This is a genomic window from uncultured Corynebacterium sp., assembly GCF_946998835.1.
GTDB lineage: Bacteria > Actinomycetota > Actinomycetes > Mycobacteriales > Mycobacteriaceae > Corynebacterium.
Map to the genome: position 1 here is coordinate 1 of NZ_CAMQAZ010000001.1, position 57,671 is coordinate 57,671.

Genomic DNA, 57,671 nt, shown 5'->3' on the forward strand with positions numbered 1-57,671 from the left:
TACCGGCAGTGATGGTGCCGTTTTCCTTCAGGAAGACCGGGCGCAGCTTAGCCAGCGATTCCACAGTAGTGTCCGGGCGGATGCCCTGGTCGGTATCGACGACTACCGGGTCACCCTTGCGCTGCGGAATCTCAATCGGAGCAATCTCCTGCGCGAAGATGCCCTCTTCCTGCGCCTTAGCTGCACGCTGGTGAGAAGCTGCCGCAACCTCGTCCTGCTGTTCGCGGCTAATGCCGAGGTCGCTGTTCGGACCGTCGGTAAGCGTCCCCATGGACACGCCATCGAAGGAGTCGACCAGACCATCGCGCTCCAGGGTGTCCTCCAGCTTCAGCGCACCGAAGGACTTGCCCTGGCGAACGCCGCGAGCGACGTGCGGAGCGTGAGTCATGGACTCTTGGCCACCTGCGACGACGACATCTGCGTCCCCGAGACGAATCATGCGAGCGGCGTGAATGACAGCGTTTAGACCGGAGAGACAGACCTTGTTGACAATCTCAGCAGTCGTGTTCCACGGCAGACCCGCCTTGATGGCGACCTGGCGAGCTGGGTTTTGACCTGCGCCCGCGAGAATTACCTGACCGAGGACAACGTGCTGAACCTCTTCCGGGGCGACACCCGAACGCTCGATAGCGTGCTTGACCGCATGCGCACCCAGGTCGACGGAAGTAAGCGGTGCCAGCTGGCCGAGCAGCTTGCCCTGCGGGGTGCGGGCACCAGCGAGGATAACGACATCATTCGGGCTGGGAGCTGGAAGGTTACTCATTGATGGATTCTCCTAAGTAAAAATCTGATGAGCGTGGACTGACTGCGAGTGCTGCATACTTTGATGTATTTAATTTTCGAGGTCAACCACGTATGCGGCTTCGGTGTTGGCCTCGATATCAGCCAGCGTCACCCCGGGTGCCAGCCTGCGCAGCACCAGGTGATCATCAGCGACATCGAAGCTTCCCAGGTTGCTAATAATCCTTTTCACTACTTTCGCACCTGTGAGGGGCAGTTCGCAGGCTTTTACCAATTTTGGTTTGCCATCTTTGGAAACATGGTCAGTTAAAACCACCACTCGAGGGGTCCCGGCGACCAAATCCATCGCGCCGCCCATGCCCTTGACCATCTTTCCCGGAATCATCCAGTTGGCCAGGTCACCGCACTGACTGACCTCCATCGCGCCCAGCACAGCCATCTTCACGGCACCACCGCGAATCATGCCGAAGCTGGTAGCGGAGTCGAAGATTGCCGCGCCCGGCACCAACGTCACCGTCTGCTTGCCCGCGTTGATGAGGTCGGCGTCCTCGTCGCCCTCATACGGGAAAGCCCCCATGCCCAAGATGCCGTTTTCGCTCTGTAGCAAGACTCGCACGCCTTCGGGAATATGGTTTGCGACCAGCGTCGGAATGCCGATTCCCAGATTCACGTAGTCGCCATCGCGCAGTTCTTCGGCGGCCTGCTGTGCCATTTCGTCACGGCTCCAGCCCTTGTCCAAGATTGTCGTCGTCGGTGCCATTTAAATCTCCTCCCCTGCTGCCGCGTCACCGGCATCGTGGCTGGAATTGGTATTGCGCGGGCGAGTTGTGCGCTTTTCAATGAGCTTCTCGCGTCCATCACCGCGGACGACGTGCTGGATATGAACTCCCGGAGTCATCACAAGGTCCGGGTCAATCTCACCGCGCCCCAACAAATGCTCGACCTCGGCAACGGTCACCCTGCCGGATGCCGCACACAGCGGATTGAAGTTCTGTGCTGTCCGGCGATAGATGAGGTTGCCGTCAATATCACCGTGGTAAGCGTGGACCAGGCCAATGTCGGCTACGATGCCACGTTCCTGCACGTAGGTCCGTCCGTCGAACTCAGCGTGGGGCTTGCCCTCTGCAACGAGCGTGCCGACGCCGGTTGCGGTGTAAAACGCGGGAATACCCGCGCCCCCTGCGCGAAGCCGCTCTGCCAGAGTGCCCTGAGGGGTGAACTCCACCTCAATTTCGCCCTCCAGATACTGGCGTGCGAACTCCTTGTTCTCACCGACGTAGGAGGCGACTACCTTTGCCACCTGCTTGTTCTCCAGCAGGATGCCGAGCCCAGTACCGTCAATGCCCATGTTGTTGGACACGATGGTGAGGTCCTTTGCTCCGGAATCACGCACACCTTCGATGAGCGTGTACGGCACACCGCACAGACCGAAGCCGCCGACTGCCAGGGTCATTCCATCAGTTACGAGGCCTGCGACAAGCTCTCGGCCGGTCTGATCAGTTGTTTTCGACATTGGCCTACACCCAACCCAGGATTCGCGGAGCCATCTCACGCATTTCGACCTTGCGGACCTTGCCCGACGCGGTCATCGGGAACTCTTCGACAACGTGGACATAGCGCGGGATCTTGTGACGCGACAGCTTGCCGTGGGCAAAGGCCGCCACATCCTCTGCAGTGAAATCTTCCACATCGTCGTGCAGAATCACCCAGGCCATGATTTCTTCGCCATACTTGTCATCCGGCACACCGATGACCTGTGCATCGACGACAGCCGGGTGAGTGAACAGGAACTCTTCAATCTCACGCGGGTAGATATTCTCACCACCGCGAATGAGCATGTCCTTAATACGACCGGTGATGGACAGGTAGCCCTCGTCATCAAGTACGCCCAAGTCGCCGGTGTGCATCCAACCGTCGGCGTCGATAGCTTCGGCGGTCTTTTCCGGGTGCTCCCAGTACTCCTTCATCACGGAGTAACCACGGACGACAACCTCGCCCTGCTGACCTCGTGGCAGCGTCTCGCCCGTGTCTTCACAGATGATGCGAGCTTCCAGGTGCGGCATGATCTGCCCAACGGTGTTGACGCGCTTCTCCAACGGGGAATCCGCGCGGGTCTGGAAGGACACCGGTGAGGTCTCCGTCATGCCGTAGCAGATGGCAATCTCGCTCATATTGAGCTTGTCCATCACCTCGCGCATGGTCTTCGACGGACACGAAGTACCTGCCATGACACCTGTGCGCAGCATCGACAGGTCGTACGGAGATCCGTATTCCTCCTGGTCGTGGGCTTCTTCAAGCTCATTGATGAACATCGTCGGCACACCGTAGAGGCTCGTTGCCTTGGCCGAGTGCACAGCCTTGAGTGTCTCGCGGGCCTTGAACGATGGAGCCGGGATAACAATGGCGGCGCCGTGAGTAAAGGCCGCGAAGGTGCCAATCACCATGCCGAAGGTGTGGAAGAACGGCACCGGAACACAGATGCGGTCGGTCTCGGTGTAGCCCAACAGCTCACCGATGAAGTAGCCGTTGTTCAGCAAGTTGCGGTGAGTCAGCGTAGCGCCCTTGGGAAAGCCCGTGGTACCCGACGTGAACTGGATGTTAATCGGGTCATCCGGGTGCAACTGCGAGGTGTACTCACTCAAGTCGTCGATGTCGCTGTGCATGTGCTCGTACCACTCGGAGGAGCCGAAGTAGATGACCTTGTCCAGGCGTACACCGCGCTGCTTGGATGCCTCAATCAGCATGGTTCGGTAGTCGGAGTCCTTGTAGCGGCGGGCGGCAAACACCATGCGCACGCCTGCCTTTTCCAGCACGTAGTTCAGCTCGTGCTGGCGGTAGGCCGGATTGATGTTGACCAGCACCAGGCCGATGTGGTGGCAGGCGTACTGCACTACGGTCCACTCCCAACGGTTAGTGGACCAAATACCAATACGATCTCCCGGACGGTACCCTTCACGGATGAAAGCACTGGCCAGACGCAGAACTCGGTTGTAAAAACGCTCAAAGGTAAAGGAGACGTCCGCGTAGACGTCAACGATGGCGTCGCGGGATGGGAACTTCTCCACAATGGCACGCAGGTTCTCACCGAGAGTCTCATCGCGAAGTGGAGCGGCACCTTGCTCAATGCCAGCTCCGAACACGTGGCTCATCTTGTTGCCATCGGCATCGACAACATCCTTGCCGTACGGTGCCGGTACAGTGGTGAAGCCCTCCGGCAGCTTCGAAGGATCAGCAGCGCGCTGTTCTGCGTGGTTCTTCAATGTCGCGGTCATGGGGAGACCTCCTTGGTTTTTTGAGTGACTCCGCATCGTGCGGAGCGTGTGAGGGAAATGTGTTTAGAAAAATGTGGAGTTGGAAAGAAGGTGTGTACGCGGGATGTATACGCGGACGACGGGATGGATATCCGCCTAACCGGTTACAGCGGCCCGCCTGGCAATAGCCTCTGCCTGACGGAAGAGCGGCGCATCCACCATTTGGCCATCAAAGCTGAAGGCTCCGGTGTTCTTTTCTGCTTCCGCCAAGAGTCGACGCGCCCAGTCGATTTCCTCGTCGCTGGGTCGGTACGCTTGGCGGATGGTCGGGACCTGACCTGGGTGGATGCAAACAGTGGCAGCAAATCCTAACGCCGCGGCATCAGCTGCCTCTGCAGCTAGACCATCGGTGTCGGAGATATTCACGTAAATGGAATCCAGGCTGGCCTTACCGTGCGCAGCCGCCGCCAGGTGAACGTGGCTGCGGGTATGCACTGCCACGCTGCGGTAGCTGCCCGCATGGATACGGCCCGGCGCGAGTGCGGCCTCTGCTTCGCTAAATCGTGACGATGTTCCCGCCATCCCCGCCACCAGGTCCTCTGCGCCCCAGAACAGTGCAACGACACCATCGGCCTGCGCCAGCTCTTCGGCGCGCATGACCCCAAGCGGAGTTTCAATCAGGGCAATGACCTGGGTCTTCTCCCCCAGTGCCGCCACCAAGTCATCCACTTGTTTTGCCGAGGACGCCTTGGGCAGCATCACCTGGCGGAATTCGGTGCCCCGCAGCATGTCAATATCCGCTGCGTAGTCCTCAACTTCCGGCGGGTTGACACGCACAATGGTGCGGGCCGGATCAAGGTCACAGGATGCGATCGCCTCGCGGGCAGCCTCACGGTTTTCTGCGCGACAGCCGTCCTCCAGGTCAAGAATCACCATGTCGGCACGGTCAGCGGCTTTAGCGAACCGTTCTGGCCTGTCGGCCGGCGCAAACAGAATTGCAGGGCCTAGCGGCTGCCAGGGGTTATGCGTAGACATGGGTCACTCACTTCCCCGCTGCGGCCGAGTTCTCGGGGCCGTCGTCAAGCGAACTCGGTGCGCATTGGACGAGTGTGGAGCGAACAGCGCGGCAGACGACGGTGCCGTCCTGGTTGCGGCCGATGTGCTCGAGCTCAACAATGCCCTGGTTGGGGCGGGACTTGGATAGGCGTTTGTTGCGGCAGACGGTCTCTGCGTACAGGGTGTCGCCGTGGAACATTGGGGCGGGAAACGCCACTTCGGTAAAACCGAGGTTGGCGACAATGGTGCCGAGCGTCAGCTGGCTGACGGACAGTCCCACCACTGTAGACAGCGTCCACATGGAGTTGACCAGACGCTCGCCGCCGAATCCCGGCTGCTGGCTCGACCAGTGCGCATCCAGGTGCAGTGGCTGGGTGTTCATGGTCAGGGTCGTGAAGAGGACGTCATCGGTTTCGGTGACGGTGCGCCCGGGTCGGTGCAGGTAGCGCGCGCCGACCTCGTACTCTTCGAACCACAGTCCGCGCTGGACGACATCGCGGGTGATGTCGGTTGCGTTGTTGTCAGCCATTTTTTACAGCCCCAATCCGCGAGCGATCAGCATGAGCTGGACCTCGGTGGTGCCCTCGCCGATCTCCAGGATCTTGGAGTCGCGGTAGTGGCGTGCCACGCGGTATTCGTTCATGAATCCGTAGCCACCGAAAATCTGTGTCGCGTCACGGGCGTTGTCCATCGCGGCCTCGGAGGCAATCATCTTGGCGATGTACGCTTCACGACGGAAATCTGCGCCCGCGGCCATCTTTGCGGCTGCGTCGTACCACGCCATACGTGCGGCATGCGCACGCGCTTCCATTCGAGCAATCTTGAAGGAAACAGCCTGGTACTCACCGATTGCACGGCCCATGGACTGGCGTTCCTTGGCGTGGCGGACCGACTCATCGACACAGCCCTGGGCGGCACCGGTGGCAAGCGCTGCGATTGCAACACGCCCCTCGGCCAGGATGGACAGGAAGTTAGCGAAGCCGCGACCGCGGGTGCCCAGCAGGTTCTCCTGCGGGACGCGGACATCGGTGAAAGTCAGCGGGTGGGTGTCGGAGGCGTTCCAACCGACCTTGTCGTAAGCCGGTTCTGCGACGAAGCCCTCCGTGCCGCTCGGCACGATGATGGTGGAAATCTCCTTCTTGCCATCTTCCTTCTCGCCGGTGACTGCAGTAACGGTCACCAGCGAAGTGATGTCTGTGCCGGAGTTGGTGATGAACTGCTTTGCGCCGTTGATGATGAAATCATCGCCGTCCTCACGGGCGGTGGTGCGAGTGGCACCGGCATCGGAGCCCGCATCCGGCTCGGTGAGGCCGAAACCGGCGAGCTTCTTGCCCGCCGTCAGGTCCGGCAGGTAGGTCTCCTTCTGCTTGTCATTACCGAAGTGGAAGATCGGCATGGCTCCCAGGCCAACGCCCGCTTCCAGGGTGATGGCGACGGACTGATCGACCTTGGCCAACTCTTCCAGAGCAATACCGAAGGACAGGTAGTCACCACCCATACCTCCGACTTCCTCGGGGAATGGCAGCCCGAAAAGGCCCATCTCGCCCATCTGGGAGACGACCTCGTACGGGAAGGTGTGGTTTCGGTCGTGCTCGGCGGAGACCGGGGCAACAACTTCGTTGGCGAATTCGCGAACTACCTTCTGCAGTTCCACGTACTCGTCGTCGAGGATGGCGGTTGCAATCTTGGTGCTTTCAGACATGGTGAGTGCTCCTTGAAATTTTTCTAGGTGTGGGACCTAGTAGGTGGAAATCGTGTGTGTGCTGTGTATATGTACTTGTGCGGTCTGTGCGGTTGTGTAGCCTGTTAGTCCTCGACCACATTGATGACGGCCAGCTGCTGATCACCTGTGACCTGGTCGCCCGGCGCGACCGTGAAGCTGACCTCACCTGCGACTTCGGCAGTGAGTGTGTGCTCCATCTTCATGGCCTCCATGACCAGCAGAGCATCGCCAACTTCGACGTGGGCTCCCTCCTCCACCGCCAGCGCGATAATCGCGCCGGGCATCGGAGCTTGGATGACCCCGGAGCCGCCGCCGTCGGCTTCGGCACCGGTGGTGACTACCTCGGTACGAGGCAGCACCCACGTGCCGTGGGCACCGGCGACGACGTATTCCTCATGGTTCGCCAATCCCGCATTGTCGATGGTCTCAACTAGGAAGTGCTGTGCGACGCCATCGCGGACGATACGCAAGCGCTCTCCGTCGCGGTAGACGGAAACTTTGTAGTTCCGCGGCTCCGGGATGTCGGTGTCTTCGTTCTCCGCTTCGGCCGACAGACCTGCGACTACGTCACCGACAATGACGTCAGCACTCGCCGGGGTGCCCACAATCGAAATCAGTCGTGAGTCCTCCCCTGCCCCGAAGCGAATGCGCTGTGCGGCTGGCGCACTGGCACGCCAGCCATCCGGGGTGAGCCACGGTGAGTCGATGGCTTCTTCAAAGCGGGTGGTCAACCAGTTCATCGCGGCGGCGAGATACACATCGTCTGGGGTATCGGTGGTGGCGAAGCCCTCCGCAACGCGGTCGAGAAGCCCTGTGTCCAGGTCGCCGGCGCGAACCTCAGGGATGTTTAGCAGGTAGCGGCAGAAATCGATATTGACTCCGACACCTGCAACAACGGTGTCTCCCAAAGCCTGATCCAGTCGCTCCAGCGCCTGCTCACGGTTTTCACCGTGAGAGATGATTTTCATCAGCATCGGGTCATAGAGCGAGGAGACCTCCGAGCCGTCGACGATGCCGGAATCGACTCGAATGCCTGCCCCGCTGGGCTCGACGACGCGCGTGACCGTGCCACCAGTGGGCAGGAATCCCGCCGCTGGGTCCTCGGCGTACACGCGAGCTTCAATCGAGTGCCCGGTAAGCGTCACGTCTTCCTGCGCGACCGGCAGTGGGCGTCCCGAGGCAATGTCAACCTGCAGTGCCACCAGATCCAGGCCAGTGACCTGCTCAGTGACGGGGTGCTCAACCTGCAGACGCGTGTTCATCTCCATAAAGAAGAACGACGACGGGTCCTTCGCCGGCACAATGAACTCCACCGTGCCCGCGCCGACATAGCCAACCGAACGGGCCGCGTCACAGGCCGCTTCACCAATTGCGCTTCGAGTTTCCTCATCCAGCAGAGGGCTCGGCGCTTCCTCAATGACTTTCTGATGACGTCGCTGCAGCGAGCACTCACGCTCACCCAGGTGGATTACATTGCCGTGCTTGTCTGCAAGAATCTGCACCTCAATGTGTCGCGGGGTGTCGACAAAGTGCTCGATGAAAAGGGAGTCATCGCCGAAGGCACCCGCCGCTTCACGACGAGCTGTTGCGAGCGCAGCCGGCAGGTCAGCCGCGTTTTCCACACGGTGCATACCCTTGCCGCCACCGCCTGCCGATGGCTTAATCAGTACTGGAAAGCCAATCGATGGGGCTGCCTCAATGAGGTCCTCGTCGCTAAGCCCTGGGCGAGACAGTCCCGGCACGGTGGGAACATCCCGAGCTTCGACGGCGGCGCGGGCGGAAATCTTATCGCCCATGGTGTTGATGGCGCTGGCCGGTGGGCCGATGAATTCGATGCCTGCTTCCTCACAGGCAGTGGCGAAGTCTGCGTTTTCAGACAGGAAGCCGTAACCGGGGTGAATTCCGTCTGCGTTACAGCGGCGAGCGGCATCGATAATCTTGTCGATGACCAGGTATGACTCGCGTGCCGGGGATGGACCAATGTGGATGGCCATATCGGCCATGCGGACGTGTGGAGCGTCCGCGTCGGCGTCCGAGTAGACCGCGACGGAGCGAATACCGTTGTCACGAAGAGTGCGGATAATGCGGCAGGCGATCTCCCCGCGGTTTGCGACCAATACGGTACTCAGGCTGCCGCCAGCTGCGTGGGGCTGCGTGTTGTGCGCTGTCATGTGCCCTTTCATTTCCTTTCCAGAAAAAGCGGTGTCAAGATTTTTAGCGGGTTACTACATGCGGAAGACGCCGAAGCCCTGTTCATCCAGGGGTGCGCCACTTGCCACATCGAGGGCCATACCGAGAATTCGACGGGTATCTGCGGGATCGATGACACCGTCATCCCACAGGCGAGCCGATGAGTAATAGCAGTGCGACTGGCGTTCAAACTGGCTGCGAATCGGAGCTTCGAACTCCTCCTGCTCCTCCTGTGACCAGTTCTCACCCGAGCGTTCAATCTGGTTGCGGCGGACCGTTGACAACGTCATCGCCGCCTGCGGACCACCCATGACAGAGATGCGAGCATTCGGCCACATCCAGAGGAAGCGCGGCGAATAGGCGCGACCGCACATGGAGTAGTTGCCGGCACCGAAGGCACCACCGATGACGACGGTGAACTTGGGCACGCGGGTGGTGGCCACGGCATTGACCATCTTGGCGCCGTGCTTTGCGATACCGCCGGCCTCGTATTCGCGACCGACCATGAAGCCCGTGGTGTTCTGCAGGAATACCAGTGGGATGCCACGCTGATCACACAGCTCGATGAAGTGCGCGCCCTTCTGCGCGGACTCGGCAAAGAGGATGCCGTTGTTGGCGATAATGCCAACGCGGTGGCCGTGGATGCGAGCGAAAGCAGTGACCAAGGTGGTGCCGAATTCTGCCTTGAACTCCTGGTACTGGCCACCGTCAACGATGATTTCGATAACCTCGTGGACGTCGTAAGGCACCTTGGCATCGACGGGGACAACATCGTAGAGATCGGTCTGGTTACGAGTCGGGGCGACAGTGGGCTCGGTGTCCCACGGAACCTCTGGGTCCTTCGGCAGAGTGGCGACGATATCGCGGACGCGACGCAGCGCGTCAGCGTCGTTGACAGCTAGGTGGTCGGTAACTCCAGAGGTCTTGGAGTGCAGTTCGCCGCCGCCGAGGTCCTCTGGGGTGACATCTTCACCAGTTGCCGCCTTAACCAATGGCGGGCCGGCAAGGAAGATGGTGCCCTGGTTTTTCACAATGACCGCTTCGTCGCTCATTGCCGGCACGTACGCGCCACCGGCAGTACACGACCCCATCACAGCTGCAATCTGTGGGATGCCGCGAGCAGAGAGGTTGGCCTGGTTGTAGAAGATGCGACCGAAGTGGTCGCGATCCGGGAAAACTTCATCCTGATTGAGCAGCATGGCTCCACCGGAGTCCACCAGGTAAATGCACGGCAGGTGGTTGAGGCTGGCAATCTCCTGTGCGCGCAGGTGCTTCTTAACAGTCAGTGGGTAGTACGTCCCGCCGGAGACGGTTGCGTCATTGGCAACGACTAGGCAGCGACGGCCTTCGATGATGCCGATACCGGCGATGACGCCAGCAGCAGGAACCTTGCCACCGTACATTTCGTGAGCGGCCAGGGGCGCAACCTCAAGGAAAGGGCTACCGGGGTCAAGCAACTGATTAATGCGCTGACGCGGCAGCAGCTTGCCTCGAGAGATATGACGGGCACGAGCGCGTTCGGAACCACCTCGTGCAGTTGTACTGAGCAGTTCCTTGAGCTCTGCAACAAGCTCTTCGTGGCGCTGCCGGTTGGTCAATGCTGGGGCGTGAGTCATGGGCGAAATACTTTCCGTTAATGACTATTAACTTTCTTTCCGGAAAGATTAGTGTGACCCCAGTCACCTCACAAGATATTTTGTTTTATAGACCACACTTCCACCCCCGCCAGGTCGCCAACCGGCCTACAATAGCCAGAATCCACCCAGGTAGACACCCAATCTGCACGTCGGTAAAACTTTTTCCACAGAATCTGTTTCGGGGGTGAATTCATCCCTTCATGTGCATCCACCGCCCCACACAACAAAGCCGCCTGCCCTCACACTGCATAACAGCAGCGAGGTCAAACGGCTGAAAAATTAATTCCCATTATTGGTTTTTTGATTCCCATGGCAGCGAGAGCCATATCGAAGGCATTTTCCCTGGTAGCCTCCGGACCTGCCCACTTGAGCACATGCCTGGAAGAGTTAATCAAACCAGCGGTTAGCTGCACTTTAAGCTGTGCATCATCGGAGCTGAGTTCGGGTTGCAGCTCCCGCAGCGCATCCACCCACATAACCATGTAAAGCCGCTGTAAGGAGCGCACTTTTGCGCTCTGCTCTGGCGCTAGATTTCCACCTTCCCGCTCTTGGACACGAATACGGTCGGGCTCGGTTACAGCAAAGTGCACATGATGCTCGAGCAGCCCCTTGAGCGTTTCCGCCGGCCCCCAGTCATTACTCTTTGCACGGTCAAGTACTGCTCTAGCGCCGTCGACAAGCCGGATGGAAATATCAATCAGAATCTGTGCCAACAACTCTTCTTTGCCGCTGAAATAGCGGTAAAGAGCTGGGCCCGAAATGCCGACAGCAGAGCCGACATCCTCCAACCGAGTCTGATGAAACCCTCGGTCGGCAATAATCGCGGCGGCAGCGGAGAGAATCTCTGCCTCCCGACGCTGCCTTGCTTCGGCTCTACGTGACATAAACCCTTATGTTAAACGTGTTTGCACGCGAGCGTCTGGGAATCTTTTCACATAGAAAACCGCCGAGACACCAGCTGGCACCTCGGCGGTTAACGCTCTACCCGCAAAAGGGACATAGCGGGCAAAGGATTATCGGGAAAGGAACTAGTGGAAGAAGTGGCGAGTACCAGTCATGTACATGGTGACGCCAGCTTCCTTGGCAGCAGCGATGACCTCTTCATCACGGATGGAGCCGCCCGGCTGAACAACTGCCTTCACACCGGCATCAATCAGGACCTGCAGGCCGTCAGCGAACGGGAAAAAGGCATCGGACGCAGCGTAGGAACCTTCAGTACGGTTTTCACCGTCGGCAAGCGTATTCGCGCGCTCAACGGCGAGCTTTGCGGAGTCCACACGGTTGACCTGGCCCATACCGACACCGACAGTGGCGTTGTTCTTGGACAGCAAAATGGCGTTGGACTTCACAGCGCGGACGGAGCGCCACGCAAACTCGAGCTCAGCCAGCTCTTCGGTGGATAGAGCCTCACCTGTGGCCAGCTCCCAGTTCTCCGGCTTGTCGCCCTCTGCCTGGTAAGTATCCGGATCCTGGGTGAGCAGACCGCCGGAAATGAACTTATTCTCAGTAGTCGGTGCTTCATACTCGGCGACGAGGATGCGCAGATTCTTCTTGGCCTTCAGGACCTCAACGGCACCATCTTCGTAGGACGGAGCGACGATGACCTCGGTGAAGATGTCCTTGACCTGCTCGGCCATCTCTACGGAAACCTCGCGGTTGACTGCGATGACGCCACCGAATGCGGACATCGGGTCACATGCGTGGGCAGCACGGTGAGCTGCGGCGATGGACTCGTCCGAGACTGCGATGCCGCACGGGTTAGCGTGCTTGATAATCGCCACACACGGACGCTCGTGATCCCAGGCTGCACGCCATGCGGCGTCGGCATCCTGGTAGTTGTTGTACGACATCTCCTTGCCGTTGAGCTGCTCGGCGTTTGCCAGGCCCTTGGTGCCGATACGGGTCAGAGTTGCCGACTGGTGAGAGTTCTCGCCGTAGCGCAGCGGAGTCGGAGCATTCTCCTCAGCGCCACCGAGCTGCTCAACAAACCAGCTGGACACAGCTGCATCGTAGTCAGCGGTGTGCAAGAAGGCGTCGCGAGCAAACTCGCGGCGCTGCTCCAGGGTGAAGCCCCCCTCCTTCACGGCGGCAGCGACATCGCCGTAGCGAGCCGGGTCGACCACGATGGCAACCGACGGGTGGTTCTTCGCCGCAGCGCGAACCATCGACGGGCCTCCGATGTCAATCTGCTCCACACACTCGTCGTAGGAAGCGCCCGAGGCAACGGTCTCCCGGAACGGGTACAGGTTAACGACAACGAGCTGAAAGGCCTCCACGCCGAGCTCCTTCAGCTGAGCCAGGTGGTCTTCCTTGCGAGTATCCGCCAGAATGCCAGCGTGAACGCGCGGGTGCAGCGTCTTCACACGACCCTCGAGGCATTCCGGGAAACCTGTGAGATCCTCGACCGGAGTGACAGGCACACCAGCTGCGGCAATCTTGCCGGCAGTGGAACCAGTGGAAACGATTTCCACGCCCGCCTCGTGCAGGTTACGAGCCAGCTCCTCGAGGCCGGTCTTGTCGTAGACGCTAATCAGAGCGCGCTTGATGGGTTTACGCTGCGTGTTGTCGTTGGTCATTTCAGATAAGCCTTTCGTCCGTCACGCTCAATTCCGTGATCGGCTATCGAGTGCAATACATCAACCAGGAGTCGGCGTTCGACAACCTTGATTCGTTCGTGCAGAGTCTCCACCGTGTCGTCGTCCTCGACGGCCACTGGCTGTTGCGCCAGAATCGGCCCGGTGTCCACTCCATTATCAACGATATGCACGGTCGTGCCGGTGACCTTCACCCCATAGTCAAGTGCATCCGGTACCGCACGCGCCCCTGGAAAGGACGGCAGCAGCGCTGGGTGCGTATTAATAATGCGATTGCTGTAGGCCGCTACAAAGGATGGCCCCAGAATGCGCATGAAACCCGCCGAGACAACGATATCCGGCGAAAAACTGTTCACGGCCTCTAAAACACGAACATCCCAGCCTTCTCGGTCCTTCTTCGCCTCAGCGTCGAAAGGCACCTGGAAAGTTGGGATGTCAAAGTCTTGAGCCCTCTTCAGCGCCGGACAATCCTTGTCCGAACCAACCGCGACAATCTGAACCTTTTCAGCGTCCAGCATTTCTAGCATCGACTGCAAAAGCGAGCCCAGGCCAGAGGCCAGGACTACGATGCGGAGCTGTTTGTTAGAGGAAGTATCGTGCGAATTTTCTGCGACGGGCTGTGCTTCAGTCACGGCGTTTAGCTTACCCAGCCCGGCATGGACCCCAAATTCCGCTCCCCCTAAGTTGGCTTAGCCGCTTTCTCAGCTCTTTTCGCTTGACGACGGTTCCCCGTCGCCACCCTCCTCGGGGTCGTCGGCATCTTCTTCCACGTCCGCGTCTTCTTCCGCGGCATCGTCAGAATCAGCAGCATCCTCAGAGATCGCTATAACCTCCCCATCGACGATTTCCTCAGACTCCTCGGCTTCCCCAGATTCGTCGACATCATCCGAGCCTTCAGCCTCGGCTGCTTCGTCTGCATCTCCATCAGACTCCGCGGGGAACTTCTCAGCGGCCACTTCAGGAACGTCATTGTCCCTGCCCATGGATGGCACACCCGTCATCGCGACAACCACGATTGCGCCTGGTACGACCAGCCAGATTGAACCCAACAGCCCGGTCAGCCACCACGAGGCACCAGCCCAACCAAAGATTCCGACCTCTCCACCCAGCAACCAGGCCAGCATCATAAGGAATACCGCTGACCACACAGCGCTGATGACAACATTGAGGTACGGCTGCTTCGGCGTACTGCTCTTCAGGTATGCCACAACTCGCCATGCTGCAATTGCTGCCGGTAGAACAATGAGCACTCCAAATGCCCAGTGGGTAAGCGACTGCGGCATAGCCGCCAGAATCGGAAGCGGCGGCAGTTGCGCGGGATGCACCGCAAAGAGTCCGGCCTCAGCCGGCCCAAAGGTCACCTTTCCGCCCACCAGCACACCGACAGCTCCAAAGGCGACATTCGGCAAATAGAGCAACGACAGTCCGCTAACCGCGAGGTTCTCTCCAGCGGTGTCCGTGATTGAGAAGGCCTCTGACACCAACTCTCGATGCCAGATCAGGGAAATCACCGTCAGCACCACACCGGCGAGCCACAGCCATGCCACATAGCTGCCAGCCAGACGCGCCGACCCAAGCAACCACTCCGGCAACTTCCGGCGCAGCAGCAGGGCACGCAGTAGCCTTTGCCCCATCCCCAGCACTAAGGCCACAAGGTTTACGAGCAGCGTGGCCGCAATCGCAATGCCAAAACTGGGGGTCTGAACGCGGGGAAACACCTTCGATGCGTCGTAAAGCATGAGCCACGCGATAATCGTGAGCACGATGGGCGCACCCAAATACGAACCAGCCAGTGCGCGCACATCTTTGATGCTGATACGGTCGGCGACCTCGCGGCGCACACGCCAGGCAATGAATGTCACCATCACCATCGCAGGCAGCGCTGGCGCGAGCCCCAGCGTCGTACCGTTGAAGCGGAACGGCGCGAGGTTGAACATCATCCACAGCGACGCAATACTCGCCGGCAGCGGCGACAAACCAGCACCATGCATGATGACACCAATGAGCGCTACCGAAACGATGAACAGCAACACGGCACCATAGGAACCGGCAACGGACAGAGCAAACCGGCGCGCACGGGGCGAGCTCAACACACGACGAATACCCGGCAGCTGTCCGATGCGTGACGACGCCCCGGGGCCTCCCGCTGTCGTCTTCGTGGCAGTGCCACCGCCAGCGGCTGAACCTGCGCTGCGCGCGCCCCCTGTTTGACCGGCTTGCGTGTTTTGCCATGCACGGGTGGTGTGCTCGCTGCGGACAGCGCGGCCATTACCACCGCTGCCGCCGGTGCGGCTTCGCCGGTTTCGATCGCTACTGGAGGAACCTCTCCGCGAATCCGCGCCTTTCACAGTGACATCGCCCTTCCCGCGTCTCATGATTACCGGCTGACTTCCTCACCTATACAGACAGACCTATATAGATAAAACGGCGCGCAGGGGCGCGTCACAGCCATGGCCATATAGTGCCATATATACAACGCCTCTTTGTTCAGGCATTGCGGAACCCGGACCCGAACGTGAAGATTGTCTCCGCGAAAGCCGGCAGATGAATTTTCTACCACTTCAGTAACATCCATGCGCCCCCATGATTAAGGGCTCTCTACCGAAAACTTCGGAAAGCACATCGCTTTTCCCATGTCAGACGCACAAACCATGGGACAGTTTCTACAACAACTTCACATACCTACTGAATAGAAACTAACAAAACGGTAAACATTTTCTCGGGGCGCGGGTTGCTTGCCGTATATCGAACCGTTATTATCTCAGGAGTTAGATAACAGTTGGGTTACAAAGAGTTTGTCAGCAGGGAGATTGAAGTGACGTTTTTGAATGCTCGTCGCGGAGGCGGAAAGCACCGCAAGGTAGAGATTTCCGCAACTTCTCGCGCAGCACTGGTCGCGCTATCCGCTTCGACAATCGCATCATCCAATGCGATTGCCCATGCAGCTGAAACCGATAACCAGGCTCCGGAGAACTCGGCTTCCACTCAGACCCGAGCTGCTCAGCCGAAGAACAATGCTCCGATGGTGCTGGCTTCTAGCTCCTTCAACCCGAGCACCAACCTCAGCGCTCACCTCGCTACTGCCCTGCAGTACAACCAGGAGCGCGTTGCCCGCGATCAGGCCGCTCGTGCACCGAAGCTGTCCATCCCGACTGTGGGTCTGCTGACCTCCCCGTTCGGTCCGCGCTGGGGCACCTTCCACTACGGTGTCGACCTGGCTAACGTCACTAACACCCCAATCATGTCTGTTATGGACGGCACCATTATCGACGCCGGTCCGGCTCAGGGCTACGGTCAGTGGATTCGCGTTCGCCACGACGACGGTTCTGTTTCTGTCTACGGCCACATCGAGTCCATCTACGTCACTGTTGGTGAATATGTCCGCGCTGGCCAGGTTATCGCCGGCATGGGTAACCGTGGCTTCTCCACCGGTACTCACCTGCACTTCGAAATCCACCCGGATGGCACCACTCCGGTTGACCCGGTGACCTGGTTCATCCAGCGTGGCCTGAGCCTGAACTAATCTTGCATTTTTAAAGCCCTGCACTCATCGAGTGCAGGGCTCCTCTGATTAATTTTCCAGAAACCGCTATCCCCGCAGGTACTGGGGATTTACTCTTGACACATGTCCGAAACTAAAACTTTCCGCATGTGGAAGAAGATGGCTGCGACCCCGGTCGTCGGCAAGCGTTTATTTTCCTTGACTGCCGCGTTGACGGCACCATATTTCCGCACAATCTGCCCCAGGCTAGAGACTATGCAGCCGGGACTGGCGATAGCACATATGCCCGCCTGGTGGGGCGTGCGCAATCACATTAAGTCTGTACACGCGATTGCGGCGTGTAACCTCGCTGAGTTCGCGATGGGCATGCTGTGTGAGGCCAGCGTGCCGACGACGCACCGCTGGGTACCAAAGGGCATGACGACGAACTACAAGCGAATCTCCGTTGGCGGCCTGACGGCTGTCGCCAAGGCTGAGTTGCCGGACTTTTCCACCATTACCCCGGAGACCGGTGGTGTGGACCTCCCCGTCCACATCGTTTTGACCGATGCCAACGGCACTGAAGTGCAAGATGCCACTATCAACTGCTGGGTGACTGCGAAGAAGCCGAAGTAGCGGTGCGCGGATTAGTCGCTCCCCTTCCGGCCACCTCGGCCAGCCCGGCCAGCCCACGTGTGTCCATATTCTTTTACAGCTTCTCCATGGGCACGCCGCCGATTAGCATCATGCGGACCTTACCTGCGGAGCCAAAGTCAATCATCGCAGTTGCGCGGGGTGCGACCCCCTGGACTTCCAGCACCGTACCCAAGCCGTACTTGTCGTGAACAACCTTGTCACCGGGCTCTAAGTGGAGGACCTGATTCTTCTTCCGGGATGACGTACCCGAGCTGGTCGACCCACCCGAACCTGTGCCAAAGCCCGAGCTAGAGCCGAAGCCAGACGAGGAACCTCGGCCACGGCCAAAGGCGCTTCCCGCGCCGTAGCCACCGGAGCCATAACCTCCAGAATCTGCGCCCCAGCTGCGAGCCGGAGCATCACGCAGCCAGTCGATTAGATCGCTTGGCACCTCGCCCAGGAAGCGGGAGGGCGGATTGTTCTGTGGCGAGCCCCACGAGGAACGGGTCACTGCGCGCGTGAGGTACAGCTGCTTGCGAGCACGAGTGATACCGACATAGGCCAGGCGCCGCTCTTCGGCTAGTTCCTTCGGGTCGCCCAGCGCACGCAGGTGCGGGAATAGCCCGTCTTCCCAGCCGATGAGGAATACGACCGGGAACTCCAGGCCCTTGGCTGTGTGCAGGGTCATCAGCGTCACGACACCGGTGTCATCATCTGGGATTTGGTCCGCGTCCGCCACCAGCGAGACTCGCTCGAGGAATGCCTGCAGGCTTCCCGGCTCCGCCTCCCCATCGTTGTCGAAGTCAGCTGTGAAATCGCGTGCGAGCTCGGTGGCAATCCCAGATTCCACCTCGGACACGCCGCCAGCATCCGCTCCAGAAGCAGTCTCTTCATCTTCGTGCACATCAGCGCTGATATCCACCGACGACATCATCCGTGCCTCCGCAGAAAACTCCCGTGCAACGCTGACAAGCTCATTGAGGTTATCCAGACGGGTGGCATCTTGCGGATCATTGGAGCGCTCGAGCTCCGACTTATACCCGCTGCGATCAATAATCGCGTTGACCAAGTCACCGATATCAGCCAAGTCGCCGGATGCCATATCCGCTGCCAGGCCATCAATCATCTCGACGAATGCCGCCATCGCCTTTCGACTCCGCGCTGCCACCGCTGGCACCTTGCCCTCAGCTACCGCACGCAAGGCGGCGCCAAAAGAGCAACGCTCATCTTCGGCGTAGAGCGACACATGGGCAACCGCGCGGTCACCAATTCCGCGCCGCGGCGTATTGATAATGCGGCGAAGCGAAACATCATCGTCGAAGTTCTCAATCACCCGCAGGTACGCGACGATATCGCGTACTTCCTTGCGCTCATAGAACCTCGTACCACCAACCACCGTGTACGGCACACCCATGCGAATGAAGACATCCTCTAACGCACGGGAGGAATTATTGGTGCGGTAGAAAATCGCCACATCCGAGTACGAGTACGGCCCATAGTCGACCAATTGCTCAATCTCATTGGCAATAAACCGAGCCTCATCGTGCTCGTTGTCCGCCACGTATCCCTTAATCTTGCCGCCCTCACCGAGGTCGGTCCACAGCTTCTTCTCCCGGCGATTCTCATTGCGCGCAATCAACGCATTGGCCGCCGACAGAATCGTCTGCGTGGAACGGTAGTTCTGCTCCAGCAGAATCGACGTGGCCTCCGGATAGTCCGTCTCAAACTCCTCAATATTGCGAATAGTCGCACCACGGAAGGCATAAATGGACTGATCCGAATCACCCACCACACACAGCTCGCTCGGGGGCACATCTCCGCCAGGCTTGCCGACGAGCGCCGAGACCAGAACATACTGCGCGTGGTTGGTGTCCTGGTACTCGTCCACCAACACATGCCGGAAGCGGCGGCGGTAGTACTCCGCAACCTGTGGATGCTTGGTGAAAATCCGGACAACCTCACCAATCAGGTCGTCGAAATCCACGGCATTGGCCGCCCGCAGTCTGGCTTGATACTCCAGGTAGACCCGTGCAACAACATCATCAAAAGGATTGCGCGTCGTCGACGCGTCCGCGATGGCCTTCTCCGGGTCGATCAATTCATTCTTGAGATTAGAAATACGCGAAGAGAGCACCCGGCCGGTGAACTTCTTAGTGTCCAAGTCCATGTCTTTGGCAATCATGGACAGCAGCCGTCGGGAGTCATCCGAATCATAAATAGAGAAATTGGAATTAAGCCCCGGCACGAGCGCGTGCTGCATGCGCAGGATGCGCACACACATGGAGTGGAACGTGGAGACCCACATACGCCGCGCTTGGTCACCGACTAGGCCCGCCACGCGCTCGCGCATTTCAGCTGCAGCCTTATTAGTAAAGGTGATGGCCAAGATCTGACTCGGCAGCACTCCACGCGCACCAATCAGGTATGCGATTCTGCGCGTCAGCACAGCCGTCTTACCTGAACCGGCACCAGCCACAATCAACAGTGGCGACCCAATATGTTCCACTGCCTGGCGCTGCTGTGGATTCAACCCCTCCAGCAACGGCTCTGGATCAAAACTGGGCCCGAAACCGCCACCATAGCCTGCACCCGGCCCGCCAAAACCGGCGGCACCACCGGGCGAGCTATTGCTACCAGCTCCGGCGAAGTTGCCAAACCCACCATGGCCAGTGCCAGCACGATTGTCACCGCCATGATTGTCGCCACCATGACCATCGTCAGCATTGAAGGACCCGAACAGCATTCCAGTTTCATTTCCCATGATGGCTACTACAGTAGCCGAGCCCCCGGATTGGACTGTTCGAATCCTTTGGCACAATAAGAACTATGAGCGAAAACCCGGCGGACACTCCCACCGCACACACCGACACCTCCGACGGCGCTGAGCGCAGCCAGCAAGCTGCGGCGGTGTCCCCTTTCGAGGTCCGCACCCCCACCGGCACAGATGACCCATTGAGCTCTGCGGAAATCGAACAGTACCGCAAGGAAATCAACCGCCTCGACGGGCTGATTATCGATGCTATTCAGCGCCGCACCGCAATCAGCAAGGCCGTCGGCAAAACCCGCCTGGGATCTGGTGGCACGCGGCTCGTGCACGGCCGAGAGGTGCAGATTATCAACGAGTTCCGCGACGCACTTGGCCCAGAGGGACCGGCAATCGCGTCGGCTCTATTGCGCATGGGGCGCGGCCGCCTGGGCTAGCTCCCCCATCAGCTGCGTATCCAGCTAGCCTTCCAAGGAAATCAGCTTTTCCTCGAGAAACTCATTGATACCGGTAAAGCCGCCCTCACGGCCAAGACCGGACTGCTTGACACCGCCGAACGGCGCCGACGGGTCCGACAGCGAGCCCTTATTGACCGCAACCATGCCGGACTCCAATGCCTCCGCCGCACCGAGCGCCTTAGTCAGGTTCTCGCTGAACACATACGCAGCCAGACCAAAGATCGTGTCATTTGCCTGCTCAATCGCGTGCTCATCGTCCGTGAAGGTTGTCACTGCAACCACCGGACCGAAAATCTCTTCGCGGACAATATCCGCATCCTCGGGCACATCGGTCAGAACTGTGGGTTCGAAGAAGTAGCCGTCGGAAAGCACGCCTCCGAGATCCGGAATCTTGCCGCCACACTCAACCTTCGCACCGCGCTTGACCGCATCGTCGACTAGGTCACGGACCTTTTCCTGCTGATCGCGCAGCGCGAGTGGGCCAAGATCCGTGGCACGATCGGTACCCTCGCCCAACTTCAGTTCCGCAAAACGCTTGACGACGCCCTCGACGAACGCATCCTTCTTGGATTCATGAACAATGAAGCGGTTCGGGGCGATACATACCTGGCCGCCATTGCGGAGCTTGCCGTCGCTAACTGCCTGCACGGCCTTATCGACGTCGCCGTCGGAGAGAATGACAAACGGCGCGTTGCCTCCGAGCTCAAGGGAGACCTTCATCGAGGTCTCCGCAGCCTTGGCTGCGAGCATCTGGCCGACTTCGGTGGAGCCGGTGAAAGTGAATTTGCGCAGGCGATCATCGGATAGCAGGGCCGAGACATTGGACGAGTGCCCCGTCGGCAGGACGGAGACGACACCTGCGGGGACGCCGGCTTCGACAAGCAGCTTGCCGAGGTAGAGCATGGTCAGCGGGGTCTTGGACGCGGGCTTAATGATGATTGGGCAACCTGCGGCGAGGGCTGGAGCGATCTTGCGTGTACCCATAGCCAGCGGGAAGTTCCACGGCGTAATAGCTAGCACCGGACCGACCGGCTGGTTAATAACCGCGACTCGCGAGGTTCCGTTCGGGGAGATTCGGTAATCACCGGAGATACGCACGGCTTCCTCGGCGAACCAGCGGAAGAACTCACCGCCGTAAGAAACTTCGCCCTTGGAATCCGGTAGTGCGCGTCCCATCTCCAGGGACTGCAGCTGGGTCAGCTTGTCTGCGTCGCGGCGAATGAGCTCAAAAGCGCGGTAAAGGATTTCGCTGCGTTTGCGGGGCGGGATTGCCTTCCACTCCGCCTGGGCTGCGACGGCGTCGTCAAGCGCCTGCTTCGCGTCCTCTTCAGTGGCAGAAGCGACCTTGACCAGTGGTTTGTCGGTGGCGGGGTTAATGACGTCGAAGGTCTCACCGTTCGACGCAGCGCGGAACTCGCCGCCGAGGAGAAGACCTGTGGGGACATCTTTGAGGATGTTGTCGTAATCAGGAGTGAAATCAGTCATATTTTCCAGGGTAGGCGTGGAGGCGAATCTCGTCAGAACTATTCCCATCGGCACTCCTTCATATCTAGGAAGCAATAGCCAAAAGGAGTAAGCGAACGAGATTAGCCGCCAAAAACTTGGACTTATAAAACAAAATTACCCCTCCTTTCCCACCCCTTTCACCGCTTTACAACACCTCCATATTGGGGGATGTTAGTTCTTTTTCCATACTCAAAACCCCGAGAAAGCCCTCAACAAAGTTAACCCTAAAGTGGCAATTGAAGGTGTTACACCAGTGTTCACCTCAAGCGTTTTTCCTGGTCAGACAAACTTAGCCGAGCGCACAGTGTGCTTTATTGCGATATGGTAACAATCGCCATATGACAACTGGACCTATCCTGACGTCGGCATCAACCTAGTTCACCAATCGTTCACGAGTTCGCAATATATCCATAAGCATAACTACTTCTAGGGGTAACTAAATAGACACCCAGACCCCGATGAAGAAGCTGGCTGCCTGCGGATGGCGACCCCATCGACGATTTCTCAGCAAGGAAATTGCATGCGCATAAATAAGAAGATTGCGTCAGTGGCCTCGGCAGGCGTGCTACTGATTAGCGGTGCCGTCGTTCTGCCACAAGCCATGGCTGCAAACAAGACAGCAACCATGTCGGTGACCTGTACTGCGAGTGACATCCCCCTTATCGGTAGTACCGACTTCAGCGTGGGCGATGTCAACATCAATGTCGAGGCGCCAGAAAAAGTCACGGTCGGCGAAGAGTTCGAAACTACGTTTTCGATTGATCCCGTCAAAGCTGATCTGTCAGGCCTTCCTATGGGAGCCACCATTACAGAGGCTTGGCGGCTAAAGCTCGATCTGCAGCTTCCTCCGAACCTGACTAACGTCACCACCTCAATTGACGAATCCAATGCAAACTTGAAGGGCATCAAGGCTCTAAAGGTGAACGACAGCGGAAACGTCGATCCCAACGGTGAATTCATCCGTCTGACAAGTGCAGATAACGCCACCATTGGAAATGGTCCAAACTCAAAGTCTGCCCCCGGCGGTGTCAGCTACCGTCCTTCCGGGAAAACTCTCGAGCTTTCATTCCCTACAATCACGCTCAAAGCAACGGCCACCGCTCCTGGCAACCTGGATTTCGGTGTCCGCACCAAGGGCCAAGCTGGCTCTCACAACAATGACCAGAACTTCCTGACCCTCGGTGCATCGGTCAAGGTTTCGGTATTCAAGCCGAATGTAACTGCTCGTTGTTCTCCACGTACTGCGGCAGACGCACCACTCGATGAGCGCGCATCCCGCTTGATTTCAATTGAGGCCGAAGACCAAAAGCCGGCACAGGACACCTCTGTTGCCCTGACTGCCCCGGAGGCCACAGCGGGCAAGCCCACCGAACTGACCGCCACCGTCTCCCCTGCTGAAGCAACCGGCACCGTCGTGTTTAAGTCCGGTTCCATGACCTCCGCCGCAATTGAGGTGGAAAACGGCAAGGCCACAACCCAGATGACCTTCCCGGAGGCCGGCACCCACCCGGTCACCGCAACCTTCACTCCAGCCGATGCCGCGAAGTTCAACGCTTCCTCGGGTCAGCAGGACATCACCGTCGAAGGCCAGGACGCAGGCCTGCAGCTGCAGGCTCCTGACACCGTCAACGCCGCCGATGGTACCGTCGATGTCACCGCAAAGGTCGATGCCAACGCTGAGGGCACCGTCGAGTTTTCGCTTGGCGACGGCTCCGTCGTCAGCCAAAAGGTCACCAACGGTGAAGCAACTGCGTCACTGCCCATTGGTGATGCAACTGGCGCCTCCGAATTGAAGGCAGTGTTCAAGCCTGCAACCGGTTCTCCGTTCAAGACTGCAACTGCGACGAAGAACGTCACTATTGAGGCCGCGGCCCACACGACCATGGCTCTGACTGCAGAGGGTGAGGCCACCGTCGGTCAGCCAGCAACTGTGGTTGCCCATATCACTCCGTCGGAAGGCACTACTGAGGCCAAGGGCGAAGTGACCTTTACATACGACGGCGCAGAAAACAAGGTCGAGGTACAGGACAACAAGGCTGTTCTCGAACTGACTCCTGAAACTGCGGGCGAGTTGGTCATTACCGCCAACTACGCTCCTGTCGACCGCACCCAGAGTGCCGCTACCGCAGAGACCACCCTGACCGTTGCAGAGAAGGTAGACCCCCAGGCTAGTGTTTCCCTCAATGTCGCTCTTCCGGGGTCGATTGAAAAGGGTAAGCCGGTCGATGCAACTGTGACCGTTACCCCAGATAACGCCACGGGCACGGTATCGACGATGGTGGAAGGTAAGAAGGTCGAGGCTGAGGTCGTCAACGGCACCGCTACGCTGCCACTGACCTTCACCGAGACCGGTGCTAAGAGGCTGACGTTCACCTTCACCCCAACCGATGCCAAGAAGTTCACCGATGCCTCCAACTCCGCAGACATCACTGTCACGGATCCGGGCGAAGTCATGCCGGAAGAGCCTGGTGAACCGGGCGAGTCGGGTGAGCCGGGCGACAACCAAGGCGACGACACTCCAGGTGACGAAGCTCCGACTATCCCCGAGGAGATCAACGACGTAGTCATCACCCCGGGTGAGGCCCTTCAGGGTGACATCGTTCTCGGCAAGGTCGAGGGTAAGACGGCAAATGTCACCGTCGCAGATGCCGACGGCAAGGGTGTGTTCGGCACGCTGAAGGTGCTTGTCGACGGCAAGCCTGCCCAGCTCAACGGCGAGGACGCTGAAATCAGCGTCGTCGGCGGCAAGGCCAAGTGGATTATGGACATCTTCGACGCGGGTAAGCATGTCGTGACTCTGCAGTTCTTCGACACTAACAGCGTACTGAAGGGTTCGAAGAACGTCGAGGTCAACGTCCGAAACGTTGAAGTTGATCCCAGCAATATCTCCAACTAAGCGACACAGTAGTAGACGCTGATACAGAAAAGAGTTGACACAATGCGATTTTCCAAGCGCATTCCTGCAACTGTGCTCGCAGTTGCGACAGCCAGCGCTCTAGTCCTGGCTCCGGCTACAACCGGTTCTCCGTTCGCTCCGCAGGCACAGGCTCAGGAGCAGTCCTCCCCAGCTTCGCCTATCTCAAAAACTGTTAACACCGGTGCTCCCGCCACGACTGTCTGGGGCGGAAAACTCGATACGGATCTCAGTAACTTCGGATCAGTATCGGTTTCCTACCCGGAAAACGTTGAGGCAGGCGAAACCTTCGAGGTCACCATCCAGCCGGGTGCTTTGAGCACAAAACGCGAGCAGATTGGTCGTATCAAGTACGACATTGCTCTTCCGGCGAATGCGGCCATCACCAGCATGACCGCTTCCGACGGCAGCGGATTTGGCACCATCGGTCGCAGCTCCACCACTGCCTACACGGTCATTCGGGTGGATAAGGATGGCAACCCAAGCGCAAGCGGCGCATACGCACGCATTACCTCGACGAACCACCAGACAGTCAATAATGGCCCCAGCTGGCACAACAATGACCCCAAGGCGGGACTGTCGGTACCTGCGAACACTCCGTTCCAGCTGCCAAAGGTGACCTTCACCCTTCAAGCTCCGGCTGAAACTGGCTCCATCGTCTTTGGCCTGCGCGGCGCAGGCCAGCCTGCAGGCCCCAAGAACGATACGAACATCGAAAACACCATGTCCTTCGCGGAAGATGGCACCTGGAAGAACGATGCGGTTTACGTCAACGCCGGCGCAGCTGGCGCTGAGCTGCTCAAGGTCAATGTGGTGAAGTCCGACATTGTCTCCCAGGTCTCTTTGAATCAGGCCAATCTAACCTCGACCACACCAAATGAGAACAGCAAGCTCCCCGTCAGTCTGGAAGCACGCGCCACCCGTCAGAAGGACGATTCACCGCTTCCCAATGATGCGACCGTGCAGTTCCAGTCCCGCACCGCTGATGGACAGTGGACCAATATTGGCGATCCAGTGACCATCGACGGCAACTTGGCTCGGACCACCGTTGAGATTGACGACGTGGACGGCGAAGTTTTCTTCCGCGCTGTCGTTGCCGAATACACGACTCCGAATGGTTTCAAGGTTCTATCGTCGGAAAGCGACGAGAAGTCCGTCACCGTAACTGCGGAGAACAAGACCACCGTCACCCTTGGTGAGGTTCCCGAAAGCGTCGAGCCGGGCGTCGAGGTACCTCTGACGGCGACCTACACCGTCGATGGTCGCCCGCTGCCGGAGGGCACCACGCCGGTTGTCGTTTTCAAGGCCAACGGTGAGGAAATCGGTCAGGCAGAGGTCGACGAGGAGGGCAACGCCACTCTGAACTACACGTTCGACGCAGCTTCCGAAGCGCCAGTCGAAATCACTGCCGAAGTTGCTGAGATTGTCGATGCCAACGCCGGTAATCGAACTTGGCCCGCGGCAGCTTCCGGCGCGAAGACCATTAACGTCAAGTACAACCAGCGCGAATCCACCACCACCATCACCTCCCCTGCTGAAGGCGAGAACATGGGCACAGGATTCAAGGACATCACCGCCCGCGTGGATGTCGCCGATGACAGGCCAATCGGTGACGACGCGAAGGTTGAGTTCTGGGTCTACAACGAGGACTTCTCAGAGGGCCTCAACATGGGCGAAGGCAACAACAACGGCGACGGGACCTTCACCATCAGCCGCCCCTTCGCACCGGGCGCCAGCCGCATCGAGGCACGCTTCCTAGGCTCCGCGACTGCGCTGCCATCGACTAGTGCCCCGGTCAACGTCACTGCTGACGAGGTCCGCATCACTGTCTCCGACAAGTCCGACACCACCTGGGACTCCGCCACCAAGACAGATGTCACCATCGGCGACGAGACCGACCTGAAGGTCACCGTCACCCATTCCGATTCGCAGAGCGTTAACCGACAGCCAGTAAAGACCGGCCAAGTCGAGTTCTACATCGGCGAAGAAAAGATTGGCGAGCACACGCTTTCCGACGCCGACAACGGTGTGGCCGCAATTAAGTACGACTTCGCAGACAAGTCGGGCGAGCAGGTCGTTGTCGCAAAGTACCTGGGTGTAAACAATGCCCAGAACCAGGTCGGCATCGAGCCTTCCGAGTCCTCGTTCACCTTCAACCTGGCAAAGAAGGCCCACGACACTAAGACCGCAGTCTCTGCCGAGTGGTCCGACGAAACACCAGTTGAGGGTGATAACCCGGCAGACATCTCGGCTACGGTCACCGATGCTGAGGGCAACCCCGCCCCTGCTGGAATCAAGGTCGAGTTCTTCAACGGCGAAAACACCCTGGGAACTGCTACCACCGACGAAAACGGTGTGGCCACACTTAGCGATGTGACGCTGTCCAACGACGATCACACAATCAAGGCTGTCGTAGAAGAGCAGGAAGTCGACGAGAAGCTCCACTCTGCTAGCGAAGGTACCGCGAAGCTGAGCAAGCGCGAGGTTCCAGCTGAGCAACCAGAAACACCGGAGGAGCCGGACACCCCTGAGAATCCGGCCGACCCCGAGGCCCCGGACGCTCCTGAGGAACCAGGCACGCCGGACAACCCGGACCAACCAGGCACCCCTGAGGATCCGGCCGACCCTGAGGTACCTCAGCCAGATCCGAATGAGCCACCGGTCGCCGAGCCGGAGAACCCGGGCACCCCTGAGGACCCGACTGACGCTGAGGAACCAGGTACATCGGAAGACCCGACCGTCATCGATATCCCGGCCCCAACCTGGGTAGACCCATCCGCGGCTGATCCACAGCGATGTGGTGAACCCGCCTTCGTAGAGATTCCAGAAACCGACGGAGTCGAATACGAAATTAACGGTAAGGCTGTCGATGCCGGCAAGCACGAGTATGGATTCAATGGACCGGAGGAGGTAAAGGTCACCGCTAAGCCTCGCGATGGTTATGCCTTCAGCGATGATGCGGTCACAGAGTGGACCTGGCGCACCGATGGCATCGAAGAGTGCCCTCCGGTTACCCCAGGCGACGATAAGCCGGGCACGGACAAGCCAGGTACCGACAAGCCGGGCACCGACACCCCAGGCACCGATAAGCCGGGCACGGACAAGCCAGGTACCGACAAGCCGGGCACCGACACCCCAGGCACCGATAAGCCAGGTACCGATAAGCCAGGTACCGACAAGCCAGGCACCGATAAGCCGGGCACCGACACCCCAGGCACCGATAAGCCAGGTACCGACAAGCCGGGTACCGACACCCCAGGCGGCGACAAGCCGGGCACCGATAAGCCAGGTACCGATAAGCCGGGCGACAATGACGGTAAGGGCCAGTCCTCGGCATCTCAGCCGTCTGTTGCAGGGTCATCGAACGGATCCAGCAGCAGCTCTAGCACAGGCAATGGCAGTGGGATGTCGTCCAGCAGCTCTTCGAAGTCGCAGTCCAACGCAGAATCTAACGCTAAGTCCGAATCTGCAAAGTCTTCGTACGGCAGCCTGGCCAAGACCGGTGTAACCGCCGTAGCGTCGATGCTTGGCATCGCAGCAGTGGCAGTCATCATCGGCATCGCTTTGATGGCTATCCGCCGCAAGAACGATGACAGCTAAGCACAACTAGCTGGCCAGTTCCCCCTCCTCGCAGCGCACATCGCGTCTTGCAGGAGGGGGTTCTTCGTCTCCGGCGCAAGTCACAAAAGGCAACTAAGCTGGTGCGTATAAGTGCTTCGAAAAGTCGAATAAGGGAGCAGGAATGACCGTAGATATCACCGCAACCGAACAGTGGGCTCAGCTAGCTAAGCGCGTGGACAATGTCCGCGCTACCTCGCTGCGTGAGCTCTTCGCCAATGAAGAGGGCCGCGCTGAGAAGCTGACTTTCGATGCGGGCACTCTCCACGTTGATCTCTCCAAGAACTTAATGTGCCTCGACGGTTTCGCCGAGCTGGTTGACCTCGCTCGCACCGCTGGCATCGAGGAAGCACGCGAGAAGATGTTCCGCGGCGACAAAATTAACTCCACCGAGAACCGCTCCGTCCTGCACACCGCACTGCGCCTGCCAGCAGAGGAAAATCTGACCGTCGGCGATCAGGACGTCGCGGCTGACGTGCATGAAGTCCTCGGCCGCATGCGCGACTTCGCTCGCAGCCTGCGCAGTGGAGACTGGCTGGGCTACACGGGCCACACCATTAAGACTGTGGTCAACATCGGCATCGGTGGCTCCGACTTGGGCCCGGCAATGGTGACCAAGGCACTGCGCACCTACGCCACCGCCGGTATTGATGCCCGCTTTGTCTCCAACGTTGACCCGTCCGACCTGCAGGCAGTTCTGGATGAGGTCGATCCAGAGTCGACGCTGTTCATCGTCGCTTCCAAGACTTTCACCACGCAGGAGACGCTCTCCAACGCTCACGCAGCTCGCCGCTGGCTGATTCAGCAGCTGGGTAGCGAAGATGCCGTCGCCAAGCACTTCGTCGCCGTTTCCACCAATGCCGAGAAGGTCGCCGAGTTCGGCATCGACACCGAGAACATGTTTGGTTTCTGGGATTGGGTCGGTGGTCGCTACTCCGTCGACTCTGCCATCGGCCTGTCGATTATGGCCGTAGTCGGCCCAATGGACTTCATGCGCTTCCTGCAGGGCTTCCGCGCAATGGATGAGCACTTCCTCACCACCCCGTTGGAGCAGAACGTGCCGGTGCTGATGGGCATGCTGAACGTCTGGTACTCCAACTTCCTCGACGCTCAGTCGCATGCCGTGCTGCCCTACTCCGAGGACCTCTCCCGCTTCCCGGCATACCTGCAGCAGCTCACCATGGAATCGAACGGCAAGTCCGTGCGTACCGACGGCAAGAGGGTGGACTACAACACTGGAGAAATCTTCTGGGGTGAGCCGGGAACGAACGGCCAGCACGCTTTCTTCCAGCTCCTCCACCAGGGCACCCGCCTGGTTCCGGCTGACTTCATCGGCTTTGCTCGCCCCCGCCAGGACCTGCCGACGGCATCTGGCGAAGGTTCCATGCACGATCTGCTGATGAGTAACTTCTTCGCACAGACCAAGGTGCTGGCCTTCGGTAAAACCGCAGAGGAAATCCGCGCAGAGGGCGTTGCCGAGGAGCTCGTAGAGCACAAGGTCATGCCGGGTAACCGCCCGACCACGACCATCATGGCCGAGGAACTGACTCCGGACGCTGTCGGTGCGCTGATTGCGCTGTACGAGCACATCACTTTCGTCGAGGGCATTGTCTGGGGCCTGAACTCCTTCGACCAGTGGGGCGTGGAGCTGGGTAAGCAGCAGGCCGGTGACCTGCTGCCTGCGGTCACCGGTGAAGTGGCACCGGATTCGGGCGACGCCTCCACCGATGCGCTGCTGACGTGGTACCGCGACAAGCGCTAACGTCTTCTGCCCAATTGGCCTAGATAGCTAAAAGTCCGCCCTCGGCTTGAACGGATTGAAATGATTCTCGCTGAGGGCGGACTTTTGTTATTCGTATCAGGCCTAAACCTTCACCGCGTAGCCGTCAGCGCGGTAGCCCTTGACAATCTCCTTGCCGAATGGGAAGCACGTCACCGGAATCATCTTGACGTTGGCCACCGCCAGCGGAATGCCCACAATGGTGACGGCCTGCGCGGCTGCCGTCGCGATGTGGCCGATGGCCAGCCACAGGCCAGCGATAAGGAACCAGATTACATTCATCACACCGGCGCTGACGGCACCGACCGCGCCCCGATCGGAACGCTCCACCACAGAACGCCCAAACGGCCACAGTGCATAAGAAGCCATGCGGAACGAGGCCACGCCAGCAGGAATGGTGACAATCAAGATACAAGCAAGAATGCCGAAGAAAATGTAGCCCAGAGCAAGCCACAGGCCACCGAACAACAGCCAAATGATATTCAGCAAAGTCTTCATGCCACCGAGTGTAGTCAGCCCGCGCAATCAGCATGTGGTGTCAACACAGCTCAACTAATGTCCGCTCAAAGACGCGCACAAAGCACATGGGCCCACCCCGACTGCAGTGAGGATGGGGCGCGGCATCCCGTCGTAAAGCGAGGGCGAGAAAAAGCTAATAGTATTTAAGACATGTCTGCCTACATTGAAGATGATGTTCTTGCCTATCGACTTGCCGTGGGTGCCAGTGAAATTCTCAAAGGCGTCCGCAACGTAGGCCTGCTGCGTGGCCGCATTCTGGGAGATGCCGGCGACGCACTGGCGCAGGAGTGGATTGCCCGCGTGTTGGAGCAGCACCGCCCCAACGACGGGCTGCTGTCGGAAGAAGCCGCCGATAACCGCGAACGCCTGGATTCCAAGCGCGTGTGGATCATCGACCCGCTCGATGGCACTCGCGAGTTCGCTTCGGGTCGTCAGGACTGGGCAGTTCACGTCGCACTGGTAGAGGACGGCCAGCCGACGCACGCGGCTGTTGGTCTGCCGGATCTCGGCCAGGTTTTCCACACCAGCGAGGCTAAGGCCGTGCAGGGACCGCGCGCGGGCAAGATTGTTGTTTCCCGCACGCGTCCACCGGCTGTGGCGAAGTATGTCGCTGAAAAGCTGGACATAGAGCTGGTAGAGATGGGCTCCGCCGGCGCAAAGGCAATGCACGTGCTGCTCGGTGACTATGACGCGTACATCCACGACGGCGGCCAGTACGAGTGGGACTCGGCAGCGCCGGTGGGTGTTGCGAAGGCAGCAGGCCTGCACATCAGTCGCCTGGATGGTTCTGAGCCGACGTACAACAACGTCGACACGTTCCTGCCGGATATGCTGTTCTGCCGCCCCGATATGTCGGAGGAAATTCTGGCAGCAGTGAAGGAATTCAAGGATCAAGAACAGAAATAGGTAAGCTAGAGCGGCTATGACCGACTCCACTGACACCACGACGCACGACAATCAGGGCATCAAAACTCCGTACGAGGATTTGTTGCGCGAAATCCTCGCTGACGGAGCCGCTAAATCCGACCGTACTGGCACGGGCACTCGCTCGGTGTTCGGCCGCCAGTTGCGCTTTGATTTGAGCGAGGGCTTTCCGCTGATTACCACCAAGAAGGTCCATCTGAAGTCCATCGTGTACGAGCTGCTGTGGTTCCTGCGCGGCGATTCGAACGTCCGCTGGCTGCAGGATAACGGCGTGACTATTTGGGACGAGTGGGCAGACGACAACGGTGACCTCGGTCCGGTCTATGGCGTGCAGTGGCGCTCCTGGCCCACTCCGGACGGGCACCACATCGACCAGATTGCGCAGGCCCTGGAGACCCTGAAGTCCAACCCGGATAGCCGCCGAAATATCGTCAGCGCGTGGAATGTCTCTGAGATTTCCAACATGGCGCTGCCTCCATGCCATCTGCTGTTCCAGTTCTACGTCGCCGATGGCAAGCTCAGCTGTCAGCTCTACCAGCGCAGTGCGGACATGTTCTTGGGCGTGCCGTTTAACATCGCCTCCTACGCGCTGCTGACGCACATGATGGCGCAGCAAGCGGGCTTGGATGTCGGCGAGTTCATCTGGACTGGCGGCGATTGCCACATTTACGACAACCACATTGAGCAGTGCGAGCTCCAGGTTTCCCGTGAGCCGCGCCCCTACCCCACGCTGCAGCTGCGGAAGGCTGACAGCATTTTCGACTACGCTTACGACGACATCGAAGTCATCGGCTACGACCCTCATCCTCTCATTCGCGGTCAGGTGGCCGTCTAAGTCAGCGAAAGGTGAGTGTCGACATGAGTGCGTCGAGTGCGTCCACTGCTTCCACCAGCTCAAGGCCAGCTTTTGTGGGGATGATTTGGGCACAGTCCCGAGCCGGCATTATCGGCGACGGCGCCACCATGCCCTGGCATTTGCCCGAAGATCTGCAGCACTTCAAAACAACCACGATGGGTGCGCCGGTCATCATGGGGCGTCGCACGTGGGATTCGCTAAATCCCAAGTTCCGTCCGCTCCCCGGCCGTCGCAATATCGTCCTGTCGCGCTCCATGTCCGATTTCCCCGGAGCCGAATCCGCAACCAGTCTCGAAGCTGCACTCGCGGCCGTCGCTGATGAGCCCGCGGCGTGGGTTATCGGAGGCGGGCGCGTCTATCGGGACGCACTTTCGCTTGCCGACGAATGCGTGGTCACCGACATTGATACGGATGTCAGTGTTCCGGTACCTGTCATGGCCCCGGATCTCTACGACTGGGTTCGTGTTGAGGATGGCCCGTGGCAGACATCAACGACCGGCCTGCGCTACCGCTTCTGCACGTGGCGGCGTCGCGAGGACTAGCTGCCCTGTAAATAGTCCCTGCCGGATTTCTGGCGAGTATCCGAGGAGGAGCTGTTGATGGTGCGATATTACACAATGGAATACCGCAATGGAATATCGCCCCTGGGCTTCGCGTTGAATTGGGTATGACTGATGTGAAGACTCCACAGACCACCGAACATGTAACCATTTACGCTGCGGCCTGGTGCCCTTTCTGCCAGAACCTGATTGCTGGCCTGAAGGAAAACGGCACTCCGTTTGAGGCCTGGGATGTCGAAAAGCACGAGGACCTGTCGAAGTGGGTTGAGTCCGTCAATGACGGTAACCGCGTTGTTCCGACCGTGCTGTACTCCGACGGTGAGCATGCCACGAACCCGTCGGTTGAGGAAGTCACTGCAAAGTACGCTGAGCTGTCTGACAAGTAAGAAACCAAGTAAGTAGAAAAGCCGAGCCCCACTTTCGGGACTCGGCTCTTTATGTTCACGTGCGACCAGTCATCCCACTAGTCGTACATCCAGCACTACTCCAGATCGTCGTGTGCCATCAGCTGACGAGCGGCCTCAGTAATAGAGCCGGACAGCGACGGGTAGACGGAGAAGGAGCTGGCCAGATCATCGACCGTGAGCTGATTGGAGACACACACTGCAATCGGCAGAATCAGCTCAGAGGCGGTCGGAGCGACCACCACGCCGCCGATAATCATGCCGGAGTTCTTGCGGCAGAACAGCTTGACGAAGCCGTGGCGCAGCGAACGCATCTTCGCACGCGGGTTACCTGCCAGCGGGAATACCTCCACGCGTGCGGAAACCTCCCCGGACTCAATCTGTGCCTGGGAGACGCCGACGGTTGCAATCTCTGGGCGGGTGAACACTGCAGAGGAGACGGTGCGCAGCCGAATCGGCGATACGCCTTCACCAAGTGCGTGGTACATCGCAATACGGCCCTGCATAGCTGCGACAGAGGCCAGCGGAAACAGGTCGGTGCAGTCACCGGCCGCGTAGATGCCCGGTACGTTGGTGCGCGAGACACGGTCAACGTGAATGTGACCCGACGGGGTAGTTTCCACGCCGCAGGCATCCAGGCCGAGGTCAGCGGTGTTCGGAATCGAGCCGACGGTCATCAACGCGTGGGAGCCGAAGACCTCACGGCCGTCGGAAGTGACAACGCGGACGCCGCCGTCCTCAGTGCGCTCGACAAGGTCACAACGAGCGTTCTTGACCACGTCCACGCCGCGCTCCAGCAGGACCTCCTCCAGGGCATCTGCAGCGTCGGCATCCTCGTGCGGCAGAATGCGATCACGGGAAGCGACCATGGTGACCTTCACACCCAGCTCGGTGAACGAAGACACGAACTCAGCACCGGTCACGCCAGAACCGACGACGATGAGGTGCTCGGGCAGCTCCTCCAGTTCGTAGACCTGACGCCAGGTCAAAATACGCTCACCATCCGGGATAGCGCCCGGTAGAATTCGCGGGGAGGCACCGGTGGATACCAACACCAGGTCAGCTTCCAGAGTGACCTCGCCGCCCTCTAGCAGATCAACAGTGACGTAGTGAGTCACACGGCCCGGGTCGTGGTCATCGAGACGACCGCGGCCCTGCAGCATCTTGATACCTTCGCGCTCCATCTGGGCGCGAACATCGTCGGACTGCTGCTGCGCCAGACGCTTAACGCGCTCGTTGACCGCAGTGAAGTCGATCTTTCGCTGAGAGAAGTCCGGGCGCAGACCCATCTCGTCCGCTCGGCGCATATCAGTACGAACACCGGTCGCCGCGATGAAGGCCTTAGAGGGAACGCAATCCCACAGGACGGAAGAACCGCCCATACCGGCATCCTCAACCACAGTGACTTCAGCACCGTACTTGGCGCCAACCAAGGCTGCCTCGTAGCCGGCTGGGCCGCCGCCAATGATTACGATCCTCTGTGCCACAAATCCTCCAAAGTTGCCGCAAATATCACAATGTAACTATCGCGGGAGGCATTTTCCCCGCTTTGCCCCATAGTCTAACGGACAGCCATGGTTGACTGCGCGCCGTCTTCATAGCGGGCGACGATGCCGGCGAAGAGTTTCACACCAACGCCCAGGCAGCGCTCGTCCACAATCAGGTCATCTCGGTGTAGATCATGCTTGTCTCCGCGTCCTGACCAGCAGCCCAAACGAGCCATTGCACCCGGGACGTGCTCGAGATACCAGCCGAAGTCTTCGCCGCCGGACGACTGCGGAGCCTGGATGACAGCATTCTCATCAACTCGTCGCACCGCTTCCGCAATTAGGGCGGTGCAGTATTCGTCGTTAAGCACGGGCGGCACGCCGCGTTCGTAATTGATGGTGCATTCGGCACCTGTTGGGGCGAGGACCTGTTCAATGAGTTCGCGCACGAGCGGATCGATGGCACGCCAGGTTGTGATGTCTGCGGTGCGCAGGGTGCCGCTGACGCTGCCTTCCGACGGGATCGCGTTGTGCGCATAGCCGGAGTGAACGGAGCCAAAAGTGAGCACGGTGCCAGTGCGCGGGTCGACGCGTCGGGACAGCAGACCGGGCAGATCGACAATCAATTTGCCCAGCGCATAGACAACATCGGCTGTCATCTGTGGACGTGAAGTATGTCCACCGGGACCGTGCACCTGAATCTCCAGCGTGTCCGCCGCGGAGGTGATGGCACCTGTGCGCACGCCAACGTGACCGACGCGCAGTTTCGGCTCACAGTGGACTGCGAAGATACGCTCCACTCCGTCAAGCGCGCCGGCCGCGATAACTTCGGGCGCGCCGCCGACCATGACTTCCTCAGCTGGTTGGAAGATGAAACGCAGAGGAGTCGGCAGTGTGTGCTTTTCGTGGTACTCAGCCATCGCCAACGCCGTTGCAAGCGTAATCGTGGTGTGAAAATCGTGCCCACAGGCATGCATGACACCGTCGTTCGTGCTGGCAAACTCCAGCCCGGTGGTCTCCGTAATTGGCAGCGCGTCTATGTCACCGCGAAAGGCGAGGCGCCCCGGGCGTTCACCGCCCGCTTCGCTGTCTGCGAGTTCAACCTCACCAATATCGACCATCAGGCCAGTATTGGGAAATAGCACCGGTTTCAGCCCCGCGGCACGCAGCTTCTCCTCCACGAAGGCCGTGGTGGCATGCTCCATGTGGGATAGCTCCGGGTGCGCATGAAGATGCCGCCGCCACTCGATAATCTCGTTCGCGTGCTCGGCCCACCAGTGCTTAATAAACTCCTCAATCACAACTCTCAAGTGTAAGCACTCTCCGAATAGGCCGTAACAAGAGGCCTAACGACGGCTGCGCCAGCGCCAGCAGCAGCCGACAACTGTGTGTGCCTCAGCACTGGTGGTGCGCGAACAAACCGAGGTCACATCTTCCCCATTGGCCACTGCAGCTATCAGGTGTTTCACATTCGGGCGAAGTTTGCGATGATAAAAGTCATGTCCGGCAATGGCACACCCAAGTCTCTGCGCATTTCCATCATCATTGTGGCCACAGCGCTCGTGGTCGTCATCGGCATCGCCATCGGCCTGTCGCTGAACATCAACAATGCCCCCAAGCAGCCGGAGGTACCCTCCGCCTCGCAGGGAACTACATCCAAGTCAACGCAGTCCCCTTCCCCGTCAACGACTACGTCGAAATCCTCCGAGACGTCGTCAAGCACGTCGAGCACCACTTCTACGCCATCCACTACGACGAGTTCCGAGCCGACGTCGACTTCAGCGGGACAGGATTTCGGTACCGGACGCTCCGACTTGGACGGACTGGGTTTTGTGCGCAGCTCTGCACGCTGCGACAGTGGCGACCGCGCATTTGCCGTGATTGCCACTGAACAGAGCATCAAGGCCGCTGCCTGTGAGACACGCTCGGGCGAGAAGTACTACCGCTCAGACACGCCACAGGGTTCCGGATCGATGGAAATCATCGTCGACGAGGGCGACCGCATCGTGGCGCGCAACGGCTCGTACAAGTACCAGATGTCCCCTGACGGACTTCTTGTGACCAAGGACAACGTGATCATCAAGAAGTACGCGGCAGAGGCCTGGGGTACTGCTTAAGAGGTCAACTTAAAGATCAATGTTGCGGGGGCCGTAGAGGCGGTCACCCGCATCTCCCAGACCTGGAACGATGTAGGCATCTTCATTGAGGTCCGGGTCCACCACGGTGGTAACAAGGCGCACTGGCAAACCCGACTCCTTCAAGGCATCGACGCCTTGCTGCGCAGAGATGATGCAGACTGCAGTGATGTTGTCCGCGCCGCGATCCACGAGCAACTTCAACGCGTGCAGCAGTGAACCACCGGTTGCCAGCATCGGGTCGACCAGGAAGACAGTACGCCCGGACAGGTCCTCCGGCAGTGCCTCGAGGTACGGCACTGGCTGATGGGTTTCCTCATCGCGCGCCAAGCCAATGAATCCCACCTGCGCATCCGGAATCATCGACAGCGATGGGTCAATCATGCCGAGTCCCGCGCGGATGACGGGAACGATAATCGGTGGGTCCTGCAGACGGTAACCCGGCGCAGTAGTAATCGGGGTCTGAACATCGAAGTTATCGACAGGCAGCTGACGACTTGCCTCATAAATCAGCATTGCGCCCAGGTCGGCCAACGCCGCACGGAAGCCCGCGTTATCGGTGCGCTCGTCGCGCAGAATGGTCAAACGTGACTGTGCCAAGGGATGGTTGACAACGGTAATCTCCATGCCTTCCAAAATACATTGGTTTGCTTTTGCCGCTGCGGTGTCAACCTGTCAATGCGCTCAAATGAGTTTCATAAAAATGGACCCGAATCAAAATGGAACCGAATCGGCCTTTTTCGCGCCTAACAATACGAGGGCTTTTTATTGCGTCCGGTTCATGTAGATCGAGTCATCGCTAAGTCCATTTGCTATCTCAGCCGTCGTCCGCGCCCCAGTTAGTCGTTCTGTCTGCAGTGCTGCGTTCGGCATCCTCCGCGAATTTCTCAGAGAGGCCGTCAATCTTGCTACGTCCATCACCACACAGCATCCACAACCCGTCGTTTCTTTCCCCTGCCACCAGCAGCGATGCCTCAACGTTCACGCTGGTACCAGAGCTCATGTCCGCAAACGCCACGCAGCTTGACGCATTGTCGCAACAGGCCAACGGCACCGACTTGGATATCGGCGCGCTAACCCCGCTTGTCGACGTCCCGTTTGTCGGCCCCTTCTGTCAGGCTGCGGCCACCGCTCTACAACGCCAGCGCGAGCACGTGACCGAGCTAAACGCATATGGTGCCAGCGCCGCTCGAGCATTGACCGATCTGGTCTACGCGGTGTCCTCTGCTGAAGATGCCAGCACACATGCACTACAGGCCATTTCACCGGAGACAGGCACTGCTGTAGATCGCGGAACTGGTGGTGTGTGATGCTTCCCACCGCCCTATTGACTGAGGTGCCCAGCACAATCGCGCAACAGCTGAGCCCTGCCATCGCTCCTGCACTGGCAGGACTTGCTACCGCAGCCATCCCGGCGGCTAGTACTGCCTGGCATTCGGTCGCGAATTCTGTTGAGCGCAACTGGGTCGATGGCATGGGAGCTGGTTCCGGCGCTGCAGGCGCGAGCCTCAAACGGGCCGCGCAAGCGGCCGCAGATTTGGAAACACGCGCCGGAACGATTGACAGGGATATTGCTAGCGGGCTGGACGCAGTGATGTCCGCGGCTGCTGACCTGGCCCGGATTGCCGCAGACTTCGTCACGTCGGCTATGCGCTCGTTGACCGCTACTGCCGCAGGCCCTGCGGGCTTTGCGGCCGCGGGTGCCAGCTTGGTTGCAGCTGCCAGTTCCGCCATCTCGCAGGCCATTGAGCGGCTAAAGAGATTGGAAAAAGAGCTGAGCCCTCTGGCGCAGTCGCTCATGCGACAAGCCTGCACCACAGTGGGAACTCCCGCCCCACCGCGGCCGGCGCAGTTGGAGGCTCCAGCAACAGCTCACGCAGCACTCGCTTCTACCGGTACCGCGGGTGATTCAGCAGCATCAACCGATTCAAGCAGTGTCCCGGTAGCAGCGGATGCAGGTTCTGGTGCACCGACACCAGAGGCCCAGGCCGCGGTGAAGGCTGCCCTCAGCGCCGTCGGCACGCCCTATGGTTGGGGCGGCAGCACTCCGGGGCAAGCACTCGACTGCTCGGGCTTGACTCATTGGGCTTATGGGCAAGCTGGTGTCGATATTCCCCGTACCGCCGAAGCGCAGGCCATCGGCAGGCAGGTGGGCCAGGATGAACTTTTGCCCGGCGACCTTGCAGTGTGGGATGGCCATGTTGCCATGGTTGTCGGCGACGGCAAGATGGTCGAAGCTGGCGATCCAGTGCAGGTCAATCCGGTGCGAACCACCAACATTGGTATGCCGTTTAAGGGTTTCTACCGCCCGACGGGATAGTGCTGTGGGTATCTGAGTCGTAAAACTTCTAAGATAGGAATACGCAAACTTGCCGCCCACGGGGTAGCTGCGAGTATGACAACTTTTTAGTTTTAATAATCACCGACAAGCAGAAGGGCTGCGACGAAAACTATGGCCAGGAAAGGCATCGTTCCTATCGAACTCGAGCTGACTTCAGGCACCTTTTACACGTTGTGGGCTCCGAGCTGGCGTGAAGGTGGCTCCGAATGGCAGGCCCTGCTCGGCCGCGGAGATGAGATCTACCTGTTCCCATCTGCGGCAAAACTGCTAGCTTTCCTACAGTCAGATGCCCCTCACGACTTCGAGCAGCATCCCAGCTGGCGCAACTTTAACCAGCAGCTGCCGGCTGCAGCTATCACGGCACCACGCCACCGTTATGACTTGATTGGGCTGCCGGAAATTCTGGCCGGTCAAGCTGACTACGACCACGTGTCCCGCGCAGATCGCATTCTTGCTATCACCCGTTCGATTGGTGCGATTGCTGACCTCAGCCCAATCAATCAGATGTTTGCCTCTCACTCAGTCCTGGCTGCCACGCAGAACGGTGCTGACCACTTCCGGGGCAGCGGCGCGGCTCAGTGGTCAGCTATCGGCAATGTCATTCTTACCAATTGGGATAGTTGCATCGACGCTCTCGATGGCCTCGGCGAAAATACTCCAAGCATCGATGAAAAGGCCGAAACCACTGCTGCTGCCGCATTGAAGGACGCGGAGGCCGCGGAACGCGAGCGCCGTGAAGCGGCGGAGCAGAAGCGCGAAGAGGAAAAGAAGGCTGCAGAAGAAAACGCCGGCGATCCGTACGATCAGACGGTGTGGGCCAATGCGGGCATCGACCCGATTAAGATTTCGATTGCTGGTCGCACGCTCTACACGCTGCGCTGTTACATGGGTCGTCGTCCGCTGTTCCTGGGAAGCGCCGGCGAGATTCACACGTTCTCACAGCCGCGCACGATGGTGCGTTGGCTGCTGGAGCACAAGCATCATGACATGTCTACTCTGACGACGTGGGATGAAATCATCACTGCCGCCAACGCCGGAGAACTGGAGGCTGTGGTGCACGAGGACAACGAGTACTCGTTCACCGGTCTGGCCGAGGACATCGAAAAGGGTCCCAACGCCGTAGATACTGCCCAGCTCGCACGGGCCTACGAGCTGCTCGCCGACGCTGCTGACTGGGCTGGCGACGATGCTGTAAACGAAGTACTGGCGGGCAACCAGCAGCTGCAGTGGCTGTTGAACTTCCTGCTGGATACCGGTGAGATGTCCGAACCAGTTCCACCTTACGACGAAGAAGCCGAGGGCTGGAGGCAGCTGGAGAAGGATTTGGCCGCTCGGTTCACGACCAAGATTTAACTCCCCTCCCCCAGTACGCTGAGCGGCGCTGGCTTAGTCCAGCGTCAGGCTCAGCTCATCGTCGGCACCGAAGTCTTCCCCGCTGACATCGGTGTCAATGTCCTCGTCATCGTTGTCAATGAGCTGCAGATAAGCGGGGTAAATGATGGTGTCCATGATGTGCTCGCGGGTCGGCAAATCCACGAATGCGTTGTTGAGCGCGTTGGAGGTCAGTTCGAACAACTCGCTGTAGCCGTAGCCGAAGTTCTCCACCAGCTCCATGCACTCCCTGGTCATGGAGGTTGCGCCAATCAGGCGGTTATCCGTGTTGACCGTACAGGCGAAACTCATATCGTCGAGAAGCGAGAACGGGTGATCCGCAACGCTGTCACAGACACCAGTCTGAACGTTGGAGGTCGGGCAGATTTCCAGCGGAATCTGGCGGTCACGAATAGCGGAGGCTACCTCCTGGCACTCGATGCCCTCAAGGGATGCGCCAAAGTCTTCGTAGATGCGCACACCGTGGCCGAGACGGCGAGCACCCTGCACGACAGCGTCCTGCAACGAATCGACACCAGCGTCTTCACCTGCGTGAATGGTCACTGGAATGAGGCTTTCCCGCAGCATGGTAAAAGCCTCAGCATGGTTGGCCGGCGGGAAGCCGTTTTCCGGACCCGCGATGTCGAAACCGACAACGTAGCCGTCGGAGTTCTTCCCGTAGTTGTCGATAACCAGCTGTGCGACTTCCTTCGAGTTGTCATTCTGGCGCATTGCGCAGATGAGCAGGCGCGCGGTGATGTGCTTGCCCTCGGCGGCAGCGTGGGCCTCACCCTGCGCCAGGCCCTCGACCAGAGCGTCAACAACACCCTGCATATCCAGGCCCTTTTCCAGATGATTTTCCGGGGCCAGACGCAGCTCAGCGTAGACGACATTGTCGGCAGCCAGATCCTCGACAGCCTCTCGGGCTACGCGCGTCAGCGACTCAGCGGTCTGCATGACAGCACAGGTGTGTGCGAAAGCGGTGAGGTAGCTCGGCAACGAGCCGGAGTTGCCGGTGTCAATGAACCACTGTTCTAGTTCATCCACATCGGTGGTCGGCAGCTGATCGGTGTAACCGCAGTCCGCGGCCAGGTCGATAACGGTCTGCGGGCGCAGACCACCATCGAGGTGATCGTGAAGCAGTACCTTGGGCAGGCTGGCGACAACCTTGCGCATCTCAGCGAGATTCGATGCCGAAGACTGTGCGTCCAGAGACTGAGCATCACTGTGCGAAGAATTAGTCATAATGGCCAGACTATCGGTACTGTGCCCTCCGCTTCTACTTCACTGCCGCCGAATCGTGAATCTGCCGCGCATAACCGTTCGTGCTCCCCCGATTTCCCCCATCCGGGCACGCGAAATACATCATTGTGGGTGGCGTTTTACTACCCTTAGTTCATCATGTTTACCTCTCGCCGCTTCTCCTCCGCCACCGCACTACTTGCCGCCGGAGCTCTGCTTCTGCCAGTCTCCGCCCCGGCAGCTATGGCACAGAGCACTTCGCTTACCGACGACACCCCAGTTGTCGGTCCGGCACCTGGCATCCGTGACACGGAGGACTGCCCGTACAAGACTCTGCCACCAGCTCCAGTGGATTCCTCGGAAGTTCCGGCCCCTGGCAAGACCTCTCCTACTCCACTGCCAGTTCCCAAAAAGCCGGCTGGAGGTACAAAGATGTCCGCCTGCGGCATCGTTAGCGGTAAGGACTTTGAGGTCCCGAAGGATATCTCCGCCTCCGCGTGGACTGTGTTCGATTTGAAATCCGGCGATGTCATTGCTGCGAAGGACCCGCACGGCCGCTACCGCCCGGCATCGATTATCAAGGTGCTACTGGCAATGGAAGCGCTGGAGGATTTAAAACTAGACGACCGCGTGAAAGCGACCTTCGAGGACGCGAATATGGAGGGCTCCCGCGTCGGCATCGTCGAAGGTGTGAACTACTCGGTTGAGACACTGTTGACCGGGTTGTTACTCAACTCCGGCAATGACACTGGTCACGCGCTGGCCCGCGAACTGGGCGGCATGGCTAAGACCGCTGAGAAGGTCAATGCCCTGGCGAAAGAACTGGGTGCCACAGATACCCGAGTAGTAAACCCCACTGGTCTCGATGCTCCGGGACAGATGACTTCGGCCTACGACATGTCACTGTTCTTCCAGCATGCATTCAACAACCCGACTTATCGCAAAATCTCGGCGACTCACTTAGCCACTATCCCCGGCGACAAGAACCTCAAGGTTGATGACTTTGAGATCGCTAATGACAATCAGTTGATTGCCCAGGACTACCCCGGCGCACTGGGAGGCAAAACGGGTTTTACTGACGATGCCCGTCACACCTTCGCCGGGGTGGCCGAGCGCGACGGCCGTCGTCTTGGCGTGGTTGTCCTCGACGTCACTGTTGAGGATTCACCGCGTGCCTGGGAGCAGGCGGCATCGCTTCTCGACGCCGGTTTTGCGGCACCAAAGGACAGTTCCGTCGGTGTCCTCGAAGCGAGCGCCGACGAAGATAATTTGGCAGAAAAATTGCCCGACCTCCTGGATGGTGAATCAGCAGGAGACGGGCTGAAAATTACTGTCAGTGCCAGCGTGGCAGTCGTCATCGCTTTGATTGCGATGGTGACCTACCGCGCTGGTAAGCGCAAACGCGACTAGTTACTGAGAACCGAGCAGGCGGTTCAACCCAGTCGGGTTGGCCGCTTCCGAACGGACGTTAATAACAGCAGGAGCAGGTGCGTCCAACTCTTCGTCGGCAAGCGCCTCTTCGGTCGTTGCAGTCCAAGCGGTGGCGTACATAGTGATGCGCCAGATGAGGTAGAACACGACCATCAGACCGATGACGGGACCGAAGACTGCACCGGCCGGGTTCGACAGTGCGTTGGAGAAGAAGACGCTACCGAGCTGCTTGACAACCTCAAAACCAATAGCGCCAATAATCGCGCCCTTCGCCGCCGAGCGGAATGGTGCGCCGCCGCGTGGCAGAAAAGCGAGCATCCAGAAGAACAACAGCCAGTTGGCAACAAGGCCGATGGCGATGGCAATCAAGCCGGCGATAATGGTAATTCCCGGAATGTGCCCCAGGCCTACCTTGTCCAGCAGAGACTGCGTCAGCCCGGACGAGCCGGCCGCGGTGACAGCGAAGGTCAGCAAAATCATCACCAGCATGCCCAGCAGACGCAGCAGGTCACGAACCTTGCCTACCACGAAGTTGCTAGCGCCCAGCGGGCGCTTCCACAGCTGTGTCACTGCGTTGGAGAGATTGCTCATCCACCCCAGACCCGACCACAGGGTGGCAATGAAACCAACCGTGAAGACGCCACCAGCCTGATCAATTGCGCCCTCGATGATTGCGTTGATGGTGTCGCCCATCGACCCATCGATGGAGTCGGTAATAGCGGACTGAATTTGCTCGAGCAGCTGCTCATTACCTCGCAAAACAAGGGCGAGGATGGCAAATGCCGTCATGATTAGCGGGAAAATCGACAGCACGGAGAAGTACGTAACAGCGGCGGCAAAGAAATTGCCACCCTGTTCGGCGTAGCGCTCCTGCATCCGCATAATGTGATCGAACCACTCCCACTTTTCGCGGAGGCGGTCGATGGCGCTCGGTTCATCGGCGTGTACACGCTCGATGCCATAGCGGTCCGTTCTCTTCGGATCTTTTTGAGTAGAGGTTGCCATGTCCCCTACCTTAACGTGCCAGCTTTCAGTACGAAGACTGATGCGCGGAGTCTATGGCATCTATGGCGGAATTAGCGGTTGGCAGCCTTCAAGAATCCGACGCGCTCGTAGACATCTGCGAGGGTCTTGGAGGCGACTTCACGGGCGCGGTCAGCACCGTCTGCCAGGATGCGCTCCAGCTCACCGCGGTCGGCCATGAGTTCCTCATAGCGTGCGCGCAGCGGTGTGGTGAATGCTTCCAGGGCATCGGCGGTATCGGCTTTCAACTGGCCATAACCTGCACCTTCGTAGCCGGCAACGAGCTCGTCGACAGGTTTGTCGGTCAGCGCTGACTGAATGACCAGCAGGTTGGAGACACCCGGCTTGTTCTCACGGTCAAAGCGAATCTCGCCGTCATTGTCGGTAACGGCCGAGCGGATGCGCTTGGCAGAGACCTTTGGATCATCCAACAGGTTGATAATGCCCTTCGGGTTTGCGCCCGACTTGCTCATCTTCGAGGTCGGATCCTGCAGATCATAAATCTTGGCGGAGCCTTCCATGATGTGGGCATCAGGGACTACGAAGGTCTTCTTGAAGCGGGAGTTGAAACGTTGTGCCAGGTTGCGCGTCAGCTCGAGGTGCTGGCGCTGATCCTCGCCCACCGGTACCAGCTGCGGGCGGTAGAGCAGGATGTCGGCTGCCATCAGCATTGGGTACGCAAACAGGCCAGCGGAGGTGTGCTCGGCACCGTGCCGGGAGGACTTGTCCTTAAACTGCGTCATGCGGCTGGCCTCGCCGAAACCGGTCAGGCAAGTCAACACCCACCCGAGTTCCGCGTGCTCCGGAACGTGCGACTGCACGAAGAGCACCGACTTCTCGGGATCAATGCCAAGCGCAATCAGCTGTGCGGCACCGGCGATAGTGCGCTGGCGCAGCTCCTTCGGGTTCTGTTCGACAGTGATGGCGTGCAGGTCCGGAATGAAATAGTAAGCGTCGAAGTCGTCCTGCAGATTAATCCAGTTCTTCAGTGCTCCCAGGTAGTTGCCCAGGTGATAGGAATCTGCGGTCGGCTGAATGCCGGACAGAACGCGCTGTTTACGAGCGCTTGGTGCAGGATTAGTTGCTTCAGGACCCTTGCTTTCACTCATAACCAATAAGTCTAGCGTGAGGTTCGCGGTGGGGCGTCGACTGCGTACCAGTTTCAACAACTACGACGTTTTTGCAACTGCTGCGCCTATGACAACAACGTCGGTGCCTATGACGACAACGTCGGCTTTCACGTACTAACGCTGACGCTTCTCAGAACCCTGTTCGGCGAGCATTCGATCGGAGAGCAGTTTGACGGTTCTCGCGGCAGCGGCCGGTGATTCCTCGGGGTACAGCGCACGAACCAGGGTGACCGCCGGGCGGATACCGTGTTCGGCGAGCACGCTGCGAACACGCTCGCGCTCCCCCTGGGTCAACTCCAGTGGTGCCACAGGTGGCCTGCGCGTGTATGACACGACCATCACAACGCCCAGCAGCACAATGAGTCCGAGGGAAATCCACAGCGGCCATGAGTAGACAAACGACAGCACGATAAACGCGACGATGACACCGGAGATTACGACCACCGGAACATTGACGGCAGTGCCCGGATCGTTTTGCAGACTCCGCGCGATGGCTTCCAAATCGGCCATTTGGTGCCGCTTGTTATCGCTCTCGCCGTTTTTCACTGGGGATGCCCTCTCCTTTCCAGGCCCGCTCCAAGTTCTTCTTTAAATCTTAGGCGTTTACGTCAGAAGTACCGAACAGACCCACGGGTATTATTGGGCTGATTCAATGCTGTTACCCGTCAGGAGTTCCATGCTCGCAGCCATTGCGGTTACCGTCTTTATTCTTTTGGTTCCGGGCACACTTCTCGGTTGGGCCAGTGGGCTGCGCTCAACCCTCGCACTTGCGTCTGCTGGGCCATTGACGCTGGGAGTAGTAGGTTTTTCGGCGTGGCTTTCCCACGCGCTCGGTCTCGATTACTCCTGGCTTTTCGTGATGGGCATATGGGCGTGGTTCTGCGCAGTCGGTTACCTGGTGCGCAGATTCCTTCCCCGCGCGACACCCGAAGATGGCTTCGACTCCGGGGTCGTCACCGCGATGATTGTCGCAGGGGTTACGGTGGTCGGTTCGGTTCGCGCCATGCTCATGCTTAACGACGTCCCCGGCGGCCCCGGCGCTATCCGCGAAGCCTGGGACATGCTCTGGCACACCAACTTCCTCCGGTTCATTGATGAGGTCGCGATAGCGTCCCCCACCGCGGCCGGTGACCTGATGAATCAGGAGACCGGAGCCGAAATGTTCTACCCGACCGGCTGGCATGCCGTGGCGGGGCTGCTGCCCGGCTCGGTCTTCCTCGATTCCAATGTATTTGCATTCTTGGCGCCGGCGCTGCTTCTGCCTGCGGCAACTGCGGTGCTAGCCCGCACCGCAGTTGGCCCTAAGTGGGCTGCCTATGCTGGTCCTGCAGCTGCCGTCGCTACGCTCATGCTTCCGGAGGTTTGGGTGGCCCTCTGGCGCACATCCTCCATGCCATACCTGCTGGCGGTGGCCGCCTTGCCGATTGCAGTGGCGCTGACTATGCGGGGCTACATTATTCCTGCCACGCTCGCCTTGGTCGGTACGTTTATTACCCATCCGGCAGCGGCTTTTGCTGCCATAGTGTTCGTCGTATTGCGGTTGATTACCCAGCCGAGTGTGAGTGGTTTAGCTCGTACGCTAGTTATTGGTGTGCTCACGTTTGCGATGACCTTCCCCGTGGTGGTGGCTGCAAAAGGGCAGGGCGAATCCGTTGCCGGCTTTACCGGACAGATTGAGATCTCTCGCTCCGAATCTCTGTGGTGGTCCCTTATCGGTTCTTCCAGTTACGCCGATGAGGCCAATTTTTCCCTCGTTGTGCTGGTTCTCATGTTGATTGGCCTGGTGGTGGCGCTTGTGTCTCGTCTGCCGGGAAGTCCATGGGCACCGTGGCCGGCGCTGGCTTTCGGGCTGTTCTTCATGGTTTCCGATAGTGCGCAGTCCCGTTGGTCGGAGCCGGCCGGCGGAATTTTCAAGTTGGTCGGTACTTTCTTCTACGACATGCCGTATCGCATCCAGGCGGTGATGGGAATCTTGCGTGCGGTGCTGGTCGGCTACGCAGTAGCGGCTGCTGTTGTGGCGATTGTGGCTGTGGCGCAGTGGATCGTCGCAAAGCGAAATGAACCTGCCCGCGCGTGGAATCCCGCGCTGGCGGTGGGAATTGTTGCGGCGCTGGCAATTGTGCCGACGACGTGGGTGAGTGGACCTGCCCAGCGTGAGGCGATTCGGGCCAGTTTCGGCAATATGTTTGTGACGGCCGCGGACCGTGAGGCGATTGGTTGGTTGTCCAAGCAGCCACATGCGTTTGAGGGGCATATTCTCAACGACCGCCGTGACGGTTCTGCGTGGATGTACGCCATCGCTGGGCTGCCAACACTATTCCGCCATTTCTCCTTCCCCGACAAAACTGCCGAGGTGAGTAAGAAGCTGCCGCCGAATGTAGATCTGCTCGGCGCAGATTCGAAATACGATGCCATGGCGCGGAAGCTGGGCGTGCACTACATCATTAGTTCCCCGCCGGGTGTGAACACGGATGGCACGGAGGCGCTGTCGATGCGCTCGTGGGCGTGGCATTCACCGGGACTGACACCTGTATATCACGACGGCTCGGTAATGATTTTTGCTGTCAACGCGATGTTTTCACCAGCGGAGCTGAAGTCGATTGTCAAAGGTTCCCCGCATCGCCCGGCGCGCCCTAACCCGCTGTGGATGCCTCCGCGCCAGCCGATTCTGCCCTCCCCCGACGAGGCCGTCGACCCGCTTGTCGGCGCGCGCATCACAGTCGATTCCAGTCGCGCGGCTATCGATGCCATCAACTCCAATCTGCCAGGTGAACTGCAGTTGAGTGAAAAGAGCTCGCCTCACATCGATAGCATCGTGAAACGCGCGCGCACCAAGCTCCGTCAGCGCGGCGCAATCATCGGCGCACGTTCGCTTGCCGACGGCACGGCGAGCGCAGCCACCGTAATCGTTGGTCGCTCATCCGAGGGCAAAACTCTTTCGGGAGATAACATCGGCGATCGTGGTTTTTCGGTCTCCGCTGTAGTCAACTCCCCTGTCCCCAAGGACGACGCTCCTGCTGATTGGCAGTTGGCGGCGGGTGTACGTGACGGAATGGTTTTCCGTGGCTTCAATCCACACAGCAGTTACAGCGCCAGCGGGGTGCCGACAGAGTTTCGTACCGGGCTAGCTCCGGCAGTGGCGGCGAATCCGAGTTCGCGGCCGCATGCGCCGACGGTTGCGCTGTCGCTGGGCGCGGTGGGTGCCGCGACGCTCACCAACGATTTGGCCGACCCCGCCATGCAGGACAAATGGGCTGATGCCATCGTCGATGGCGTCGCGTCTATGCTGCGGCAAAACCGGCAGCTCGTAACCGTTCCCAAGCCGCAGCTAATCTCGGAGCGCGCTGGCGTTAGAGCGCGCTAATCTGCGGGGTTGGGCTGGCAATTCCACCCGAGACACCCAGAGTTTTAGCGGTACTCCACAATCACCGGCGCGTGGTCAGTCCAGCGCAGGTCGTACGCTGCAGGTTTATCCACCACCGAGCTGACCGCACGCTTGAGCATCGGTTCGGTAGCCGCCTGGTAGTCAATGCGCCAACCGGCATCGGTATCGAAAGCCTTACCGCGGTAGGTCCACCAGGACCAGGGGCCGTCGGCCTCTGGGTGCAGACGACGAGTGACATCAAACCACACCGGATCGTCGTTGAGCGCCGGGGCCTTCCACACAGAACCGTCGGAGAAGGTACCGGATTCCATCTCCTTCTCGCTGGCCTGAACCTGCGAATCCTGCGGGGCCTCGTCCGGCCAGCAGCCGAAGACCGAGTCCATCCAGGCACGCTCCTGCGGCAGGAAACCGCTCTTGCGACGGTTGGTCTTCCAATTCTTCAAATCCTGCTCGCGGTGGCAGATATTCCAGTCACCGCCGATAACTGCGTGGTGCCCATCTCGCCCCTTCGCACCCAGTTCCGCCAGGTAGTCGGAGAAAGCATCGAGGAAACGGTACTTCTCATCCTGCTTCTCGCTGAGCGCAGCGCCAGAGGGCAGATAGAGGCTGGCAACCTGGACATCCGCATCCAGGCCGGTGTCCGCTGCCGGGGCAACGCCGCTGATAAACCGACCGGACTCTTCGAACTCCTCCGAGCCGATGCCCACCTGGACGTCGTTAAGCGGAAAGCGAGAGAGAATGCCCACGCCGGCGCGCCCCTTGGCACCCAGATTTTCTGCACCAACCCAGTGCCATCCGGCGTCGAGAGCAGGCGCGAGGGCCGTGCGCGCCTGGTCGTCGGTGGCGCGGACTTCCTGCAGCAAAACGATGTCGGATGTGGTGTGCTTCAGCCACTCCAGCAGTCCCGGGTTGGTCTCACTGCGCTGTTTGACGGCGGCGCGAATGCCGTTGACATTGATCGTCGCGATTGTAAGGCTCATGCCCTCATACGTTACCTATGCGCGCACTACGCCTTGCAGCTTCCTAGCGCAGTTCGACGCGCTCGGTCTTCTTCGCCTGTGCGCGGCGGTAGAGCACGATTGTCGGCAGGGCGATGAAGATTGCCAGTACCGCAAGCAGCGCGCCGCCCAGAGCCGGTGCACGATATCCATAACCGGAAGCGATGACCCAACCGCCGAGCGCCGCACCGAACGCGTTAGCCATGTTCAATGCGGCCTGGTTGAGCGCTGCCGCCAGCGTCTGTGCGCGACCGGCGACATCCATCAGGCGGGTCTGCAGGTTCGGCACCAGCACTGATCCCAACAGACCGATAATGAGGAAATTGATTGTTCCCAGTAGCGCATTCTGCGAGGTGAAGTAGAACGCACTGAGCATGATTACCATCAGCACCAGCGCCACCATAATGCCCCACTCGCCGATGCGATCGGAGAGCCAACCGCCGATGTAAGTACCGACCACCATGCCGATGCCGTAGGCCATCAGCACAACCCAGATGTGGTTTTCGCTCATGCCCGCTTCGCGAGTCATGGTCCAGGTGATGTAGGTGTAGACCGCGAACATGCCACCGAAACCGACCGTGCCGATTGCGACAGTCAGCAGCACCTGCGGTGTCACCAGCGCCGACAGCTCATCCATCGGGCGGGTCTTCGGCATACGGTTCATGTGCGGCACGGCGAACCACAGCGAAACAAATGCAATCAGGCCGATGACCGCGACAAATGCGAAGGCGCTGCGCCAACCGTACATCTGCCCCAGCACCTGCGCAGCCGGCACACCAATCACCGTCGCCACCGACAGTCCCACACCTGACAGCGCCACCATCTTGCCGCGCTGCCCAGGCTTAGCCAGGGAGGCCGCTACCAGACCCGCCACCGAGAAGTACGCACCGTGGGGCAAACCAGCAATGAAGCGAGACACCATCACAGCTTCGAAGGAGCCCAGGGTGCCCGCCCACACCGTGGCACCATTGCCCACGGTAAATGCCGCCATCAGCAGCAGGAGCATGCGCCTGCGCGGAATAGAGCCGGTCAGCACTGTAATCAGTGGCGCGCCCACGACAACACCGAGGGCGTACATCGAAATCATGCGCCCCGCAGCATCCTCATCGCGGCCGAACGCGTCAGCGATGTATGGCAGCAGCCCCATGGCCACAAACTCGGTGACGCCAATGCCGAATGCGCCCACCGACAGCGCCACAATCACCAGGATTCGGCGTGCGTCAGAGATGTCGTCCTGCACCGGGACCGGACGACGACGCGAGTTGAGCGATCTCGCACGGCGGGCGTGCGGATTGTCGTCGTGGTGGGTTACTCCTTCGCTTGACGACGTCATTGCGACCGTCTCCTTTTCTTCACCTAGGCCAGCTGGCTGATTCTTCGTGCCCTCGACTTTTCCTCCCTGCGGCAATGTGCCGAAAATCGCGATGGAACGCGAGGGAAGCCGCAAGGGAAAAAATGAGACTCTACTCCCCCACGCAAAAACTTCACCATTTTAAACCGCCACTTCCGAGGTATTTGTGTGCGGAATTACATCAACGCCCGTAGATGGTGCGCAATCACACTGCTACCTCATAATCTTCCTAAGTGATTTTTGCGAGCTCGTCGTTCACCAAAGGTTGCCCCACCCTCCCCGACCATCACGTTGCATTAGGGAGTATTAGGGCCTCCAGTGCCAACCCACTACCCACCCGGTAAATTGTTTTAAAGAATATTTTTGAACTGCAATACGGATAGGATCCTGATTCGCTATGGGCGACCGCTATAACCTCTATGAGTCTCTGAAGCTGGATAGTGCAGCCAGCACTGAGGACCTCCACTCCAAGCTTTCCGATCGAATCTCCGAGCTGCGTGACGCTGGTGCCGCCGAATACTCCGGCGAGTTTCAGGAGACCTTCACTGCGCTGCAGGTACTCGGCGATGACGGACGGCGCCGCGAATACGATGCATTGCTGGCCGATGAGAACGCCACCATCACCATTGCGACTCTGCGGGAGTTGGCAAGCCGTCCCGCCTCCGCTGCGCAGCCACAGCCTCAGCAGTCTCAGGCTCAGCAGCCACAGTGGTCGAACCCCACTCCGGCCGGAACGATGACGGTGACGACCACGGTAACCACGGATGTACCTCCGCTGCCGGAAGACGCAAGCCTTCAGGATGCGTGGAAGCGCCTGCCCCGATTCCCCAAAATCACGGCCGGCCTGCTAGCAGCTGCCTCTGTGCTGGGATACATACTGGCGGCAGCTGCGATTATTCTCGGGATCAATAATCTGAACTCCGCCCTAGCGGTGAAGGAACGTGACACTTCCTTGGCTACCTTTGGGGAAGACATCCGAGATGTCTTTGTCGGGTTAATCAATGTTAGTTCCGGTACCGCATTTTTCACCCTCGGCATCGTCATCGCTGTGATTTCGATGTACTGGCTCAATAAGGTCTTGCTGGGCCGCAACATCCGCGCTCCTTATTTCCTGGTAGCCACCACCGGTCCACTCGGCGTGGGACTCGTTGCCATGTGCTACTTCATCCAGGACGAGTCCATCATTATTTTCACTGGACTATCCGGCCTTGTTCTTATCGCTGTGACGGTTCTGGTTCTCCTCAAGGACATGCGCGCATGGTTCCGCGGCCAGGCCTTGGTCAAGACTACTCAGCCAGCCCCTGCACAGGGTTTCGCTCCGCAGTACCCCCAGCCCCAGAACAACCAGGGCCACCAGTTCGGTCAGAATAATCCTCCGAGCAATCCGCAGAGCTAACTAGTCCGCTTTTTAAACAACCGCGCCCGGTGTGCACGACACCCCAGCGCGGTTTTTGTATTGAGGGGGGCATTGACGCGGGGACCGTCGTAAAGCGAAGAATGAAATGAAAGACGGCGAATAAGTGACGATTAACTGAACATTTCGTGATTTGCCTCACATAATTGCGTTATTCATATCACTATCACTGCTTTTGCGCTATGCCCCTGCCCAACCCAAGATTCAAAACTGGGTTATCGTGGAACAAAACAGATAGGAGACATAGATTATGGCGACAATTATTTGGACCCGTACTGACGAAGCCCCTCTGCTCGCGAGCTACTCGCTGAAGCCGATCGTGGAGGCATTTGCAAGCCAGGCCGGTGTCAATGTCGAAACCCGCGATATCTCCCTCGCAGGCCGTATTCTGGCTCAGTTCCCGGAGCACCTCTCGGATGACCAGAAGGTAGAGGACGCGCTGGCAGCTCTGGGCGAGCTGGTCAAGGAACCACACGCCAACATCATCAAGCTGCCGAATATCTCCGCATCCATTCCGCAGATTAAGCGCGCTGTCGCCGAGCTGCAGGAAAAGGGCTACGACATCCCGAAGTACAAGTCGCAGCCGGAAGGTGACGAGGAAACTGCTGACCGCGCAAAGTTCGACAAGGTCAAGGGCTCTGCCGTTAACCCGGTACTGCGTGAGGGCAACTCCGACCGCCGCGCTCCGGAGCCGGTGAAGAACTTCGCTCGCAAGCACCCGCACCGCATGGGCGCATGGTCTGCAGATTCTAAGACCAATGTCGTAACCATGGCTTCTAACGACTTCCGCCACAACGAGAAGTCCGTGGTCATGCCGGCAGATGACAAGCTGACTTATCAGCTCGAGTCCAACGATGGTCAGCTTATTACTCTGAAGAAGGACATGCCTGTCCTCAAGGGCGAGATTATTGACGGCACTGGAATGAACGTCCACATTCTGGACAACTTCCTCCGTGCCCAGATCCGTCGCGCAAAGCGCGAGAACATCCTGTTCTCCGTGCACCTGAAGGCCACCATGATGAAGGTCTCCGACCCGCTGATCTTCGGCCAGGTCGTCAAGGCCTTCCTGCCATCTGTTTTCCCGAAGTTCGAGTCCAAGCTGGCCGCTGCCAACCTGACTCCGGACTACGGCATCGCCGCTATCCTCGACGGCCTGCACAAGCTTGACGACGCGACTGCAGCGGCCGTTAAGTCCGCTATTGAGAAGGACATGAAGGAGGGCCCGGCCCTCTACATGGTCAACTCCGACAAGGGCATCACCAACCTTCACGTTCCGTCCGACGTCATCGTCGATGCCTCTATGCCAGCCCTGATCCGCAACGGAGGCAAGGGCTGGGGCCCGGACGGCGAGGAGAGCGACACTCTCGCAGTTATCCCGGACTCCTCCTACGCAGGTGTCTACCAGGCTGTTATCGAGGACTGCCGCGCCAACGGCGCCTTCGACCCGGCCACCATGGGCTCGGTCCCGAATGTCGGCCTGATGGCACAGAAGGCTGAGGAGTACGGCTCCCACGACAAGACTTTCCAGATTCCGGTTGACGGTGTCCTGCAGGTCACCAACTCCGCCGGCGAGGTTCTTATTGAGCACCACGTCGCCGAGGGTGACATCTGGCGCTCCTGCCAGACCAAGGACGCCCCGATCCGCGACTGGGTAAAGCTGGCTGTCAACCGCGCTCGCATCACTGGCGACCCGGCAGTGTTCTGGCTCGACCCGCACCGCGCGCACGACAACAACCTGATCGACAAGGTCAACGAGTACCTGGCCGATCACGACACCGAGGGCCTGGACATCCGAATCATGGATCCGGTGTCCGCTACCAAGTTCTCCCTCGAGCGCATCCGTCGCGGCGAGAACACTATCTCTGTAACCGGTAACGTCCTGCGTGACTACCTCACCGACCTGTTCCCGATTATGGAGCTGGGCACCTCCGCGAAGATGCTGTCGGTCGTGCCATTGATGGCTGGCGGCGGCCTGTTCGAGACCGGTGCTGGTGGCTCCGCCCCGAAGCACGTCCAGCAGGTTCAGGAAGAGAACCACCTGCGCTGGGATTCCCTGGGCGAGTTCCTCGCGCTGGCGGAGTCCCTGCGTTACGCCGCTGAGGATGACGACGACCCGCGTCCGCGCGTCCTGGCCGAGGCCCTGGACAAGGCAACCGCTACCCTGCTCGACGAGGGCAAGTCCCCGTCCCGCAAGGCTGGCGAAATTGACAACCGTGGTTCCCACTTCTACCTGGCTCTCTACTGGGCACAGGAGCTGGCTAAGCAGGATGAAAACTCCGAGCTGAAGGAAGCGTTCGCTCCGGTCGCTAAGGCTCTGACGGAGAAGGAAGAGTCCATCACCAAGACTCTGATTGACGCTCAGGGCTCCCCGGCCGACCTGGGTGGCTACTTCCTGCCGGACGATGAGAAGACCTCCGCGGTTATGCGTCCGTCCGCTGAGTTCAACGAAATCATCGACGGCCTGAAGAAGTAGAACTAACTGCTTGCCGCTGGCTGGTCCTGGCCGGCCCTGGCCGAACTAGCTGGCCGGTGATTTCAGGCGATAGCCCCTCGCTCATGTTGCATTTGATGCACATGGTGCGTGGGGCTTTTTTCTTTGCTCTGCCCCCATCCACAGCAAGTCCATCCGCACATCTAGCCACACCCCACAACCAACCAACCCAAACCATACTAAGCGGGCTATAGCACTCTCGACACAGTGGCTACACACCCTCCTACCTTGGGTTTTTCCAAAACTTTGCAATAGACAGCTTGGTTCACTATTGTTTGTAAGCAACGTTTTGAACAACCTCAAAAACCGCAAGGAAGTATCTGAAATGACCACCAAGTACGACAACAGCAACGCCGCCAACTGGGGCCTGTCCACCCGCGCTATTCACGCCGGTTTCGCACCGGATGCACAGACCTCCGCGCGCAACCTGCCGATTTACAACACCTCCTCCTACGTGTTCGATTCCGCTGAGCACGCCGCCAACCGCTTCAACCTCTCGGATGCGGGCCCGATTTACTCCCGCCTGACCAACCCGACTGTGGATGCCGTCGAGCAGCGCATCGCCAGCCTCGAGGGTGGTGTCGCAGCTGTGCTGTTCTCCTCCGGCCAGGCAGCCGAGACCGCTGCTGTTCTCACCCTGGCTCGCGCAGGCGACCACTTCGTCGTTTCGCCGCGCCTCTACGGCGGCACTGAGACCCTGTTCAAGGTCACTCTGCCCCGCCTGGGCATCGACTGCACCTTCGTCGAGAACCCGGATGACCCGGAGTCCTGGCAGGCAGCAGTCCAGGACAACACCGTTGGTTTCTACGGTGAGTCCATCGCCAACCCGCAGATCGACATCCTGGACATCCCGGCAATCTCCGAGGTCGCACACCGCAACAACGTTCCGCTGATTGTCGACAACACTGTCCCGACCGCCGCTCTGCTGCGCCCGCTCGAGCACGGCGCCGATGTCGTGGTTTCGTCCACCACCAAGTTCCTGACCGGTAACGGCTCCTCCCTCGGCGGCGTCATCGTCGACGGTGGCAAGTTCGACTGGACCCAGACCCGCAACGGCCGCTCCATCTTCCCGAACTTCACCGAGGCCGACGAGGCTTACCACGGCCTGAAGTTCGCTGACCTCGGCGCTCCGGCATTCGCACTGCGTGCTCGCGCTGGCATTCTCCGCGACACCGGTGCCGCTCCGGCTCCGTTCAACGCGTGGGTGCTGGGTCAGGGCCTCGACACTCTGGCGCTGCGCATCGAGCGCCACAATGAAAACGCCAAGGCTGTCGCCGAGTTCCTCGAGGCTCACCCGCTGGTCGCGAAGGTCAACTACGCTGGCCTGCCGAGCTCCCCGTGGCACGAGACCCTGAACAAGCTGGGCCTTTCCGGCGCCAGCGGCGTGCTCTCCTTCGATCTGAAGGATGCCGACACGGCCAAGGCTTGGAAGTTCATTGACGCTCTGAAGCTGCACTCCAACGTCGCCAACATCGGTGATGTCCGCTCGCTGGTTGTCCACCCTGCTACCACCACTCACTCCCAGTCCGATGAGGAGGGCCTGACCCGCGCCGGCATTTCCCAGGCCACCGTTCGCCTCTCCGTCGGTATCGAAAACATCGATGACATCATCGCTGACCTCGAGGCTGGCTTCGCGGCACTCGCCTAGACCGTTTGTACACAGACACATTGCGGACTAAGTAGTCTATAAGACATGAGCTTTTCCCCATCTACCCCGGCCACCCTCCCATCCGAGGGCGAGCCGGGGCGTGTCTTTATCGGCGACATCACAACCGAAGCCGGTGCCGTCATCCCCAATGTCACCGTCGAATTCGAACGCTGGGGTCGGCTTAACGACGACTGCTCGAATGTCATTCTCCTCGAGCACGCTTTGACCGGCGATGCCCACGCGTCCGGCCCCTCGGATGAGTACCACCCGACCGCGGGTTGGTGGAATGGAATGATTGGTTCCGCCCGTGCACTGGACACCGATGAGTACTGCATCATCTGCACGAATGTCATCGGTGGCTGCCGCGGCACAACCGGTCCATCCAGCCCGCATCCTGACGATGGCAAGCCCTGGGGCTCTCGCTTCCCCGCTATCTCCGTGCGCGACACGGTGACGGTAGAGCATATGGCCCTACAAGCGCTGGGAATTTCCCGTCTCCAAGCTGTCATTGGTGGCTCCCTGGGTGGGGCCCGCGCACTTGAATGGTCGCTGATGCACTCTGATTTCGTCGGCAAGGCATTGGTGATGTGTGTCGGCGCCCGTGCGTCGGCC

Annotated in this window: 46 protein-coding genes (1 of these 46 running past the window's edge); 20 read left to right on the forward strand and 26 right to left on the reverse strand. The window is 59.3% G+C overall.

The window, feature by feature from the left end; genetic code table 11:
* From Q0U90_RS00005 to Q0U90_RS00065, 13 genes are all read right to left on the reverse strand, one after another.
* Positions 1–763: acetyl-CoA C-acyltransferase (locus tag Q0U90_RS00005; protein ID WP_297449845.1), on the reverse strand; the 763-nt coding region annotated here is incomplete at its 3' end.
* Between the two features lie 69 nt (positions 764–832).
* Positions 833–1,501, reverse strand: coding sequence for a CoA transferase subunit B (locus Q0U90_RS00010; RefSeq protein WP_048760832.1), 669 nt, complete (start codon positions 1,499–1,501; stop codon positions 833–835).
* Positions 1,502–2,254, reverse strand: a complete 753-nt coding sequence (locus Q0U90_RS00015; protein WP_297449848.1) for a CoA transferase subunit A — start codon at positions 2,252–2,254, stop codon at positions 1,502–1,504.
* A 4-nt stretch (positions 2,255–2,258) separates the two neighbouring features.
* Positions 2,259–4,013 (reverse strand): AMP-binding protein, encoded by a 1,755-nt coding sequence (locus Q0U90_RS00020; RefSeq protein ID WP_297449851.1) that lies wholly within the window; start codon positions 4,011–4,013, stop codon positions 2,259–2,261.
* Positions 4,014–4,148: 135 nt separating this feature from the next.
* Positions 4,149–5,027 carry a CoA ester lyase gene (locus Q0U90_RS00025; RefSeq protein ID WP_297449853.1) on the reverse strand — a complete coding sequence of 293 codons (879 nt, stop codon included), beginning with the start codon at positions 5,025–5,027 and terminating at the stop codon, positions 4,149–4,151.
* Between the two features lie 7 nt (positions 5,028–5,034).
* The gene (locus Q0U90_RS00030; RefSeq protein ID WP_297449855.1) at positions 5,035–5,577 is read right to left on the reverse strand and encodes a MaoC family dehydratase; all 543 of its coding nucleotides are present in this window, start codon (positions 5,575–5,577) and stop codon (positions 5,035–5,037) included.
* Positions 5,578–5,580: 3 nt separating this feature from the next.
* Complete coding sequence (locus Q0U90_RS00035) at positions 5,581–6,750, reverse strand: acyl-CoA dehydrogenase family protein (RefSeq protein WP_297449857.1); 1,170 nt, start codon at positions 6,748–6,750, stop codon at positions 5,581–5,583.
* A 104-nt stretch (positions 6,751–6,854) separates the two neighbouring features.
* Positions 6,855–8,942, reverse strand: coding sequence for an acetyl/propionyl/methylcrotonyl-CoA carboxylase subunit alpha (locus Q0U90_RS00040; protein WP_297449860.1), 2,088 nt, complete (start codon positions 8,940–8,942; stop codon positions 6,855–6,857).
* A 54-nt stretch (positions 8,943–8,996) separates the two neighbouring features.
* Positions 8,997–10,577, reverse strand: coding sequence for a carboxyl transferase domain-containing protein (locus Q0U90_RS00045; protein WP_297449862.1), 1,581 nt, complete (start codon positions 10,575–10,577; stop codon positions 8,997–8,999).
* 284 nt (positions 10,578–10,861) lie between these two features.
* Complete coding sequence (locus tag Q0U90_RS00050; protein ID WP_297449865.1) at positions 10,862–11,482, reverse strand: TetR/AcrR family transcriptional regulator; 621 nt, start codon at positions 11,480–11,482, stop codon at positions 10,862–10,864.
* A 144-nt stretch (positions 11,483–11,626) separates the two neighbouring features.
* Positions 11,627–13,174, reverse strand: a complete 1,548-nt coding sequence (purH, locus tag Q0U90_RS00055; RefSeq protein ID WP_297449867.1) for a bifunctional phosphoribosylaminoimidazolecarboxamide formyltransferase/IMP cyclohydrolase — start codon at positions 13,172–13,174, stop codon at positions 11,627–11,629.
* Positions 13,171–13,824: a phosphoribosylglycinamide formyltransferase gene (purN, locus tag Q0U90_RS00060; RefSeq protein ID WP_297449870.1), complete on the reverse strand. Its 654-nt coding sequence runs from the start codon at positions 13,822–13,824 to the stop codon at positions 13,171–13,173. Before purN ends, purH begins: the two co-directional genes overlap by 4 nt.
* 69 nt (positions 13,825–13,893) lie before the next feature.
* Positions 13,894–15,567: a DUF6350 family protein gene (locus tag Q0U90_RS00065; RefSeq protein WP_297449872.1), complete on the reverse strand. Its 1,674-nt coding sequence runs from the start codon at positions 15,565–15,567 to the stop codon at positions 13,894–13,896.
* 440 nt (positions 15,568–16,007) lie between these two features.
* On the opposite strand from Q0U90_RS00065, the gene Q0U90_RS00070 reads away from it, so the two are divergent.
* Both Q0U90_RS00070 and Q0U90_RS00075 read left to right on the forward strand, forming a co-directional pair.
* Positions 16,008–16,715, forward strand: a complete 708-nt coding sequence (locus tag Q0U90_RS00070; RefSeq protein ID WP_297449874.1) for a M23 family metallopeptidase — start codon at positions 16,008–16,010, stop codon at positions 16,713–16,715.
* Between the two features lie 102 nt (positions 16,716–16,817).
* Positions 16,818–17,309 (forward strand): hotdog fold domain-containing protein, encoded by a 492-nt coding sequence (locus tag Q0U90_RS00075; RefSeq protein WP_297449876.1) that lies wholly within the window; start codon positions 16,818–16,820, stop codon positions 17,307–17,309.
* A gap of 73 nt (positions 17,310–17,382) precedes the next feature.
* On the opposite strand, the gene Q0U90_RS00080 is transcribed toward Q0U90_RS00075, so the two are convergent.
* Positions 17,383–20,070 (reverse strand): UvrD-helicase domain-containing protein, encoded by a 2,688-nt coding sequence (locus tag Q0U90_RS00080; protein ID WP_297449878.1) that lies wholly within the window; start codon positions 20,068–20,070, stop codon positions 17,383–17,385.
* Positions 20,071–20,135: 65 nt separating this feature from the next.
* On the opposite strand from Q0U90_RS00080, the gene Q0U90_RS00085 reads away from it, so the two are divergent.
* Positions 20,136–20,510: a chorismate mutase gene (locus tag Q0U90_RS00085; RefSeq protein WP_297449881.1), complete on the forward strand. Its 375-nt coding sequence runs from the start codon at positions 20,136–20,138 to the stop codon at positions 20,508–20,510.
* A gap of 24 nt (positions 20,511–20,534) precedes the next feature.
* Here the strand turns inward: Q0U90_RS00085 and Q0U90_RS00090 are convergent, their stop codons facing one another.
* Positions 20,535–22,016, reverse strand: coding sequence for an NAD-dependent succinate-semialdehyde dehydrogenase (locus Q0U90_RS00090; RefSeq protein ID WP_297449883.1), 1,482 nt, complete (start codon positions 22,014–22,016; stop codon positions 20,535–20,537).
* A 541-nt stretch (positions 22,017–22,557) separates the two neighbouring features.
* Here Q0U90_RS00090 and Q0U90_RS00095 point away from each other — a divergent pair.
* The 3 genes from Q0U90_RS00095 (at position 22,558) to pgi (ending at position 30,331) form a co-directional block, all read left to right on the forward strand.
* Positions 22,558–24,933: an Ig-like domain repeat protein gene (locus tag Q0U90_RS00095; RefSeq protein ID WP_297449885.1), complete on the forward strand. Its 2,376-nt coding sequence runs from the start codon at positions 22,558–22,560 to the stop codon at positions 24,931–24,933.
* Positions 24,934–24,975: 42 nt separating this feature from the next.
* The gene (locus tag Q0U90_RS00100) at positions 24,976–28,551 is read left to right on the forward strand and encodes a hypothetical protein (RefSeq protein WP_297449887.1); all 3,576 of its coding nucleotides are present in this window, start codon (positions 24,976–24,978) and stop codon (positions 28,549–28,551) included.
* A gap of 142 nt (positions 28,552–28,693) precedes the next feature.
* The gene (pgi, locus tag Q0U90_RS00105) at positions 28,694–30,331 is read left to right on the forward strand and encodes a glucose-6-phosphate isomerase (RefSeq protein ID WP_297449889.1); all 1,638 of its coding nucleotides are present in this window, start codon (positions 28,694–28,696) and stop codon (positions 30,329–30,331) included.
* A 102-nt stretch (positions 30,332–30,433) separates the two neighbouring features.
* On the opposite strand, the gene Q0U90_RS00110 is transcribed toward pgi, so the two are convergent.
* The gene (locus tag Q0U90_RS00110) at positions 30,434–30,847 is read right to left on the reverse strand and encodes a YccF domain-containing protein (protein WP_297449891.1); all 414 of its coding nucleotides are present in this window, start codon (positions 30,845–30,847) and stop codon (positions 30,434–30,436) included.
* A gap of 171 nt (positions 30,848–31,018) precedes the next feature.
* Here Q0U90_RS00110 and Q0U90_RS00115 point away from each other — a divergent pair, with 171 nt between their 5' ends.
* The 4 genes from Q0U90_RS00115 to Q0U90_RS00130 all read left to right on the forward strand — a co-directional run bounded on the left by Q0U90_RS00115 (position 31,019) and on the right by Q0U90_RS00130 (position 33,594).
* Positions 31,019–31,774 carry a 3'(2'),5'-bisphosphate nucleotidase CysQ gene (locus Q0U90_RS00115; RefSeq protein WP_297449892.1) on the forward strand — a complete coding sequence of 252 codons (756 nt, stop codon included), beginning with the start codon at positions 31,019–31,021 and terminating at the stop codon, positions 31,772–31,774.
* Positions 31,775–31,790: 16 nt separating this feature from the next.
* Entirely contained in the window at positions 31,791–32,627 is an 837-nt protein-coding gene (locus Q0U90_RS00120) for a thymidylate synthase (RefSeq protein WP_297449894.1), read from the forward strand.
* Positions 32,628–32,650: 23 nt separating this feature from the next.
* Entirely contained in the window at positions 32,651–33,190 is a 540-nt protein-coding gene (locus Q0U90_RS00125; protein ID WP_297449896.1) for a dihydrofolate reductase, read from the forward strand.
* A 125-nt stretch (positions 33,191–33,315) separates the two neighbouring features.
* Complete coding sequence (locus tag Q0U90_RS00130; protein ID WP_297449899.1) at positions 33,316–33,594, forward strand: mycoredoxin; 279 nt, start codon at positions 33,316–33,318, stop codon at positions 33,592–33,594.
* 95 nt (positions 33,595–33,689) lie between these two features.
* On the opposite strand, the gene Q0U90_RS00135 is transcribed toward Q0U90_RS00130, so the two are convergent.
* Together Q0U90_RS00135 and Q0U90_RS00140 are read right to left on the reverse strand one after the other, a co-directional pair.
* Positions 33,690–35,099 (reverse strand): NAD(P)H-quinone dehydrogenase, encoded by a 1,410-nt coding sequence (locus Q0U90_RS00135; protein WP_297449901.1) that lies wholly within the window; start codon positions 35,097–35,099, stop codon positions 33,690–33,692.
* A gap of 74 nt (positions 35,100–35,173) precedes the next feature.
* Positions 35,174–36,400, reverse strand: coding sequence for a M20 family metallopeptidase (locus tag Q0U90_RS00140; RefSeq protein WP_297449903.1), 1,227 nt, complete (start codon positions 36,398–36,400; stop codon positions 35,174–35,176).
* Between the two features lie 198 nt (positions 36,401–36,598).
* Here Q0U90_RS00140 and Q0U90_RS00145 point away from each other — a divergent pair, with 198 nt between their 5' ends.
* Positions 36,599–37,216: a hypothetical protein gene (locus Q0U90_RS00145; protein ID WP_297449905.1), complete on the forward strand. Its 618-nt coding sequence runs from the start codon at positions 36,599–36,601 to the stop codon at positions 37,214–37,216.
* A 9-nt stretch (positions 37,217–37,225) separates the two neighbouring features.
* Here the strand turns inward: Q0U90_RS00145 and upp are convergent, their stop codons facing one another.
* Both upp and Q0U90_RS00155 read right to left on the reverse strand, forming a co-directional pair.
* A complete protein-coding gene (upp, locus tag Q0U90_RS00150; protein ID WP_297449907.1) occupies positions 37,226–37,861 on the reverse strand; it encodes a uracil phosphoribosyltransferase in 636 nt (211 codons plus the stop codon).
* 190 nt (positions 37,862–38,051) lie between these two features.
* Entirely contained in the window at positions 38,052–38,237 is a 186-nt protein-coding gene (locus Q0U90_RS00155; protein ID WP_297449909.1) for a hypothetical protein, read from the reverse strand.
* On the opposite strand from Q0U90_RS00155, the gene Q0U90_RS00160 reads away from it, so the two are divergent.
* From Q0U90_RS00160 to Q0U90_RS00170, 3 genes are all read left to right on the forward strand, one after another.
* A complete protein-coding gene (locus Q0U90_RS00160) occupies positions 38,236–38,544 on the forward strand; it encodes a hypothetical protein (protein ID WP_297449912.1) in 309 nt (102 codons plus the stop codon). The genes Q0U90_RS00155 and Q0U90_RS00160 overlap by 2 nt on opposite strands.
* Positions 38,544–39,554 (forward strand): C40 family peptidase, encoded by a 1,011-nt coding sequence (locus Q0U90_RS00165; RefSeq protein ID WP_297450140.1) that lies wholly within the window; start codon positions 38,544–38,546, stop codon positions 39,552–39,554. Before Q0U90_RS00160 ends, Q0U90_RS00165 begins: the two co-directional genes overlap by 1 nt.
* Before the next feature lie 132 nt (positions 39,555–39,686).
* Positions 39,687–40,928, forward strand: coding sequence for a hypothetical protein (locus tag Q0U90_RS00170; RefSeq protein ID WP_297449914.1), 1,242 nt, complete (start codon positions 39,687–39,689; stop codon positions 40,926–40,928).
* 33 nt (positions 40,929–40,961) lie between these two features.
* On the opposite strand, the gene Q0U90_RS00175 is transcribed toward Q0U90_RS00170, so the two are convergent.
* Entirely contained in the window at positions 40,962–42,191 is a 1,230-nt protein-coding gene (locus Q0U90_RS00175) for an adenosine deaminase (RefSeq protein WP_297449916.1), read from the reverse strand.
* A 156-nt stretch (positions 42,192–42,347) separates the two neighbouring features.
* Here Q0U90_RS00175 and Q0U90_RS00180 point away from each other — a divergent pair, with 156 nt between their 5' ends.
* Positions 42,348–43,598, forward strand: a complete 1,251-nt coding sequence (locus Q0U90_RS00180; RefSeq protein WP_297449918.1) for a D-alanyl-D-alanine carboxypeptidase family protein — start codon at positions 42,348–42,350, stop codon at positions 43,596–43,598.
* Here Q0U90_RS00180 and Q0U90_RS00185 read toward each other — a convergent pair whose 3' ends face one another.
* The 3 genes from Q0U90_RS00185 to Q0U90_RS00195 all read right to left on the reverse strand — a co-directional run bounded on the left by Q0U90_RS00185 (position 43,599) and on the right by Q0U90_RS00195 (position 46,318).
* A complete protein-coding gene (locus tag Q0U90_RS00185) occupies positions 43,599–44,624 on the reverse strand; it encodes a YhjD/YihY/BrkB family envelope integrity protein (RefSeq protein WP_297449921.1) in 1,026 nt (341 codons plus the stop codon).
* Between the two features lie 71 nt (positions 44,625–44,695).
* Entirely contained in the window at positions 44,696–45,751 is a 1,056-nt protein-coding gene (gene trpS, locus Q0U90_RS00190; protein ID WP_297449923.1) for a tryptophan--tRNA ligase, read from the reverse strand.
* Between the two features lie 135 nt (positions 45,752–45,886).
* A complete protein-coding gene (locus tag Q0U90_RS00195) occupies positions 45,887–46,318 on the reverse strand; it encodes a hypothetical protein (protein ID WP_297449924.1) in 432 nt (143 codons plus the stop codon).
* Positions 46,319–46,448: 130 nt separating this feature from the next.
* Between Q0U90_RS00195 and Q0U90_RS00200 the strand changes: the two genes are divergently transcribed.
* The gene (locus Q0U90_RS00200) at positions 46,449–49,136 is read left to right on the forward strand and encodes a DUF6541 family protein (protein WP_297449925.1); all 2,688 of its coding nucleotides are present in this window, start codon (positions 46,449–46,451) and stop codon (positions 49,134–49,136) included.
* A gap of 44 nt (positions 49,137–49,180) precedes the next feature.
* Here the strand turns inward: Q0U90_RS00200 and Q0U90_RS00205 are convergent, their stop codons facing one another.
* A complete protein-coding gene (locus tag Q0U90_RS00205; RefSeq protein ID WP_297449927.1) occupies positions 49,181–50,137 on the reverse strand; it encodes an exodeoxyribonuclease III in 957 nt (318 codons plus the stop codon).
* Positions 50,138–50,180: 43 nt separating this feature from the next.
* On the reverse strand, positions 50,181–51,488 hold the full coding sequence (locus Q0U90_RS00210) for an MFS transporter (protein WP_297450142.1): 1,308 nt from the start codon (positions 51,486–51,488) through the stop codon (positions 50,181–50,183).
* Between the two features lie 415 nt (positions 51,489–51,903).
* Here Q0U90_RS00210 and Q0U90_RS00215 point away from each other — a divergent pair, with 415 nt between their 5' ends.
* The 4 genes from Q0U90_RS00215 to Q0U90_RS00230 all read left to right on the forward strand — a co-directional run.
* Complete coding sequence (locus tag Q0U90_RS00215; RefSeq protein WP_297449930.1) at positions 51,904–52,902, forward strand: molecular chaperone DnaJ; 999 nt, start codon at positions 51,904–51,906, stop codon at positions 52,900–52,902.
* 268 nt (positions 52,903–53,170) lie between these two features.
* A complete protein-coding gene (locus tag Q0U90_RS00220; protein WP_297449932.1) occupies positions 53,171–55,393 on the forward strand; it encodes an NADP-dependent isocitrate dehydrogenase in 2,223 nt (740 codons plus the stop codon).
* Positions 55,394–55,736: 343 nt separating this feature from the next.
* Positions 55,737–57,059 (forward strand): O-acetylhomoserine/O-acetylserine sulfhydrylase, encoded by a 1,323-nt coding sequence (locus Q0U90_RS00225; protein ID WP_297449934.1) that lies wholly within the window; start codon positions 55,737–55,739, stop codon positions 57,057–57,059.
* A gap of 45 nt (positions 57,060–57,104) precedes the next feature.
* Positions 57,105–57,671: the 5' end (the start) of a homoserine O-acetyltransferase gene (locus tag Q0U90_RS00230; RefSeq protein ID WP_297449936.1), read on the forward strand. The gene runs 570 nt beyond the window's last position; 567 of the gene's 1,137 nt are visible here — the first part of the coding sequence; the start codon lies at positions 57,105–57,107; the stop codon falls past the right edge of the window.

What these genes read in the sequence shown, in the direction of transcription:
- Q0U90_RS00110 (WP_297449891.1), bottom strand. Translation starts at nt 30,847, where the DNA reads ATGAAGACTTTGCTGAATATCATTTGGCTGTTGTTCGGTGGCCTGTGG.
- Q0U90_RS00175 (WP_297449916.1), bottom strand. Translation starts at nt 42,191, where the DNA reads ATGACTAATTCTTCGCACAGTGATGCTCAGTCTCTGGACGCACAGTCT.
- Q0U90_RS00015 (WP_297449848.1), bottom strand. Translation starts at nt 2,254, where the DNA reads ATGTCGAAAACAACTGATCAGACCGGCCGAGAGCTTGTCGCAGGCCTC.
- Q0U90_RS00225 (WP_297449934.1), top strand. Translation starts at nt 55,737, where the DNA reads ATGACCACCAAGTACGACAACAGCAACGCCGCCAACTGGGGCCTGTCC.
- purH (WP_297449867.1), bottom strand. Translation starts at nt 13,174, where the DNA reads ATGACCAACGACAACACGCAGCGTAAACCCATCAAGCGCGCTCTGATT.
- Q0U90_RS00205 (WP_297449927.1), bottom strand. Translation starts at nt 50,137, where the DNA reads ATGAGCCTTACAATCGCGACGATCAATGTCAACGGCATTCGCGCCGCC.
- Q0U90_RS00115 (WP_297449892.1), top strand. Translation starts at nt 31,019, where the DNA reads ATGTCTGCCTACATTGAAGATGATGTTCTTGCCTATCGACTTGCCGTG.
- Q0U90_RS00170 (WP_297449914.1), top strand. Translation starts at nt 39,687, where the DNA reads ATGGCCAGGAAAGGCATCGTTCCTATCGAACTCGAGCTGACTTCAGGC.
- Q0U90_RS00210 (WP_297450142.1), bottom strand. Translation starts at nt 51,488, where the DNA reads ATGACGTCGTCAAGCGAAGGAGTAACCCACCACGACGACAATCCGCAC.
- Q0U90_RS00075 (WP_297449876.1), top strand. Translation starts at nt 16,818, where the DNA reads ATGTCCGAAACTAAAACTTTCCGCATGTGGAAGAAGATGGCTGCGACC.
- Q0U90_RS00095 (WP_297449885.1), top strand. Translation starts at nt 22,558, where the DNA reads ATGCGCATAAATAAGAAGATTGCGTCAGTGGCCTCGGCAGGCGTGCTA.
- Q0U90_RS00165 (WP_297450140.1), top strand. Translation starts at nt 38,544, where the DNA reads ATGCTTCCCACCGCCCTATTGACTGAGGTGCCCAGCACAATCGCGCAA.
- Q0U90_RS00185 (WP_297449921.1), bottom strand. Translation starts at nt 44,624, where the DNA reads ATGGCAACCTCTACTCAAAAAGATCCGAAGAGAACGGACCGCTATGGC.
- trpS (WP_297449923.1), bottom strand. Translation starts at nt 45,751, where the DNA reads ATGAGTGAAAGCAAGGGTCCTGAAGCAACTAATCCTGCACCAAGCGCT.
- Q0U90_RS00085 (WP_297449881.1), top strand. Translation starts at nt 20,136, where the DNA reads ATGAGCGAAAACCCGGCGGACACTCCCACCGCACACACCGACACCTCC.
- Q0U90_RS00080 (WP_297449878.1), bottom strand. Translation starts at nt 20,070, where the DNA reads ATGGGAAATGAAACTGGAATGCTGTTCGGGTCCTTCAATGCTGACGAT.
- Q0U90_RS00030 (WP_297449855.1), bottom strand. Translation starts at nt 5,577, where the DNA reads ATGGCTGACAACAACGCAACCGACATCACCCGCGATGTCGTCCAGCGC.
- Q0U90_RS00065 (WP_297449872.1), bottom strand. Translation starts at nt 15,567, where the DNA reads ATGAGACGCGGGAAGGGCGATGTCACTGTGAAAGGCGCGGATTCGCGG.
- Q0U90_RS00040 (WP_297449860.1), bottom strand. Translation starts at nt 8,942, where the DNA reads ATGACAGCGCACAACACGCAGCCCCACGCAGCTGGCGGCAGCCTGAGT.
- upp (WP_297449907.1), bottom strand. Translation starts at nt 37,861, where the DNA reads ATGGAGATTACCGTTGTCAACCATCCCTTGGCACAGTCACGTTTGACC.
- pgi (WP_297449889.1), top strand. Translation starts at nt 28,694, where the DNA reads ATGACCGTAGATATCACCGCAACCGAACAGTGGGCTCAGCTAGCTAAG.
- Q0U90_RS00010 (WP_048760832.1), bottom strand. Translation starts at nt 1,501, where the DNA reads ATGGCACCGACGACGACAATCTTGGACAAGGGCTGGAGCCGTGACGAA.
- Q0U90_RS00145 (WP_297449905.1), top strand. Translation starts at nt 36,599, where the DNA reads ATGTCCGGCAATGGCACACCCAAGTCTCTGCGCATTTCCATCATCATT.
- Q0U90_RS00120 (WP_297449894.1), top strand. Translation starts at nt 31,791, where the DNA reads ATGACCGACTCCACTGACACCACGACGCACGACAATCAGGGCATCAAA.
- Q0U90_RS00035 (WP_297449857.1), bottom strand. Translation starts at nt 6,750, where the DNA reads ATGTCTGAAAGCACCAAGATTGCAACCGCCATCCTCGACGACGAGTAC.
- Q0U90_RS00130 (WP_297449899.1), top strand. Translation starts at nt 33,316, where the DNA reads ATGACTGATGTGAAGACTCCACAGACCACCGAACATGTAACCATTTAC.
- Q0U90_RS00050 (WP_297449865.1), bottom strand. Translation starts at nt 11,482, where the DNA reads ATGTCACGTAGAGCCGAAGCAAGGCAGCGTCGGGAGGCAGAGATTCTC.
- Q0U90_RS00180 (WP_297449918.1), top strand. Translation starts at nt 42,348, where the DNA reads ATGTTTACCTCTCGCCGCTTCTCCTCCGCCACCGCACTACTTGCCGCC.
- Q0U90_RS00090 (WP_297449883.1), bottom strand. Translation starts at nt 22,016, where the DNA reads ATGACTGATTTCACTCCTGATTACGACAACATCCTCAAAGATGTCCCC.
- Q0U90_RS00045 (WP_297449862.1), bottom strand. Translation starts at nt 10,577, where the DNA reads ATGACTCACGCCCCAGCATTGACCAACCGGCAGCGCCACGAAGAGCTT.
- Q0U90_RS00160 (WP_297449912.1), top strand. Translation starts at nt 38,236, where the DNA reads ATGTCCGCAAACGCCACGCAGCTTGACGCATTGTCGCAACAGGCCAAC.
- Q0U90_RS00155 (WP_297449909.1), bottom strand. Translation starts at nt 38,237, where the DNA reads ATGAGCTCTGGTACCAGCGTGAACGTTGAGGCATCGCTGCTGGTGGCA.
- Q0U90_RS00200 (WP_297449925.1), top strand. Translation starts at nt 46,449, where the DNA reads ATGCTCGCAGCCATTGCGGTTACCGTCTTTATTCTTTTGGTTCCGGGC.
- Q0U90_RS00020 (WP_297449851.1), bottom strand. Translation starts at nt 4,013, where the DNA reads ATGACCGCGACATTGAAGAACCACGCAGAACAGCGCGCTGCTGATCCT.
- Q0U90_RS00220 (WP_297449932.1), top strand. Translation starts at nt 53,171, where the DNA reads ATGGCGACAATTATTTGGACCCGTACTGACGAAGCCCCTCTGCTCGCG.
- Q0U90_RS00100 (WP_297449887.1), top strand. Translation starts at nt 24,976, where the DNA reads ATGCGATTTTCCAAGCGCATTCCTGCAACTGTGCTCGCAGTTGCGACA.
- Q0U90_RS00125 (WP_297449896.1), top strand. Translation starts at nt 32,651, where the DNA reads ATGAGTGCGTCGAGTGCGTCCACTGCTTCCACCAGCTCAAGGCCAGCT.
- Q0U90_RS00215 (WP_297449930.1), top strand. Translation starts at nt 51,904, where the DNA reads ATGGGCGACCGCTATAACCTCTATGAGTCTCTGAAGCTGGATAGTGCA.
- Q0U90_RS00025 (WP_297449853.1), bottom strand. Translation starts at nt 5,027, where the DNA reads ATGTCTACGCATAACCCCTGGCAGCCGCTAGGCCCTGCAATTCTGTTT.